Here is a 56,320-nt window from a genome sequence, read left to right on the forward strand (position 1 = left end):
CAATCCGTCTTTCGACAGATAAACCTTCCTCTAATACTGTGTGAGACTTGATAACTTTCGCTAAACGTCCCAACCCCAAAAGGTCAGAACCGCTCGCGCCATCAAGTGCCCACACTTATCGGCTGTTAGTTTTTAAAGAGCATTGCGCTTTGATCGCTTCGCTTGTCTGCTCGCTTTCTTGCGCGCCGTCATTCAACGGGAGGCGAATTATGACTGGCGAAAGACAGCATGGCAACCCCCTTTTCGAAAATAATTTTCGGGCAGCCACTAAGCGATGTTTGCAGCCTTTAGCAAGTTATTCGAAAGACGAAAGCAACGTGCATGGCTGGTCGGCTTAGAAAGTTAACTTCCAAAGAACGGAACGCAAAAGTCCGCAGGGCCGACACAAGCATTCGACGATGACGATGACGATGACGAAGGCGACGCAGCCCCACGATGCACAGTCCCAGACGCCGCGCCGCTCTCATGCATGCCGCCGTATGCCTCATTCGTTTCATTGGCGTTCTGCTGCGCGGCGACCTTTGCTTCCGCAGCCTGAATGTCGGCCGGATAGTTCGTACTGTCGCCCGACCCAACTGAATAACCCGCTTGCTCGATCTGCACGAGCTCGGCTTTCACCTGCGCGCGCGTGAGCGGTTCGCTCGACCCTTGAGCAAAGGAAAGCGCAGGCGCAGCGATGACGACGAGCGACACGACAACCTTGGCGATGATGTTCATGATGCAAGACTCCGGCAAGAAAGGGTTTGGCTGGATCGATGACGACCCAGGAACCTCATCGAACACGCTCGACTCTCTTGAATCTTCGAGCGCTGAGGCTTCAATTCGTAAACCCGCCCATGCCGGAATCTATTCCCATCGTCCTGCTAAAAACTCAAGCGCGATCAACGCGTCTCTGGAACAAGGTGCACGCGCTTCTCGGTCGCGGCCTCGACGGCCTTACGCGAATAGAGCAGCGGGAAGTAGTCGCCATCGAGCCACATCTGCGCGAGATCGCGGTAATGCGGGCTATCCGGATCGCCCGATTCGCCCGGCAGATTCACCGCGCGCGATGCATCCCAATTGCCGACATCGACGATCACGCGAAACGATGGTCCATTGGTCTCGCGGAAATCGCTTGCGCGATACGTCGATTGATTCGGCGTATAAGCACTGCCGCCCTTACCCATGGGCCCGACGTTGAGCTTTGCGCGCGTGTCGGCATCGACGGCATCGGCCAGTGGATGCGCGTTGAGATTGGTTTGAAGCCCGCCCCACTGCCAGCGCGTGGCGTCGTTGCCTTGCAAGCGCGACATCTCCGCATAAGCGTCGCGCAGGCTCGACAGCAACACGGCATCGCGTTTCGCTTCAGCGTTGTCACCGAAACGCGCGGCCGGATGTTCGAGCGAGTCGAGCATCACGGCCGTGTCCGGCGCACCGAATGAAGCCGCCGCGTCCTTCGGCAAGACAGCTTGCTTGAATGCGCGGCCGAGATGCCGCGAGAGCCAGACCTCTTCGAGCGCGGCCTGTGCCGAATCGGCGCGCATATGCGCATCCCAGCCCTTGAGCATGCCGAGTGCCGCGCGCGTGTCGGCATCGTCGCTGGAAAGAGGCTGCAACAACGCGACGAGACGACGTGCGGGTATCGACAGATCATCGTTTTGCAAGCGCTCGGAATCTTCGATCGATACCTTGTCTAGCGACTTCAACACTTCGTCGATACGCTGATGCCGCGAGCCGTTGGTCCATTCGAATCCGAGCTTGCGTTCGGCATAGGGATAGCCCGCCGGCAGATTCATTTCATTCGATGTAGTGAAGTACCCTTGCGACGGGTTATAGACCGAAGGCATTGCGTCGCGCGGCCAGAACCCGGACCATTCATAGCGGCCATCGCCGGGAACGGGCATGAGGCCATCCCAGTTCGGACGAACAGGCGCAAGGCCGCTCGGCACCCATGCAATGTTGCCTTGCGTGTCCGCATAGACCTGGTTCACCGTGGGCGCGCCCCAGGTCGCAAGCGACGACTTGAACTGCGCATAGTTCTTCGCGCGCATGTAGCGCATGGAATCGAAGTAAGGCGACATACCCGGCGAGAGCCATGCGGTACGCACGGCGTATGCGCGATGCTTGCTGTCTTCCGTGTAGATGACGGGACCATGACGCGTGAACAGTAGGTCCGCTTTGACGGGCGCCGCGCCGCGTACGTTGATCGTCTCGTGCACGACATGCATTGGCTCCCATGCACCTTTGTAGCGGTACTGCCGCGCATCGGCGGGGTTTAACTCGTAGACATAGAGATCTTCCTGATCGATGTTGAAGATCGTGAGACCGTACGCAATGAACCCGTTATGACCAATGGATATGCCCGGCGAGGAAGGCTCGCCGCCACCGATGATATCGAGCGTCGGCGTGCTGATCTGCTGGATATAGCGCAGGCTCGGCGCGGCATAAGCGCGATGCGGATCGTTCGCCATGATCGCGCGGCCCGTCGCCGATTTGCCCGGCGCGACCACCCAGTTGTTGCTGCCCTCGGTGATTTCCTCGGGATTGTCGGCAGCGGCAATCATCGAAGTCGATGCATCCGCGCTCTTGAGCGATTCCTTCGTCACGCGTACGCCTTGCGTCGCCAGCGTGAAGACCTTGAGAACATCGTCGGGCAGGCATGGATCGAGACCCGCGGGCATCTGCGGCTTCCACTGTGGCTGCAAACCGAAGCGCACCGAATCGGCATCGAGCGAACTCTTGCATGCGACGCGCGCACGCGCCACTTCGCTCGTCAAATTACGCGTCAGGCCATGACTGCGGATACGCACGACATCGTCCGCGCCCCACTTCGCGGGCCAGTAACCGACTTTGCGAAACTCATAAGGCATGCGGTCCGGGTGCTCGGCAAGCCAGTCGATATACGCGTTGACGCCTGCTGCAAAGCGCGTCGCGGCCGGCTTGGCATCGGGTCCATAGCGCTTCCATTCGGTCTCCATGTCGCCGCGATAGAGAAAGAGCCGCGTGGCCTTGTCTTGCTCGACATACGCGGGCCCGAAGACTTCGGCGAGTTCGCCAAGCCCGCGACGACGCCATAGATCGATCTGGAACAGACGATCGCGCGCGGCGTTGAAGCCTTGCACGAAGAACGCGTCGCTGTCGTTGGCCGCGTAGATATGCGGCACGCCCCAGCGATCCACCAGGATGTCCGAAGGCTCGGAAAGTCCTGCCACGGTGATCGTTTCGGTGGGGGTATCGTCCGCGAGGGCGGATTGAATGGGAAGTGAGGCGAGCAATGCAGCGCTGAGCAGCGCGGAAATAAGGCGTCTTGCTGGCATGTAACCGTCTCCTGTCGACAAGAGCCGGAACACACGCCTCCGACTCAAGTCTCATGCGAAGCTATTGTTGGATTTTGCGCACGACGCGTGACCATACGTCGATTCCGCGATCGCTCGAACGTCGTATGAGACGTGACGATGAATCGCGCACGCAACCCGAAGCCTATCGCAAAGGAGAAACTCATGCCCGACGAAACTCTCGACCCGGTTGAAGTCGCGCGACGTGTTTATGAAGCGTATGTGAGGAAGGATCGTGCCGCTATCGAAGCGCTCATCGCGAAAGACTTCCATTTCACGAGTCCTCGCGATAACCGTCTCGACCGCGCGACTTACTTCGCGCGTTGCTGGCCGAACGCGAACGCAATCGCCACCTTCGACTTCGTTCACATGAGGCAGGACGGTGAACATGTGTTCGTCACGTACGATGCGCGCATGCTCGACGGCAAGGCCTTTCGCAACACGGAGATTCTCTCGATACGAGCCGGCGAGCTGCACGACGCGCAGGTATTCTTCGGCTGGACGCTGCCGCACGAAGCGCCCGAAGGCGATTCAATTACGGCATGATTCCTCGTTCATTGCCGCATCTCGCCGAGCGCGGCCGCGATCTGCCGGCTCATCTGCGCGAGCGCGCGGCTATGCGCCGCGGCGATGGCGGCGAAACCATCGCCTTTCGTGTTTTCGTGCACGAGCGTGTGCCCGTCGAAATGCGATACACCATCGGGGGCGCGAAGGCTCCAGAGTGCATCGAGCGTGACGGAATCGTCGATGACGGATTCGAAATGCATCACATCGACGCGTAGCTGATAGGTCTTGATATCCGCACTCGGCGGATAAATCGACACATTATCCACGCCAAGCACGCGCGACAAATCCGCCGCCAACGTACGCGCGATATTCTCTTTCAACGGCTCGCCCCAGCGCGCGTACTCGTTCACGGTCACTTCGTTCGGCATGGTTCGCGTGATCATCTGCGGCTTGTCGACAAGGTCGGGAACCGTCACGGGCCCCACGGTCACGCGAACGGGCCTGACATTCGCGGCGGGTTGCAGTGTGGCTTCCGGACTTAACGTATAGAACGCGGCCTTGGGCGATGCACCACACGCGCCGACCATGACGATGAGCGCTGGAACGAAGAAACGGTATATCACCTTTTATCCTCCGGCTTGCCGCGCAGAATCGCTTCCGGATGCTGTTCGAGATACTCCGCGAGATTGCGGAATGCAGCGGCCGTGCGCGACAACTCACGCATGGTTTCGGCGGTGCTGGTCTGCAACGGCGAGTCGCTCTGCAACGCGCGGCTCGTCGCGCCGAGCGCATCGCGTGCAGCCGCGAGCGTTGCTTTCGCTTGTGGCGCGACGTCGGTGTCGAGCGTTTTGATAAGCACCTGCGCCTGTTTGAGCGTATCGCGCAGGTCATTGCTGATCCCTTCGATCGGAATCTTGTTGAACTTCGCCACGAGTGCCTGCACGGAGTCCTGCAATGACTGCAAGCCGCCCGGCACGGTCGGAATTTCCGGCGGATCGCCGCTTGTGTCCATCTTTTCTTTCGGCGTGTTCGGGAAGAAATCGACCGCGATATAGCGCTGCCCCGTCAGGATGCTACCGGTACGCAATTGCCCGCGAAAGCCGTGCTCGACCATGTATTGCAAGAGCCGATGCCGGTCGGGCACGAGACGTCCCGTCTTGTCGCCTGCCCGTATGCGCATGGTGAAGCGTTCCGGATAGAAGTTCACGCGTACGGGGATGCTGAATTCCCGCCGCACCGGATCGTATTGCGTATTGATCGCCGTCACTTCGCCGAGCACGATACCGCGAAAATCCACTTCCGCGCCGACCGACAGACCGCGCACCGATTCCTTGAAATTAAACACGTAGGTATCGACGATACGATCATGCCGCTTCATTGCTTCGGGGCGTGTTCCGAAGAGCTGGAACACGCTGCTCGCAGGCGCTTCCGCGAGATCCTGATGATCCGAGCTATCGGCAAGCTCTTTCAAGGGCGCCGGCGTTTCGAATGCGAGCCCGCCCACGAGTATCGCGACGAGCGATTCGGTGTCCATCTTCACACCGGTCGAATCGAGCTTGACGTCCACGCCGCTCGCTTGCCAGAAGCGCGTATCGAGCTTGACGTACTTGTCGTAAGGGGCGTTGACGAAGATGTGGATGGTCACGCCCATGCCGTCCGCATCGAGCTCATAGGCGGTCACCTGTCCCACCTGGAGACGCCTGAAGTAGATCGGTGCACCGGCATCGAGCGAACCCATGGTCGGGCTCTTCAACACGAACTCGCGCCCCGGCACGTCCGCCGTGATGACAGGCGGCGATTCGAGCCCGGTATAGTCGTGACGCTTCGCGCTCTTCACGCCCACATCCACGCCGATGAACGCGCCTCCGATCAACGTGCCGAGGCCCGACACCGTGCCGCCTGAAATGCGCGGGCGCACGACCCAGAAGCGTGTGTCGTCGACGAGCATGTGTTCCGCATCCTTCGCCATTTCCGCCGATGCGATCACGCGCTTGTGATCCGGCGCGAGCACCACGCTCTTGACCGTGCCGATATCCACGTTCTTGTACTTGAGCTTGGTCTTGCCGGCTTCGAGCCCCTCGCCCGTGTTGAAAGTAATGGTGATCGTCGGACCTTTCTCGAGGATGGCCTGCACCGCGAGCCATCCGCCGATCAGCACCGCGATGAGCGGCACGAGCCAGATCAGCGATATGCCGAAGCGCGGGCGGCGGGCGGGCAAGGCTTCGGGAAATTCATCCGGAGGCGCTCGCTTGATGTCGGGAGGTTCAGCCATGTCCTTGGTCCGCGGCGTCCCAGATGAGACGCGGGTCGAATGCCATTGCCGCGAACATCGTCAGCACGACGACTCCACCGAAAGCAATGGCGGCGGCGCCCGCGCGTATCGTCGCCAGCGCATTAAACTGCACGAGCGCGACGAGCACGGTGATCACGTAAATATCGAGCATCGACCAGCGACCGACGAACTCGACGATGCGATAGATCTTCGTGCGCCGCGCGGGCAGCCAGCGCGAGCGCATCTGCGTGCTGACGACGAGCATGAGCAGCGCGAGTATCTTGAGCATGGGCACGGCAATGCTCGCGATGAACACCAGCACCGCGAGCGGCCATGAACCCGAAGTCCACAGATACGCGACACCGCTCATGATGGTGTCCTTCTGCGCGCCGAAGAGCGAACTCGTATCCATCACGGGCAGCACGTTGGCGGGCACGTAGAGCACCATCGCGGCGATCAGCAGCGCCCACGTTCGCTCGATGCTGCCGGGCTTGCGAAAGTGCAACCGTGCGTGACAACGCGGACAGTTTCCGTCGTGTGCATGCGGCGGCGCCTTGGAGACGAGCGCGCAATCGTGACAGACGAAGAAGCCCGCTTGTTTCGCGGTGCGCGCGTGGCCGCGATAAGCAGGGGCATCGGCGAGGCTGCTTTTGTAGATCAATGCCCATGCCTCGCGCGGATCGAACGATGCCGAAGCGCCCGAGATCAGCAGCATGACGCCGCCGAATGCAAAGAGCGCAAGGCCAGGCACGACACTCGCGATATGCGCAAGTTTCACGAGCGCCACGAGAAAGCCGAGGATCAGCACCTCGGTCATGCCCCACGGCCGCACCGTATGCAACGCGCGAAAGGCGGCACGTCCGGCACGCGGCGCGTAGCCCCTGCTCAGTGGAACGAGCAGCCACGCCATGGCGCACATCTCGGCAAGCGGCATGATGAACGTGGTCGCGAGCACGAGCCCCGCGATGGGCCACATGCCATCGGCATAAAGCACGCGCACCGCGCCGAGCAGGGTGGTTTGAACCACCGTGCCGCTCACTTCGAGTCCCACGATAGGAAACGCATTGGCGATGCAGAACATCGTGAGGGCGGCGAGCGTGCAGGCAAGCGCGCGATTCAGTCCATCGGGACGATTGCGATACAGCGGCGCGCCGCAACGTGCACAGCGCGCGACGCCGCCTCTTTGCAGCGCGGTTTCATGTTGCAGGAGATCGCATTCGTGACAGGCGATCAAACGCATGTTGGCGTGCGCGTTCATGGCGATGGCTCGTCCTTCGCATCGCGTTTGACCACCGCGCCGCGCGTGTCGTAGACCACTGCCGTGCGTTGCTCGGCTTCCGCGACCCAGCCGCCGCCCATCGCCTTGTAGAGCGAAACCATGGCATTGAGCGCGGCGGCCTGCGTCTGCGTATAGCTCAACTGCGACTGGAAGAGGCTGCGTTCCGCATCGAGCACTTCGATATAGCTCGTATAGCCACCCTCGTAACGCAGCCGCGCGAGATTGGCATAGGTACGCAAGGCATCGACCTGGCGGCCCTGCACATCGCGTGCTTCGCGGCTCTTGGTTAGCGTGATGAGACTGTCGTCGACATCCTGGAAGGCCACTTGAATCGCTTTTTCATAGGAGAAAAGCGCTTGTTGCTGCTGCGCCTCCGCCGCCTTGACTTGTCCGCTGATCGCTCCGCCCGTGAAGATGGGCTGCGTCACGGCACCCGCGAACGACCACACGCGCGCCGCTCCCGTGAAGAGTTGCGAGAATTGCGTGCTTGCAGTGCCGAAGAGGCCCGTGAGCGATATCGACGGAAAATACAGCGCCCGCGCCGCGCCAATCTGCGCATTCGCCGCGATCAGGTTCTGCTCCGCCTGACGCAGATCCGGCCGCCGCGTGAGCAACTCCGAGGGCAGACCTTCTGGGACTTGCGGCGTGGCCAGATCGTCGAGTTCGCGGTCGCGTGCGATGCCTTGCGGATTACGGCCCAGCAGAATGGACAACGCGTTTTCTTGCGTGGCGATCTGCTGTTCGAGTTGCGGAATCGTCGCAAGCGCGGCCTGATACTCCGACTGCGACTGCGCCAGTTCCATCTGCGAGACTTCGCCGTATTGAAAGCGCAGGCCGAACACGATCACGGACTCCTGCCGGCTCTTGACCGTGGCTCGCGCAATATCGAGTTGCCGGTCGAGCGAAACGAGCGTGATGTAGGTCGATGCTACCGAAGCCACCAACGACAAAATAGTCGCGCGGCGGCCTTCCTCGCTTGCAAGCAGACTAGCGCGTGCGCTTTCCGTCTGACGCCGCAAGCGCCCGAACACGTCTATTTCCCACGAAGCATTCAACGCGAGCTGATACTGATTGATGACCGTGCCTACGCCCGGCGGCAATTGCGCGGACCCGATGGGTAAGCGCTCGCGCTCGGCATTCGCGCCCAATCCCACTTGCGGAAACAGCTGCGAACGCGTGACTTGAAATTGCCCGAGGAATTCATCGACGCGCGCCGCCGCGATCTTCACATCCTTGTTCTCTCGCAACGCAATGGCGATCAACTGATTCAACGCGGGGTCCTGAAATTGCTCCCACCATGCCGTGTTGGCGATCTCGTTCGATTGCTGTGCGGCGAAGCGAAAGCTATCGGGCGTTTCGATGGCGGGACGCTCGTAATTCGGCCCGAGCAGACAACCGCCGAGCATCGACGACACGATCAGCACGATCACACGCGATGACGGTTTCATGGCTATGTTTGAGCGCATGTCATTCGCCTCCGTGCGTCGCGGGCCCGTCATGGTCCGCCGCGGGCGATGAATCCGGTTCGCCCTTACCTTCGCCCTTCTTCTTCGACCCAAACCTGGCGCTCATGGTCTCGATGACGTAATAGAACATCGGGATGAAGAATACGGCGATGAGCGTGGCGCCCAGCATCCCGCCGATCACACCCGTGCCGATGGAATGCCTGCTATTCGCCGATGCCCCCGTCGCAATCGCGAGCGGCACGCAGCCGAGAATGAACGCGAGCGATGTCATCACGATCGGGCGCAGGCGCTCGGATGCGGCGGTCATCGCGGACTCGTAGATGGACTTGCCCGCTTCGCGGTTGAGCACCGCGAACTCGAAGATCAGAATGGCGTTCTTCGCCGCGAGCGCAACGAGCATGGTGAGGCCGATCTGAAAGTACACGTTGTTGTCGAGCCCGCGCAGCAAAATGGCGAGCAGTGCGCCAAACAAGGCGAAGGGCACGGCGAGCAAGACGCCCATCGGCAACGACCACTTCTCGTATTGCGCGGCGAGAATCAGGAACACCATGACGAGGCCGAAGACGAACACCATCGCCGATGAACTGCCTGAGCTCTGTTCCTCGTATGCCTGACCGCTCCACGCAATGCCGTAGTCCTGCGGCAACGTGCTCGTCGCAATGTCCTGCAGCGCGGCCATGGCCTGCCCCGTGCTGTAACCGGGCGCGGCGTTGGCCGTGATCTTCACTGCGGGAAAATTGTTGAAGCGCGTGATCAGATCGGGACCGGTCACGTACTTGTACGTGACCACGGATTTCAACGGCACCATTTCGCCTGAACTGCCGCGCACGAAGATGCGATTCAAGTCCTCGGGCGTGCGACGCTCCGACGATTCCGCCTGCAGGATCACTTGCCACAGACGGCTGTCCTTGTTGAACTGCGAGACGTAGAGCGAACCGAACATGGTCTGCATCGCGCTGTAGACGTCCTGCACCGGAACGCCGAGCGTTTCGGACTTGGCACGATCCACTTCGACTTGAAGCTGTTGCGCGTTGGCGTTGAACGTGGACGTCACGCCCTGCAATTCGGGCCGTTGCTTCGCTTTCGCCAGATAATCCTGCACCCTGGCCGATATCTGCGCGCTGCCCGCATCGCCCTTGCTTTGTATCCACATCTCCAAACCGCCCGTCGTGCCAAGGCCCGGAATGGAAGGCGGATTGACGGGCAGCACGATACCCTGACTCACCGTGGACAGATTCTTGTACGCGCCGAGCAGCACGGCGCGCGCATTTTGCGTGCGAATGTTCGCGGACGAATAGCGCTCATCGAAACTCTTGAAGCCGACGAAGAACGTACCCGCGTTGTTCTTCGTCTGACTGTCGAGCAGGCTGAAGCCATCCACCGTGGTGATACTGTCCACGCCTGGCTGCTTCATGAAGTAATCGGTTACGCGTTCCGAGACTTCTCCGGTGCGGTCGAGGCTCGCGGCATCGGGCATGATCACCGCGCCGAGCAGATACCCCTGGTCCTCGGGCGGCAAGAAGCTCGTGGGTATCGACTTCACCATCCAGATCGAAAGGCCGATCATGCCCGCGAAGATCAGCAACATGAGGACCGAGCGCTTGATGACGAACGCCACCGAGCGCGAATAACCGCGCGTCATCTTCGCGAAGCCGTTGTCGAACCACACGAAAAAGCGCGCCTTTTTGCCATGCTCGGGCTTGAGCAACAGCGCCGCGAGCGCGGGCGACAAGGTCAACGCAACGATCCCGGAGAACACCACGGATATGGCGATCGTGATGGCGAACTGCTTGTACAACTGCCCGGTGATGCCACCGAGAAACGCCACGGGCACGAACACCGCGCACAGCACGAGCACGATAGCGACGACCGGTCCAGAGACTTCGTCCATTGCGCGCTTCGCGGCTTCTTTCGGCGGCAGCTTGAAGACCGTCATGTTGCGCTCGACGTTCTCGATCACGACGATGGCATCGTCCACCACGATCCCTATCGCCAGCACCATCCCGAACAACGTGAGCATGTTGATGGAAAAGCCGAGCAGCGACATGCCCACGAACGTGCCGACGATCGACACCGGCACCGCCAGCACCGGAATGAGCGTCGCGCGTATGCTCTGCAGGAACAGATACACGACGATAACCACGAGCACGAGTGCTTCGAAGAAGGTGTGGATCACATCGGCGATCGAAGCGCGCGTGAACTCGGTGGTATCCATCGAAACGCGATAGTCGATCCCTTCCGGAAATGACTTCTTCATCTGTTCGAGCGTGGCGCGCACTTGCTTCGATACATCGAGCGCGTTCGCGCCCGGCTGCTGATACACGGCGATCACCGTTGCGGGCTTGCCCTGAAAGCGGCTGCGGATCGAGTAATCTTTCTGTCCGAGTTCGACGCGCGCCACGTCTTTCAAGCGCACGATAGCGGCGCCTCCGTTCTGCGCGCGAATGATGATGTTCTCGAACTCGGCAGGCGTGGCGAGCCGTCCCGTGGTGGTGACGGCGAACGACTGCTGCACGGGCGTGCCCGTCGGCGATTGTCCGATACTGCCCACCGCAAACTGCTGGTTCTGATTGGACACCGCACTCTGCACTTGAGAAGGCGTCACGCCGAGCTGTGCCATGCGTTCGGGCTTGAGCCAGATGCGCATGGCGTAATCCGGAAAGCCGAAGATGCTCGCCTGATTCGCGCCGGGAATGCGCTTCAGTGCATCGAGCACGTAGATGTTCGCGTAGTTGGCTATATACGTCGCGTCGTAGCGGTTGCTCGGCGAATAGATGGCGATCACCATCATGAACGCCGACGACTTCTTCTGTACCTGCACCCCTTGCGCCTGCACCGATTGCGGCAACTGCGGCAACGCAAGGTTCACGCGATTCTGCACGTCCACTTGCGCGAGTTGCGGGTTGGTGCCGATATCGAAAAACACGTTGAGCGTCATTTGTCCCGTCGATGAGCTCGACGAGTTCATGTAGATCATGTTGTCCGCGCCGTTCACCTGCTGCTCGATCGGCGCGGCCACGTTGTTGGTGACGACATCCGCGCTTGCGCCGGGATACTGAGCCGTCACCGTGACCTGCGCGGGCGTGATGTCCGGATACTGCGCGATCGGCAATGCGAGCATGGCAATGACGCCCGCGAGCGTGATGACGATCGACACGACCATCGCGAAGATCGGCCGGTCGATGAAGAAGTGAGAGAATTTCATGGCGGCCTTCGCTCACTTCGCCTGTTGGGCTGGCTCGACCTTGATGGTCGCTTCGCCTGGCGGCGCAACGGGCGCGGCATCGCCCTTCACGTTGACGGGCGCGCCCGCGGACACGCGTATCGCGCCATCGACGATCACGCGGTCGCCCGCGCGCAGACCATCCGATATGAACCAGTTGTCGCCGAGCCAGTCGCCCACCTCCACCACTTGCTCGCGCGGCGTCTTGCCGTCCTTGTCGAGCAACCATACGTAGTGGCTTTTCGCGCCCTGCAACACGGCGCGTTGCGGCACGAGAATGGCGTTCGGCCGCGTGAGGCCATGCACCAGCGCGCGCACGAACTGGCCGGGGCGCAACTGCCCGGCCTTGTTCGGCAGCACCGCGCGCACGAGGAACGTGCCCGTGTCCTTGTTATACGAAGGCGCGAAGAAATCGACCGGGCCGGTATCCGGATAGCGCGAGCCATCGGCGAGAATGACTTCGACGATATAACGCTTGTCAGCGGGCGCGGTCAGGCGTCCTTTCGCGATCTGATCGCGATAGCTCAAGACCTCGTTTTCCGAGAGACTGAAGTTGATCCACATGGGATCGAGTTGCGCGACCGAAGTCAGCAGGCTCGAATTGCCTGCCGAAAGATAGCTGCCTTCCTGCATGCGCGCATAGCTCGACAAGCCGGTGAGCGGACTCTTGATGGTGGTGTAGCCCAGATTGAGTTCGGCGTTCTGTACTTCGCCTTGCGCGGCGATCACCGAGGCCTGTGCGGATTTCTCGTTGCCGATGGCGTCGTCGAGATCCTTCTTGCTGACCGCGTTCAGCGCTTCGAGCGGACGCACCCGCGCGAGATTCGCCTTGGTCACGGTGAGCCGCGCCTGCTGTTGCGCGAGCTGGCCGCGCGCGGTTTGCAGCGAAGCCTCGAACGGCTTGCGATCCATTTGGAACATCACCTGCCCTGCTTTCACGAGCGCGCCTTCGGTGTAGAGGCGCTTTTCGAGGAAGCCTTCCACGCGTGCGCGGATCTCCACTTCGCGCGAGCTCTGCGTCTGCGCGACGAATTCGAACGTGACGGGCGTGTCGTGGCCTTCGACGGTCATCATGGTGACTTCGGGCGCGGCGGGCTTGGGCGCGCTCGCTTGCTTCTCGCATGCCGCGATGGCGAACATCAACGAGACGCCGACGAAGCGCATGCCCGCGCGCCGCCAGCGCACGAACGCCGACGAAGCCGGAGCGGGGGCTTTGAAGATCCGCAAAGGTGAAGTCGGCATAAGTGTCTCCGCTCGCGTGGCTCGCGTCTATTGCACGGTGTAGCCGCGTCCCGTCATGCAGGCGGACACGGCCCGGTTGAAGGTCGTCATCTCCTGCGAGACCTGTTGCTGATTGGCCTGCTGCTGCGACGCGGCCGCACGCCGCTGCTGCCGTTGATGCACCCCGCCCATCACTGCACCGCCCGCCGCACCTGCTGCCGCGCCCTTGCCCGCGTCGCCGGCTATCGCACCCATCGCGGCGCCCGCTGCCGCCCCGCCCGCCGCGCCACGCACGCGTCCGCCCTGTTGCTGCGTTGGCGGTGGCTGGTTAGCCTGCTGCGCGAGTGCCATCGGATCGACACCGGTGTTCTGCTTCGCCCATTGCTGGCATTGCGATACGTCATTGCCCTGCTGGCTCTGGCTTTGGCCGCGCGCGGGGTAATAGATCGCCTGCTGCGCGGCTGCTTCGAGCGTTACCGCGGTCGCAAGCATGAGCGCCAAGCTCGATGACAGGCGCACGCGCCGGCTCCGCGCGGTTTGAAACGTGCTGTTCATTTCGGTACTCCCTCTCAGTGTTTTCGTCGATGCCTGACCGTCTGCGCACGCAACCGGCCCTCGTTCCATGTGTCGTCGTTTTATGCGGTATCGGGAAGGACGTCATGGCGCCTCGCGCACGCGTGCAATGGCCGCGCGCACCGCGCCGATGAACACTTCGTCGTCGAATGGTTTATGCAGATAGGCCGCGGCTCCCGCAGCGAGCGCCGTATCGCGCACGGCGGGATCGTCGTGAGCCGTGACGAAGACGATCGGCATGTCGGTGCCCGCCAGACGCCGTTGCACTTCCAGCCCGTTGATGCCTGGCATCTGCACGTCGAGCACGATGCAGTCGGGCCGCCATGCGGCGTCGTTTTCGTCGAGTGCGGCGAGCAACGCGTCGCCCGTGCCGAAGCTCGCCGACGCCATGCCGGCCGCACGCAGCAGCCGCTTGAGTGCCCGGCAGACCGATTCGTCGTCATCGACCACGGCCACGGTTGGCGTCGCATCGCTCATTGGATCAGGCGTGAAGTTCGGCAGCACCGCGAGGCGCTGTGTCCACGCCCCGGCTCTTGATTTCTCGCTGGAGAATAGGCGCGCGGCTCTTGAACCGGTATTGGACTTTAGTCCCATGAGCGCGGTGAGGAATAAAGCGGGGACCCGGTCCGGGAAGAAAACCGGGGCCGACCGCTAAATTCGAGATACGAATTCCGCTATAGTCTGCGGCTTCACGCGCCGGAGGGGTCGGCGATGTGTCGTTGAAGGTATGTCGTTGAAGAGGAGAATCCGATGAAAACCATCCATCACCTATGTCAGGGCGGCTCGGCCGCGGCCATGTTGCGCACGGCGTTGCGCGATCCCGTCATCGATATCCTCGACGATGGCTCGATCGGCCCGCTCGTCGATGTCGACACCGGCTCGCCCGATGCGCGCGTCGGCTTCATGAAGGCGCTCTACGCGTGCGGCGGCTTCGATCCGCAAGACGAAGCGTCGATGGACTGGTATGGCGAGTTACGCGACATGAACCGGCGCCTCGCCGACCTGACGACTCAGGCGTCCGAGGTAGTGATCTGGGCCGAGGCAGGCGATGTGGAACAAGCGCTGCGTCGACGCGCGCACTGGTGGCTGCGCGACGCGGACGTGCTCGTGAGCGAAATCGATGCGAGCCTGCGCGCCGTGGCTCGCGCGATTCCCAAGGGACAAGCGCTGGCGCTGGATGTCGGCGCGGCCGCCGCGCTCGTCGCGGCACGCAAGCCCGCAAGCGCCGGCCTGCGCACGCAACTCGCGAACGAATGGGCCGCGCTCAAGGAAGATGGCGAAGCCGTGCGTGTGTGGGAAGACGGCAAGCTCGCTTCGCATCCCATCGATCATTACGACGCGGACTTCATCGCGCTCGCGTCGGGCGCCCCGGCCAAGCTCGCAAGCAGCGAGATGCTTGGCGCGGCTATGCATCGTTCGGGACGCAGCGATCTCTTTTGCAAGTGGCGCTTTGCCCGCCTCATCGAGGCAGGCAAGTTGACGGTAACGGAAGGCGACGCCCACGATCTCAACTCGGTGTGCATCGTAAAGAGTTAAGCGTCGGGCGTTCGAATCTCACCCCGCAAAACGCGGCTCTGGAAGGCCTGTCACGCCGAGTCCCGTCACCGCGAAAAGACCACCCTTGTCGCGCTCTTTCTGCGGAATGCCCCACATCGGGCGGCCCATTGTCGTGACGTAAAGAATGTCGAGATTCGGGCCGCCGAACATCACGCTCGTCAGATTGCGAACCGGAAACGGCACGACACGGTCGAGCGAGCCATCGGGCGCGAAGCGCAGGATGCGCCCGCCGAACACCAGCGCGGACCATACGTAGCCTTCGGAATCGACCGTCGCGCCATCGAATGTGCCGGCCATGTCGCGCGCGGAAGCAAACAGCCGCTTGTTCGATATGGCGCCCGTTTCGATGTCGTAGTCGTACGCGTACATCTCCTTGCTATACGTGTCGGTGAAGTAGAAAGTGCGGTTGTCCGGGCTCCAGCATGGACCGTTCGAACAACTGATGCCGCTGTCCAGATGCGCGATCTTGCCGTCCGTATCGAGCCGATAAAGTCCGCCGCTTTTCGTGGAACGCTGGCCGCGATCCGCAAAGTAGCGATCGAAGTCGTAAGACATGGTGCCCGCAATGAACCGCCCTTGCCGATCCACCTTGCCGTCGTTGAAGCGCGTTTCGGGATCGTCGCTTTCCGGGTCGCCGATAAACTGCACCGTCTGCGAGTCGAAATCGTAGAAATGCAGCCCGTTCGCGAGCGCGACCACCGCGCCGCCTTGTTCACGCAGCGCCATGGAACCGATATGACGCGGCACGAAGTAGCGTTCGACCTCGCTGCCATCGGCGCGGCAGCTATAGATTTCGGCGGCGGTACTGTCGATCCAGTAGAGCTTCTCCTCCTTCACGTCCCAAAGCGGTCCTTCACCCAGATGATTGTTGGCATCGACCAGCAAGCGGGTTTCGGGCATCGTCGTCTCCTTCCTGGTTGTGGCGTGGCTACGCCTTGTCCTTGTCCGCGAGGCGGTGAGCGATCAACGCCATCAGCCTGCGATCGCGCCAGCTACTGCGGTTTTCGATCTGATCGCGCGGCAGAACGGCGCGGCGTTCGGCGTCGAGCTTAGTCAATATCTCTTCGGGCCAGTCGAAAGGCACGCGCGTCGCCGTGATGTTGCGATACGTGCCGCTATAGCGCGCCGCGTAATCCGCGACGCCGCCTGGCGCGTTCAGATCGATCGTTTCGAACGGACCCATGAACGACCAGCGCATGGCGAGACCATCGCGCATGACCGTATCGAGGTCGGCCGCCGTGGCGTAACCCTGCGCATAGAGACTGAGCGCTTCGTCGAGCACCGCGCCTTGCAGGCGGTTGAGCAGGAAGCCCGAAATTTCACGATTCACGGTCACGGGCTTCTGTCCCGCCGCTTCGTAGATGGCGCGCGCTCGTTCGATCGCTTCGGGCGCGGTCCACGGCGCGCCGCATAGCTCGACGAGCGGCACGAGCGAAGGCGGATTCACCGGATGCGCGACGAGGCAGCGCGCGCCGCCCTTCAAGCCTTGCGTAAAGGTCGATGCAGGCAGGCCCGAGGTCGAACTGGCAAGCAGCGCATTGGGATGAGTCAGGCGGTCGAGTTGCGCGAATAGTTCGCGCTTGGGCTCGACCATTTCCGCGATGTTCTCCTGCACGAGAGCCGCGTCGGACACGGCTTCCTCGAGCGACTCGCAAGTCTTGATGCGCGCGACGATGGCATCGGTCGACTCGTCGGTCAGCTTGAACGACGCGAGGTCGTCCACGCTTTCCCGTATCGAAGCGATCGCGCCGTTCAGCATGTCCTTCGACGCATCATGCAGATTCACGCTGAAGCCCGCGCGCGCAAACACGATGGCCCACGCCCTGCCGATGCGTCCTGTACCGATGATCGCTATTTGCCTTGGGTTCATTTCTTGTGTCTCCTCCGGTTTTTATGAGCGGCTCGTCAACCTCGCTTGTCGCGCAACGTGATCACCGCGGCGAGAACGACGAGGCCATTGATGATGTCGCGGACCGCTGGCGGCACGGTCGTGCCCGCGAGCAAAGTGCCGAGCGCGGTAAGCAGAAGCGCTCCGCCGAACACGCCGAGATAGTGACCGCGTCCGCCCGTGATGAGCGCGCCGCCGACCACGACCACGGCAATGGAAGGCAAGAGATAAGGATCGCCCATGCCGAGAAACGCCTGCGAACTGAAGCCCGCGAGCAGCAAGCCGACGAGCGCGGAACACAGACCCGAAAGACAATACACCGCGATCAACGTGGAGCCGACGCGCACGCCGGAAAGACGCGCGGCAATCGGCGAATTGCCGACCGCATAGACGCGCCTGCCGAACGGCGTCCGATGCAACAGCAACAAGGCAATCGCGAGAAACAGCGGCACGCTCCAGGCGGCTAGCGACAGCGGACCGAGACGAGCATTGACGAACTCGCTGATCACGGACGGCGTCCAGCCTTGCGGTGAGCCATTGCAATAGATGAGCGTGAGACCTTGCAGCAGGCCGTTCGCCGCCAGCGTCACGACAATCGGCGGCAAGCCGAGCATGACGACGCCCACGCCGTTGAAGATGCCCACGAGCAGGCCCACGCCGAGCACGACCGGCACCGCCCAGACCGCGGCGCCGTTCAAGCCATGCGTGAGACCCGTCAACAGTACGCCCGATAGCGTGATGAGCCACGGCATCGACAGATCGAGACCGCCGGTGAGAATGACCGCGCCTTGACCGAGACCGAGGACCGCGAGAAACAAGGTCAGCGTGAGCAGGCTGCTATAGAAGTTCGCGCTGATCAGCACGCCCGGACCATAGACGAAGCCCGTGATGACGACCACGCCGAAGAACAGCAGGTACGCGGGAATCACGTACTTGACCCATTCGCGATTGCGCTCGATCCAGTCCGGGATCGCGCGGCCCTTCAACTCCTTGTTCTCAATGGGACGATAATCGCCGACTTCGAACGCCACGTGCCGCGCATGGCCGTCATCGCGTGCACGCGTGCCCGTTCGCACAGCCTTGAGCCATTGCGAAGCCTGCCGCGCGCACTCGTGCGCCGCCGACTGCTTGCCGATGGAAGAACCGAGCACCGCGAGAATCAGGATCACGGCTTCGGCAATCGTCGTGAAGAACGCCGATACGTTCAAGACGAGCAGGATGTTCACCGTGATCATCAGCGTCATTGCGGCGAACACGCTTCCAACGCAACCGCCACGACCGCCACCAAGCAACGTGCCGCCGAGCACGACCGCCGTGAACATGGAAAGCAGGAGCGGGCGGCCGACGAGCGGATCGGCCGAGCCCGTCTGCGCCGACACGTATAGGCCCGCTGCCGCGTAGAACATGCCTGCGAGCGCATAGGTCGCGATGCGATAACGCGTGACCGGCATGCCGTTGGCATACGCGCCATCGGGGTCGCTGCCAAGCGCATAGAGACCGACGCCAAAGCGCGTGCGCTTGATGAACGACCACACGAGCAAAGCCACGACGAGCAGGACAGCCGACATCGGTATCTTGTCGGGAATCAGGTCGGCCGTGAGAAAGCCGCCGAATTGTTCGCCGATGCTGCCGCCCGGCTTGTTCTGTATGAGCAGCGTGACGCCTTGCACCATGAACATCGTCGCGAGCGTAACGACAATGGATTGCAAGCGGAACCACGCGATCAGCGCGCCGTTGACGAGGCCGATGCCGCCGCCTATGGCGATGATGAGCGCGACGCCCGCCCACTGCTCGACGGGCGAGCCTTGCACGAAGCGCACCGCGAGCACGTTGGCCAGCGACACGACCGCCGACGCCGACAAATCGAACCCGCCCGACAGCACGACGATGGTCTGCCCGATGGCCGCGAGCGCGAGCGTTGTGCTGCTCGATATGACCGAACCGATGTCGTACATGCCGACCGGCGTGGCGGATAGCGCGACCCACGCAATGAGCATGGCGAGCAACGCACCGATCGCGATGATGAGCCCGCGATGATGGTCGATGCGCGCGCCGATTCCCACGCGCGCGCCGGGCCTCACGATCTCGCTTTCTGGCGACGCTATGGCTATTTTCATATGCAACTCCTCAACTGGATAGCATCTTGCGCATCACGTTCTCTTCGGTAAGCGCCTCGCCTTCGAGCTCGCCCGCATTGCGGCCGCGATACATCACCGACACGCAGTCGCACACGTTGACGAGTTCGGGCACGTCCGTCGAATAGAACAGCACGGAGCCGCCCGCCGCCGCGAACGCACGCATCAAAACGAATATTTGATGCTTGGTGCCTACGTCGATACCGCGCGTCGGGTCGAACATGAGCCACACGCGGCTTTGCGTGAGCAGCCATTTGGCCATCGCGATCTTTTGCTGATTGCCGCCCGAGAAAGAAAGACACGGCTTGTAGAGCGCACGCGGATTCACTTCCATCTGCGCAAGCGAGCGGCGTATGGCCGCCTGTTCGCGTTTGCGGTCGATCAAGCCGAAACGCGAGTAGCGTCCGATCACCGGCAGCGATACGTTCTCGCCGCCCGGCAAGCGCAGGAACAAGCCTTCGGTCTTGCGGTCTTCAGGCAGGAAGCTCGTCGCGACGCCGGCCTTGAGCGAATCCGCCGTGGACGTCAACGTAACCGGCTTGCCGTCGATACGAATCTCGCCATCGTCGATGAAGCTCGCGCCGAAGAGCGCCTCGAACATCTCGCGCTGGCCCATGCCCTGCAACGCCGCGATGCCATGCACTTCGCCCACTTTCAGCTTGAGGTCGAAGTCGCTCACGACGCCATCGACACGTATGCCGCGTGCTTCGATTGCAGGCGCGCCGTGGTTCTCCGTCAGCACAGGCGGCGTGACCTTCGGCGGATACTTCGCTTCCATCGAGCGGCCGATCACGAGACGAATGACTTCGTCATCGGAGATATCGGCGGTATCGAAAGCACCGACGTCCTTGCCATTCCGATACACCGTGAGGCTGTCGCAGAACTCGCGCACTTCCTGCATCCGGTGCGAGATGAACACGAAGGTCACGCCCTGCGTCTTCATCTCGTCGATACGGCGCGAAAGCCACGCCACGTCGCGGCCCGATAACGCGGAGGTCGGTTCATCGAGCAGCAACACTTGCGGCGCGCGCACGATGGCCTTGGCGATCTCGATCTTCTGCCGCACCGGCAACGACAGGTCGCGTATATAAGCGCCAGGACGCACGTCCGACAGTTCCAGCTTGTCGAGCCATTCGGCCGCCTGGCGTTGCGCCTCGCGCTTCCTGATGCGCCCGAGAAAGCCGGTCGGCTCGTACGACATCAACAGATTCTGCGCGACGGTGAGATCGCGCACGAGTGTCATCTCCTGAAACGCGGTCTGCACGCCCGCCCGATGCGCGTCCTTCGGGCCTTTCATCGCCACGTCCCGACCCATCACGCGAATGCTGCCGGCGTCGGGCTGCATGAGACCCGACAGCAGCTTCACTGTGGTGGACTTGCCCGCGCCGTTCTCGCCGAGCAGCGCATGCACCGCGCCGCGTTTGACGGAGAACGACGCCCCGTCGAGCGCGACAGTGGCGCCGAAGCGCTTCGTCACGTTCGACAGGTCGATCGCAAGGGATGTCATCGCTTGCCTCCCTTAACCTTTAGATGTCGCTCAGTCCTGATTGCCGGTGAGCGCCGCGTTGAAGCCCACTTCCTTCGTGTCTTCCGAATAGATGTCGGCGAACCAGCCCGGCGGCACCTTGTCCGGCATGAAGGCCGTGCAGCCCGCCTTCAGTTCCTCGATACTGCCCGTCTTGCACAGCTTCGAATCCTGCGTGAGCACGAGCGGGAGCTTGAGTGTCACGCGCGGCGGAAAGTCCTTGCCGTCGAGCTTCTGCACGGCCATCTTGAGCGCCATGGCGCCCGAGTACGGCGGCGCGCCATACGAGATCGAGCGATACCCGATCGAGCGATACGTGCCCTCGCCCTTGACCGTTCCCGGCGGCAGCATCTGCACACGATGCCCGTTCGACGATTCGCCCGCGCACGGCTTGATCTTGTCATCGGCGATACCGGCTTCGAGCTGCATCGACGCCGCCGTGAAGCAGCCGACCTGCATCCACAGGCCGTCGATCTTGTCCCAGCTATTCGTCGCGAGAATCTTCGAGAGTTCGGTGCGCGCCGTCGCCTGGCTCCACATGCCGGTGCCTTCGGCGACTATCTTGATGCCGGGGAACTTCGCGAACACGGCCTTTGCCGCTTCGGTGCGCGCGCGGTCCACCGACGTGCCCGGCACGCCGTTGACGACCACGATATTGCCCTTGCCGTTGATGGTCTTCGCAAGCCATTCCGCGGTGACGGTGCCTGCCTGATGCTGATCGATGGTCACGTTATGCGCACACGGCTCGGTCACTTCGCCGTCGTAGGCCGCGACCACCACGCCCTTGGAACACGCGTTCTTGATCGCGCGATTGAGCGCCGTCGGCGAGATCGGGTAGATCACGATGGCTTTCGCGCCTGCCTGCACCATCGAGTTGATCTGCTGAATCTGCTTCTGTGCGTCGGTGCCCGCGACCTGCACTTCGAGATCGACTTTGTCCTTGAGCGCGGGCGTGTTGGCCATTGCCTTCACCATGTTCGCGGCTTCGGTCTGCCAGTCGTTGCCGACATAGCTCATCGACAGAAACACCTTGTACTTGTCCGCCGCTGCGGCCTGCCCTGTCATCGCGATACCGAGCGTCGTCGCGAGCGCCAAACCGAACGCCGTGCGTTTCGCACGACGAATTGTCTGCGTCAATGCTTTCATGTCTTCCTCCGGGTCTTCGTATGGTTTTTACCGCTTCTGCTATTGCGCGCTTTTACTTCGTAACATGCGGCAAGCGAGCGCTCGCCGGCAGTGCAATACCCGCGCTGCCGGGCACGACGTTGGGATCGTGTCCGGGTATGACGAAATCCGCGATCTGGCGAATCCGCGAAAGCGAGCTGAACTCCGCCAGCGTTTCATGCACGATGCCAACGGGCACCAGATCCACGATGTTCTCCATGCAGTTCGCACAGTCGCCCGCGATCAGCACGACGCCGTCTTCGGTGTCCACCGCGACGGACTGATGCCCCGGCGTATGTCCCGGCGTCGGCACCACGCGCACGCCCGGCACGATGTCGGCCACGCCATGCACGAACTGCCACCGAAAATACGCTAGCGGCTCGCGGCCGATCAGAAACTCCTGGTAATACGTGGCCTGCGTCGGCAATGGATGCCCCGCGTATTCCCATTCGCTTGCCTGCACGATGAAGCGTGCGTTGCGAAAGAGCGTGTTGCCGCCCGAGTGGTCGTAATGCAGATGCGTGTTGATGACGATATCGACGTCATCCGCGCTCCATCCCACGTACTCCTTGAGCGCGCGTTCGAGCTTCTCTTCGGGCGCCTGCTCGCACGGACACACGAAGTTCGAAACCCAGCCCGGATCATGAATGCCGGTATCGACGACGATCTTCTTGCCGGCCCCGACGATTGCCGTGGACCACACCGGCACCTTGATCTGCTGGCCGAAATAGCGGCCATACACTTGCGACGAGCGATCGACGGTCAGCCAGCCCGTCGGCATCGCGACTACTTTCAGCTTTGCCCTGTCGTTCACGATGCCCTCTGGCTCAGAAGTTGGTTTCGCTTGCGCCCTTCAGCTTCAGCATCTCACGCGCTTCGTCAGGCGTGGCGATGTCGAGCGACAGTCCTTCGATAACCTGACGAATCTTGCGCACTTGCGCCGCGCTCGATTCGGCGAGCTTGCCCGGTTCTATCCACAACGAATCTTCCAGGCCCACGCGCACGTTCGAGCCTTGCGAGAGACCAATGGAGCCGAGCGTGATCTGGTTACGGCCCGCGCCGAGAATCGACCAGACATAGTCCTTGCCGAAGAGGCGGTCGGCGGTACGGCGCATGTGCGCGAGGTCTTCCGGATGCGGCCCGATACCGCCGAGCAGACCGAACACGCTTTGCACGAAGAAAGGCGGCTTGGCGAGCCCGCGATCGACGAAATGCGCGAGGTTATAGAGATGCGAGATGTCGTAGCATTCGTATTCGAAGCGCGTGCCGTTCGCACCGCACGACGTGAGGATGTATTCGATATCCGCGAACGTGTTCTTGAACACGAGATCGCGGCTGTTCTCCAGATGCTTGCGCTCCCACTCGTGCTTCAGATCCTTGAAGCGGTCCAGCATCGGGTAGAGACCGAAGTTCATCGAACCCATGTTGAGCGACGCCACTTCGGGCTTGAAGTGATGCGCGGGCTTCAGACGCTCGGCCACCGTCATGTGCGGACTGCCGCCCGTCGTCAGATTGATGACGGCGTTCGTTTCGGCCTTGATGCGCGGCAGAAATTCCTGGAACACGGCGGGGTCTTGCGTGGGATGACCATCGTTCGGATCGCGTGCGTGCAGATGCAGAATCGCGGCGCCTTCCTTGGCGGCGGCGAGCGCCGCATCGCCGATCTCTTGCGGCGTGACCGGAAGATACGGCGACATCGACGGCGTATGAATTGCGCCCGTGGGCGCGCACGTGATGATGACCTTGCGTCTCGTTGCCATGTCGTCTCCTTGGTTTAGAGCACTTCGACGTTGCCGCACACCGAAATGGCCTGCCCCGAGATGCCGCTGCCGCCCGGCGAACACAAGAACAAGGCGGTGGCTGCGACTTCCTCGGGCGTCGTCATGCGGCGTAGCGAAATCTTCGCGAGATATTGCTTCTCCATCTCTTCGTAAGGCAGATTCAGTTGCTTCGCACGCGCCGCGATCACGCGCTCGATACGCGGCCCTTTCACGATGCCCGGCTGAATTGCATTGACGCGAATGTTCGACGGTCCGAGCTCGATGGCAAGACTCTTGGTCATGCCGACCACCGCCCACTTGGTTGCGGCATACGGCGTGCGAAAGGCGTAGCCGAGCCTGCCCGCAACCGACGACAGCGCGATGATCGCGCCGCCATCGCGCGCCTGCTTCAGAAGCGGCACCGCGCGACGCGCGAAATAGAACTGCGCGTTGAGGTTGATATCGACCGTGTCTTCCCAATCCTTCTCGTCGAGCTCGTCGATACCGCCTGTCGGTCCCGCGATTCCCGCGTTATTCAGAAGCACGTCGAGACCGCCGAGCTCGCGCTCGACATCGGCGAAGACGCGCTCCACGGCCGCTTTATCCGACACATCCGCGAGCGTCGAACTGATCGCGTTGAGTTCCGTGCTGGCTTCGGCTTCGGCGAGTGCGTCGATGGCTTCCTGACTCGCATCGCACACGTGCACGCGCGCGCCGGCATCGACGAAGGCCCGCGCAATCACGAGCCCGATGCCCGATGCGCCGCCTGTCACGAGCACGCGCAAACCCCCGTGCGGTTTCAGCATCTGAAGAACCGTCATCATGTCTCCGTCATTGTTATCGTTGAATACAAACTCAGGCGCTTGCCTTTTGCTCGCCGTTGCCGCTTTCCGAATGAGCGGCCGGAAGCCGTTCCTGTAGATCGGCCGCCGCATCGCCGATATCTTCCTCGATGCCCGCGCGCGCGCCTTCGCCATCCCCGCGCCAAAGCGCATCGACGATATGCCGATGCGCGGCCATCGACTTGCGCATGTGCGGAATGTCCGGCGCGACGAGGTTCAGGAACGGGCCGATGCGCATCCACAAGTTTTGAATGGTCGCGAGCGTGAGATCGCTTGCGCCGTGCGTGTAGATCGCGATATGGAATTCGAAGTTGCTGCGCAGATAAGCGGATGCATCGCCGGCTTCGACGTAGGCATCCATCTCGTCGAACACTTCCTGCAATTGCGTGAGATGCGCGCGGCTCATGCGCGATGCCGCGCGTTTCGCGACCGCGCCTTCCAGCGCGATGCGCACGTCGCGCAATTCCTCGAGCAATTCGAGCGTCATGGGCGGGACCATCAGCGCGCGTCCGGCGCCGTCGATCAGCGCGCCTTCCGCTTGCAGGCGCGTGAGCGCGGCGCGTACCGGCATGGTGGATGACCCGACCGCTTCCGCGACGCTGCGCAGACTCAGCAACTGGCCAGGCGCGAAGCGGCCGGTCATGATTGCCTCGCGCAACTGCGCATAGACGCGCCCGGCCATGGTTTCGCGCGCCACGACTTCGAGCGCGGGAAGGTCTGTCGTCGTGCGAGTCGCCAACACAGCCTCCGGTTTGGTTTCGTATGGTTTGTGTGACCTGTGATCACACTTGCTTGGAGTGAAGTGTGGGACGTGATGGGCGTGGAGTCAACGAGGGATTGATAGGTGAAAACGCGCATCACACGTTAAAGCAAGGTGCATATGTTGCTGGTAATCAGGCAATTAATGCGCGTCTAACTTCATGTATCTAAATCGTTTTTATCGTTTTATAATGACTACCTTGTCGACGAACCGAGGTGCTTCATGAACCTGGATAGCAAGCTGTCGATCTCATTGAAGAAACGCGCAGGCAATGTCGTGCTTCGCCGTGACTTGAGTGGTCTTGCGAGTGCCTCCCACCTCAGTACGGCAATACAGCATCAAATTGACGATGGCCGGCTGGTTAGACTAGGAGCCGGAATTTTTGCAAAGGCGGTTCCAGATTCGGCGGGCAAAGCGCAACTTGCAGTGCGGCTGGAAATATTGCTTCTCGAAGTGTTCGACAAACTAGGCGTGCATGTCATCGGCTTGACCATTCGGCGCGAACGCGATCGCGCTGTTTGCCTGGTCGATATCGGAACAAACCGGACTCAGCGCAAGCTCGGGTGGGACGACATTCAGGTGCAATACGTGGTCCGTCCGCGCGCCGAGACAGACGTTACCAAAACGCCCGGGCTGCCCGCGAATATCGACGAGCTGCCCACTCAAGGCGTTGCGAGTTTCGTAGAGCGCCTTGCGAAGTCGCATGGCATCGAATACCGGCGCTCCGGGCTCGATGACTTCGCGGAAGCTGTGACACGCGCCGCTGGAGACGACGTCGACTTCGACTTGACAGGGAAGTTGCTCGTGTTGCTGAAGAAGAACGACATTGTCAACGCGCGTCAGTTCGCACGCTTGATGACCAATCATTTGAAAGAGGTGAGGCGTGTTCGACCCGTTCGGGGACTACGAGACGGCAGGCTATCTGCGTAACATTGAACGCATCAAGGATCTCGACGAGCTGAAGTATCAGGAGCACGGCTTCTTCGAAGCAAACCTCGAAAAGGCACTGACATTTTTGCGCTCGGTGCGAGGCAACATTGCTTATGAGCATTTCCTCAAGGTCCACGGAATTCTGTTCGACGAGTTCTATCCCTGGGCGGGAAAAGATCGTTACTCGCTAGGCGTGGCAAGACTCGTCGGCAAGGGGCAACGCATTCAGTTCGAAGCGTCGGAACAATGTCAACGCGCGGTTGAATGGGGTCTTGCCATCGGCAACCATCCGCTGAAGATGCGAGAAGCGCCTGGAACCGTGATGGGCGCATTCGCCTGGGCGCATCCGTTTCTCGACGGAAACGGCCGCACCATGCTGATCGTTCATGCCGAGCTTTGTTACCGGGCCAATTTCGCGATCAACTGGAGCGCATCGCGTAAAGAAGCCTATCTGGAAGCGCTCACAAAGGAAATCGAGAGCCCGGCGGACAAGCATCTCGATAGCTATTTCGCGCCGTTGATTGTCGATGCCGTCTCTCACGCCGGCCTGCTTGCGCATCTCACCGCGTTACCCGGTCTCGATGGCCAAATGGAAAGCAGCGGCGAAGACGTTGCATACATGGCCAACGATCCAGTAGCGAATCGCTTATACCTCGAGATGAAACGCGCACGCCGCGAACGCTAGCCGGCAGGCGTTCAAGCCCCAAACCGCCCCGCCACCGCCTTCTGAATTTCCTCGAACGCCACCGGCTTCACGAGATGATGATCGAACCCGGCTTCCTTCGACCGTTGCCGGTCATGCGCCTGTCCATAACCCGTCACCGCGATCAAGAGCGCATCCGCGGTCGCCGGACGCTTGCGCATCTCGCAGGCGAGGCGAAATCCATCCATCCCCGGCAAGCCGATATCCAGCAGCACGATCTGCGGCGCGAATGTCTCGCTGATTTCGAGCGCAGCCGTCGCATCGTGGACGACGCGCACATCGTAGCCATCGGCTTCGAGCAGAAGACCCATGGCGGTTGCCGCGTCCACGCTGTCATCCACGAGCAGCACGCGTCTGCCGCCGCTCGATCCCGGCGCGATCTCGACACGCGGAACCGGCACCGCCTGCGGTCCACACGCAAGCGGCAACCACACGACGAACTCGCTGCCCTGTTGCAGTCCCGCCGAATACGCTTCGATACGTCCGCCCTGCAACTCGACGAGCGTCCTCGCAAGCGGCAAGCCGATGCCGAGCCCGCCTTCCGAACGCTCCAGCGATGTCTCCGACTGCACGAACAAATCGAAGATATGCGGCAGCATGTCGGCGGCAATTCCGATACCCTTGTCGCGCACGCTGATGCGCGCCTGGTCGCCGACCCGCGCCGTCTCGATCTCGATCTCGCCTTCCTCGACGCTGTACTTCGATGCATTCGACAGCAAGTTGCCGAACACCTGGGCAATCCGCACGCTATCGCCCACGATGAATAGCGGCAAATCGCCGAGCTTGGTCGTGAGCGTATGGCGTTTTCTCTGCAGCGCGGGCTGCGCGGTTTCGATGGCCGCTTCGATCGCCATTGCCACATCCACCGCTTCCTGACGCAGCGTGATCTTGCCTTGCGTGATGCGCGCGACATCGAGCAGATCGTCGACAAGACGGCTCAAATGCCGCACCTGACGGTCGATGATCGTACGCACCGTTTCGAAGTGCTGCGGCGAAGGCTTGCGCTTCGGATCGAGCAAATCGACGGCGTTTTGTATTGGCGCGAGCGGATTGCGCAACTCGTGCGCGAGCATCGCAAGAAATTCGTCCTTGCGGCGATCGGCGTCGCGCAGCAGCATTTCCGCAGCCTTGCGCTCGGAAATATCGTTGACAATGCCCGCGATGCGATCCGGCCGTCCGCCCACGCCGCGTATCGGGAACGCGCGCTCGGCCATCCAGCGCGGACCGCCCTCGGCACCCGTGACGCGAAACTCTTCCTGATAAGGCGTGCCGTGCGCCGCCAGTTCCCGGTACGCCGCGCCCACATGTTCGCGGTCGAGCGGATGCACTTCGTTGGACCAGTGATCCACGCCCGGCGTGGGCAGCGGCGCGCCCTGGCGCGTATCCCACAGGCGCGCGTAAGCGGGGCTCACGTAGAGCAACTGATTGGTCGCGGGATCGAGCATCCAGAAAATGTCGTCGATATTCTCGGCAAGCTGACGAAACCGCTCCTCGCTTTCCCGCAACGCGCTTTCCGCAAGCCGCACGCGCAACAACGCACGCACATGCGCGATCAATTCGGCGGGCTCGACGGGTTCGGTGAGGTAACTGTCCGCGCCGCCTTCCAGACCGCGAATGCGATCGAGGCTATGCACGGCCGCCGCCGATGTCTGCAGCACGAGCGTGCCCGCCGTCTCCGGCGAAGCCTTGATGAGCCTGCACACTTCGAGCCCGTTGATATCGGGCAGTTTCACGTCGAGCAAAACGAGGTCGGGCGATTCGGCGCGCACGCGTTCGAGCGCCGTCGTGCCGGTAGCGGCTTCGATGACATTGAACCCCGCGCGCGACAGAATGCGCGTTTTCGCATAGCGCGCGCCGTCGTTGTCGTCGACGTTGAGGATCAGCACCTCGCTCCAGTCGCTCGTCATGACTCTGTTCCGTAAGCGCGGTGCGCGTCCGTCACCGCCGCGAGCACACTCGCGAGTTCACTGCCCGCCACCGGTTTGCCGATGAACGCCGCCGCGCCCAACGCTTCCGCCTCGCCACGGTCCTCGGCCTCGCCGAGCACGACGATCGGCAGGTTGCGCATGGCCGCCTGCGCGCGCAACGCGGCGAGCCACGTCCACGCTTCGAGCGGCGCGGGCCGCACGGTCAACAAAAGCGCGGCGGGCCGTGTGCGAGTAAGCGCGCGGGTCGCTTCGTCGAGCGTCGCGGCCGTCATCGCGCGATACGGCGACTGCCGCAAGGCCGCTTCGCAATCGAGTCGCTCGATCGGATTGCTCGCGACGACGAGCACCATCGGACGAGGGTCGTCGGCGGCGGAATGTTCGGTATGCGCGATGTCGTGTTCGTCGCCGTAATAAGCGGGCATGGTCGCGCTGAAGGTCGAGCCGCGCCCCGGTTCGCTCGTGAGCGACACATCGCCGCCAAGCAGCTTGCAGAGCTTGCGGCACAGCGGCAAACCGAGCCCCGTGCCTTTGACGTATTGCTGCAGCCGGTTCTCGACCTGGCCGAATTCCTCGAACACCACGTGCTGATGTTCGGCCGCGATGCCGATGCCCGTGTCCGCGACCGCGAACGTAATCAGCCGCCGCGCTTCGTCGTAACTCGCGCTTACGCGCACTTCGCCGCGCTCGGTGAACTTGAGCGCGTTCGACACGAAGTTGCGCAGCACTTGCGCGACCTTCGCTTCGTCGGTGCGAATGGGCGGCAGGCCCACGCACGAATCGAAAATCAAGTCGACCGCGCCGCCCGGCGAAAGCGGCCGCAGCATGCCGCGCAGCGCGGAAAAAAGCGTATCGACTTCGAATTCGACGGGACGCACGTCGATCTTGCCCGCTTCGATCTTGGCGAGGTCGAGCAGATCATCGACCGTTTCGGACAAGTCTTCCGCCGCCCGGCGAATGAAGCGCACCTGCTTTTCCTGCTCCTCGGTCAGCTCGCCGTCGATACGTTCGAGCAAGAGCTTGGACAACGCACGGATCGACGAAAGCGGCGTGCGGAACTCGTGACTCATGTTCGACAAAAAACGCGACTTTGACTCGTCCGCGCGACGCAGATGATCGGCGCGCGCATCCAGTTCGGCATAAAGCGCCACCACGCCGCGATTCGTATCTTCGAGTTCGCGCGTGAGATGCGTGAGTTCTTCCTGACGCTCGCGCAAGTCGGCCAGCGCGCCGATCAATTCGCGGTTCTGACGCTGCAATTCAGCGGTGGAATCGACGTCCGTGGAAGCGGAGAGCGTGTCGGCGACCGAGCGGGCCGACGTTGCATCGAAGGGCGCGTTGTCCGGCAGCGCCTTCGCGAGCGAGATGGACGTGCCGCCGTCGGCTTCCTCGGCGATGGCGCATTCGTCCATCAATCGCTGTGCCGCGAGCAGGCCGAGCGCGGCTTGCGAATCGTCGGTTCTGACCGCGCGCAGACGCTCGCCCGCACCGGCGCTTGCAAAAAAGCGCACGACGAAGCGGGCCGGCCGCGTGTCCGTATCGACGAGAAAATCGGCGCGTGCGGACGTGCCCGCGAGCAGCACCGTGCGCGCCGCTTCCAGCACCGAAGTCGCGATGCGCGTCTGATCCTGCGACGAAAAACCGAGTCCCGCGCTCGCATCGCGCGACTTGCGCCGCGCCGCGACGATATCGTGCTCGCTTTCGAGCCGCATCGAATAGAGGCGCGTCGTCATGGCGCACGCACGCCCATGCGCGCGACAAAAACCGTGACGTCGTCGCGGCCGCGCGTGAAATCGCGATACAAAAGCGCCGCAACTAGCGAAGGATGGCGCAGATTCAAACCCGGATAACGCGCGAGATCCCAGCGCGACGTAAGCCCGTCCGAATGCAGCACGATGAGCGCGTGCGCGGGATAAGGCGTCGCGAATTGCTGCGCACGCCGCGCCGCGTGCCCGACAATGCCGCTGTGCGAGACCAGATGCTTGTGCGTGTCGAGCGACCACACACTCGCCGAAATATTGCCGATGCCCGCAAACGCGACTGCCGCCGAGTCACTGGCGAACGGCACGCGCGCGATGCCCACTGCCGCGCCGCGAGTGGTGCGCAGCGCGCCGTTGGCCAGTTCCATGATGCGTTCGAGCGATGCGTCGCCGTCCGTGCCCAGAATTTTCGCCGCTTCGATTGCCGCGAGATTGGCAAGCGGACCGTGCCCGAGGCCATCGGCGACGAGCACGGTGAAGTCGTTCTCGCCCATGTGGCAGGACCAGGCATCGCCGGAAACGGTTTCGGTTTCGAGCGGCAGATTGACGACGCCATACGTCACGCGCGCCGGTGCCGCATGGTTGGCTTCGCCGCTCCAGAACACCGTGCGCAGCACCGTGCCTTGTCCCGGCTGGCTCCAGATGTCGAGTTCGTCGGACAGACGTTTGATCGCGCCCATGCCGTTGCCCGGGCTGCCGGCGGTCGTGTAACCGTCCTCGAAGCACCGGTAAAGATCCGCGATTCCCGGTCCGCTGTCGATGCACAGTACTTCGATGCCGTAACGCCCGCTATCTTCGAGCGGCCGCACCAGCAACTCGCCGCGCTCGGCATGCTTCAGCAGATTGGTGCTGCATTCGGTCACGACGATCGCCAGTTTTCCCGCGACCGTCTCGTTGAAACCGAGGCCGCGCGCGAGTTCGCCGATAGCGCGCCGGGCGAAGGCGATCTGACTCGCCTCCGCGATTTCGAAGCGCTGCTGCGCGGCCATCGATTCCTTCAAAACGGTTTCCATTTGGTGATCGAAACGTAAGTGCCCTCGCCCGGCGCCGAGCGAATCTCAAACTCGTCGCACAGGCGCTTTGCGCCGCCCAGACCAAGCCCGAGACCATGACCCGAGGTGAAGCCGTCGGACAGCGCGCGGGCGATATCCGGGATACCGGGACCCTGATCGACGAATTCGAGTTTGAGGCCACGGCGCCCATTGCGCTCGACGAGTAAGCAGTGCACGTCGCCGCCGCCACCGTAGATGAGCGTGTTGCGTGCCAGCTCGCTTGCGGCCGTCACGAACTTGGTCTGATCGATGAGCGACAAGCCCTGCGCGACGGCTTTTTCGCGCACGAGCTGACGCAAGCGCACGATCTGCTCGTCGGAGCGGATCGGCAGCGTGATGGGCGACGTCGAGGCGGCTTGCGCGGCTGATGAAGTGAAGGTCGTCATGGAAGGCGTCACATGCGGCCGTCAGTAGATGCTCTGATTGAGCAACGCCATGCCCTTCTCGACGTTCAGCGCGGTGCGCACGCCCGGCAGCGCGAGCCCGAGTTCGACGAGCGTGATGGCAACCGATGGCTGCATGCCGACGACCACCGTCTGCGCATCGAGCACGCGCGCCATGGCCGCCGTGTTGCCGATCATGCGGCCGATGAACGAATCGACCACATCGAGTGAAGAAATGTCGATCAGCACGCCGCGCGCGCCATCTTTCACGATACGGCTCGTCAGATCGTCCTGCAGCGTGAGCGCAAGACGGTCGTGCATGTCCACTTGAATGGTGACGAGCAGCAGCTTGCCCATCGTGAGAATCGGAATGCGTTCCATCGCTGGCCCCGTTCGGTCTTTCTAATCGCGTTGTGCGTGGCGGTTGTCGACGCGCGCCGTCATTCGGCTTGCAGCGCGTCGTACGAACCCGCCGGGCCTGCTGTACCGGATGCGCCGCTCTTGCCCCCGCGCTGCGTGTTTTCGACGGAGAGCGACTTGCCGGTGCGCTGCAGCGCGACGACGAACGCCGCCGCGAGCGTCGCCTTCGTCGTGACGTTGGACAGGTTCACGCCCAGATGCACGATGGTCTGCGCAATCTGCGGCCGAATCCCGCTGATGATGCAGTCCGCGCCCATCAAACGCGCCGCCGCCACGGTCTTCAGCAGATGCTGCGCGACGAGCGTATCGACGGTCGGCACGCCCGTGATGTCGATGATCGAGATGGCGGCGCCCGTCTCGACGATCTTCTGCAGCAGGTTTTCCATGACCACCTGCGTGCGCGCCGAATCCAGCGTGCCGATGAGCGGCAACGCGAGGATGCCGTCCCACAGTTGCACGACAGGCGTGGACAGTTCGAGCAACTCTTGTTGCTGACGTACGATCACTTGCTCACGGCTCGCCTGGAACACTTCGGTGGTGTAGAGGCCGAGCGCGTCGAAGAGTGTGCTGATGGTCCAGGTGAGATCGGCAAGCGTCGCGGGCTCGCCTTCGAGCGATGCGCGCAGGCGCGCGAACAGAGGCTGCTTCAGCGAGAACACGAACATCGCGGTCTCGACCGGCGAGAAACCCTGACGCGCGCGTTGGCCGGACATATCGGCGAGAAATGCGCGCACTTCCTGCCACGCGCTCGATTCGAAGTCGACCGTGTCGCTCGCGCCGAGCGCGGCCACCATGAGTTCGACGAACTGTCCGAACTGATTGCGCAACTCCGCTTCGCCGACCAGTCCGCGCCGCGATGCGATTGCGTGCTGCTGCGTGATCCACTCGGCGAGCAGTCCCGCCTGGTTGCTGTTGAACAATTGGGCTAGCCGAGTTCCGCCGACCATATCCATGCCGAGATTCCTGTGCGAATGTTTTTATGCGCGCGTCCGTAGGATGACTGGCGAGCCGCGCCGGGCGATAGCGCTTTTGCGCTGCAACGATCGGCCGCGCAGAACTGCGAATGACCGAAAGCAACGCAAAGGCGCTCGGAATGTAGCACGTCGTCTCAAAAATCGACAGTCTGCGAAGCCTTTTGGCGCGTGCCTTCCGCGCATTTTCGCTAGCTCGATAAAGCGATTCGCAAGCGATCGGCAATTGCTTCCGGTCGTTCGATCCTGGATGGACAGAAGCCGGTCAAAACTATCCCATGCAATCAGACCAAATCAGCGTGTCAGCAGGAATAGTTCCAGCGCCTGGAGGCTGATGGGCTTGAGGAGATAACCGTCGAATTCCGTTTCGCCGCTGCCATCGACGAAATCGGAGTGACCCGTCATTGCGATGATGCGGGCGTCGCGCGAAAGACCGGCGGCGCGAATCCGGCTGCAGATGTCGCGGCCGTCGGCGTCGGGCAGGGAAATGTCGAGAAAGATGCGGTCGAAACGCGTGTGACTCGTGAGCGCTAGACAACCGGCGCCGTCGTACGCAATGGCAGCGGTGTGCCCGAGACTCGTCGCGATATCGGCGAGAGTCTCGATGCAGGCTTCATTATCGTCGACGAGCAACAGGTTCATCGCGACTGGCTCCGGTGCGACCGAAACGATGCGCCAGCGGCAAGCAAAAAAACTCCAAGCAACCCATGACGCCGCGCGCGAGAAAGAGTGTAGTCCATCCACTCTGGCGCCAGCACATTCGTACCGAAAGCGGCGAAGGTTTGGCCGTTCGCCGCTTGAGTCGGCGCGTCGATGCGCCATTGCATGCCATCTATAGCGGCGCGAATATTTTTCCAGGAGCGTGCGGGTGCAATACTCGCCCGGAGCAGGACAACCATGAAACTTGCGGAGCACACATGGCCCACACGATCCATCCCGTCGATGAAGTGCTGCCCTTGCCCGCCATGCTTGCAGTGGGCATACAGCACGTGCTCGTGATGTATGCGGGCGCGATTGCGGTGCCGCTCATCATTGGCGCGGCGCTCAAGCTGCCGAAGGATCAGGTTGCGTTTCTCATCAGCTCGGACCTCTTCGCGTGCGGGATCGTGACGTTGGTGCAGTGCATCGGCGTATGGAAATTCGGTATTCGCTTGCCGGTCATCATGGGCGTGAGTTTCGCGCCGGTCGGGCCGATGGTCGCCATGGCTTCGTCGGGCGCGGGGCTCACCGCCATCTTCGGCGCGACCATCGCGGCGGGCGTGTTCGCCATACTCATCGCGCCATTTTTCGGGCGGCTGATGCGCTTCTTTCCGCCTATCGTCACAGGCACGATCATCCTGACCATAGGCATGACGCTCTTTCCGGTGGCGATCAACTGGGCGGGCGGCGGGCGCGGCGCGCCTAATTTCGGCGATCCGAAGAACTTGATGATCGCGGGCATCGTGCTGCTGGCGATTCTCGTCATCAACAAGTATCTGCGCGGCTTTCTCGCGAATATCTCCGTGCTGCTCGGCATGGCGATTGGCTTCGCGGTCGCGTTGGCGCTCGGACTCGTCGATGTCTCGGGCACCGCTCAAGCGGCATGGTTTTCTCCGGTGCGGCCGTTCGCTTTCGGCTGGCCGACTTTCGATATCGCGGCGATTGCGTCGCTGTGTCTCGTGATGGTCGTCATCATGGTGGAATCGCTCGGCATGTTTCTCGCGCTGGGCGATCTCGCGGGGCGGCCGGTATCGCGCGGCGACGCAACGCGTGGCTTACGCACCGATGGCCTTGGCACGGTGATTGGCGGCATCTTCAATACGTTTCCGCATAGCTCGTTTTCGCAGAACATCGGACTCGTCGGGATTACGGGCGTGAAGAGCCGCTGGGTGGTCGCGGTATCGGGCGTGATCCTGATATTGCTCGGGCTCTTGCCGAAGCTGTCGAATTTGATCGCATCGATTCCCGTGGTCGTGTTGGGCGGCGCGGGAATCGCGATGTTCGGCATGGTCGCGGCCACGGGCGTGAAGATACTCGGCAAGGTCGATTACGAGAGCAAGAACAACTTGCTGATCATCGCGATCAGTCTGGGCGTGGGCGTGATTCCGCTCGTCGCGCCGACGTTCTTTGCGCACATGCCGGCGTGGGCCGGGCCGTTGACGCACAGCGGCATCACGCTTGCTGCCGTGTTTGCGATCCTGCTCAATGCGTTCTTCAATCGCGGCAGAGCGGCGGCGGATGTCGAGCGCGAGATTGCGGGGGAGATGCCGTTGAGTTTGAGGCAGGGGGAGGAGTGACGGTTCAGCGACACTTCTTCGCGTTGTCGCATAAGCACGAGTGTCAGCAAAATTTCGCGCGGGATCGAGGGAACCGGCGCTACACCGTCACGTCTCATTGATCGCATGCGGCACGAGCGCCGCGAACATACCCAATCCCACAAGGAGCGCCAAATGTTCCAATACCCCGGTCAATTCGCCTACCAGATGCCATCGCTTGCTCGCGCCAATCTACAGGCGTTTCTCACTATCAGCGGCCGATTCGCGAGCACCATGCAGGCGCTCGCCGAACTCAACGTGCAGACCGTCAATAAAATGGTCGAGGAAAGCAACGCGCTTCTGAAAGCGGGCGATGAAGCCAGCGCCGGCGATGTCTTCGGCTGGCAGTCGATCATGCTCGCGCAGTTCCCGCAGAAAGCGGCATCGTACGGACAGCATGTGTTGTCGATCATCACGTCGACGGAAGCTGACGTCGTCGGCGAAGTGCGCAGTCAGTATGAGCAAAATGGCATCAAACTGAAGGGTCTCTTCGATACCGCCACGACCGACGCCACCGAAGCCGCGCAGTCCACGGGCGCCGTCATCACCGATCTCGCCGACACCGCGACTACAACCGCGGAGCAAACCAGCGGCGTCATTCTCGATGCGAGCGGCGAGATCACACAGAGCGCGCAGACCGCTGTCACGAAGGCAACACGCGCGGCATCGAAAAGATCGAGCTGACGCGCCTCAAGCGTCCGCCGCCTTCTTCTTCGGGCGCGCGCCGCCGCGCCCTTCCTTCAGCACGATCCACGTTGGCGCATGATCGCTTGCATGCGGCTCGCCACGCACCCACGTGTCGACGCCCGCATCTTTCAGCTTCAGCGCGAGGTCCTTGCTCAGCAAGAGATGATCGATACGCAAGCCCGAGTTCGTCTGCCAATGCTGCCGAAAATAATCCCAGAACGTATAGATACGCTCATTCGGAAAATGCTTGCGCAATGCATCGGTCCAGCCTTGCGCCAACAGCTTCTCGTAAGCCGCGCGACTCTCGGGCTGCAATAGCGCGTCCTTTTTCCATGAGCGGGTGTTGTAGATATCCTCGTCGGTGGGAATGACGTTGTAATCGCCCGCGAGCACGACAGGATGGCCACTCTTGAGCAAAGCGGCCGCGTGCGCGTTGAGGCGCTCGAACCACGCGAGCTTGTAGTCGAACTTCGGGCCGGGCTGCGGGTTGCCGTTCGGAAGATAAAGGCATCCGATCAGCAAACCGTTGACTGCGGCCTCGATGTAGCGGCTATGTGTGTCGTCTTCGCCACCTGGCAATCCGCGCCGGCTGAGGATCGGTTCCGCGCCCTTGGCGAGAATGGCGACGCCGTTCCACGATGCCTGACCGTGCCACAGCGCGCCGTAGCCCGCTTTCTCGATATCGGCGGCGGGAAACTGCGCATCGGTTGCTTTCAGCTCCTGCAGACAGACGATATCCGGCTCCTCGCGTTCGAGCCACCCGAGCAGGGCGGACAGGCGCGGGCGGATGCCGTTGATGTTGAAACTCGCGATCTTCACTCGGCGTTCTCCATCGGTCGTGGACTCGTGGCGCGTTCATCGTAACGCGCCCAGGGCCGTTGCACGATGCATGCCGCGTCGTCGTGGCCAAGCGCATCGCCATGAAATCTGCGACATTCACGGGAACTCGACTTCACTCTCCTGTCCGCATCCACATGTCCGCTACTGTTCCGCCGCACGCCGATGGCTCGCTGCACTGGCAACGCAATCTCTACGTCTGCGTGTTCGGTTCGTTCACCACCATCATGGCGATGACGCTCCTCCTGCCCTTTTTGCCGCTTTACGTGCAGCAGTTAGGCGCGGCCTCCGTGGAGAGCGCGGTGCAATGGTCGGGCGTCGCGTTCGGCGCGACCTTTCTGGCGGCGGGTCTCGTCGCGCCTTTGTGGGGGCGTCTTGCCGACCGATATGGCCGCAAGCCGATTTTGATCCGCGCGAGTCTCGGCATGGCGATCACCATGTCGCTGCTCGGTGTCGTGCAGACGGTCTGGCAACTGGTGGCGATCCGCTTTCTCGCGGGACTCGTCGGCGGCTATGCGAGCGGCGCCATCGTGATGATCGCGACGCAGACGCCACGGCACCGCACCGCGTGGGCGCTCGGCACGCACGCGTCGGGAATGATGGCGGGCAATCTCGTCGGCCCGCTCGTGGGCGGGCTGCTGCCTGGGCTGATCGGCATCCGTTCGACCTTCTTTCTTGCAGGCGGCCTCATTTTCTGCTCGTTCATCATGACGACGCTCTTCGTGAAGGAAGAGCGCCGTGTGCCCGATGGCGCGAAGGGTTCGCCGGGCCGCGCGCGCAGCAGCGGCTGGCGCGACGTGCCGAAGCTTACGCCCGTCATCGCGATGCTCGCGAGCGCCATGCTGCTGATGTTCGCCAACATGTCGATCGAACCGATCATCACCGTGTACGTGTCGCAACTGGTGCAGGACCAGAAGAACGTGACGCTGGTCGCGGGCCTCGTGATGTCCGCCGCCGCGCTGGGTAGCGTGCTCGCCGCGCCTCGCGTTGGGCGGCTGGCGGACCGCATCGGCGCGACGAAGGTGATCGTCGCGTGTCTCGGATTATGCGGCGTGCTGCTGATTCCGCAGATCTTCGTCACGACCGGCACGCAGCTCGTCGTGCTGCGCTTTCTAATGGGGCTTGCGCTCGGCGGTCTTTTGCCCGCCATCACTAGCGTGGTGCGTCATAGCGTGCCGGACAGCGCGGCGGGTTATATCCTCGGCTATGCGACTTCGGCCCAATACATCGGACAGGTAACGGGGCCGCTCGCGGGCGGCTTCATCGCGGCGCACGTGGGCATGCATTCGGTGTTCGCGATGACGAGCGTGTTGATGTTCATGGGGGCGGGGTTTAATGCGTGGGTGTTTTTGCGCAGGAACGGCAGCACGAGCTCGGATGCCGCGCCGTGATAGTCATGCGGCACCTCCTTTTACACCGCCTCTGACAAACGCTCCCATAACCCTTACCATGCAAGCCACGCCGCGCGTGTGCGCGAACCACTCTCCCCACATCATGGCCGATTCCAAACCCCACGACAGCATGCATATCTGGCTGATCCGGCATGGCGAAACCGAATGGAGCAAGTCGGGCCAGCACACCGGTTCGACCGATATCCCCTTGACCGACGAAGGCCGCAAGCAGGCATCGGCGCTCGCACCCGTGCTCGCCGCCCAGTCGTTCGATCTCGTGCTCACGAGTCCAATGAGCCGCGCGCGGGAGACCTGCAAGCTCGCGGGTCTCGGCGATCAAGCCGAGGTCGAGCCGTCGCTGCACGAATGGGACTACGGCATCTACGAAGGCAGGAAGACCGTCGATATCCGCCAGGAGATTCCCGACTGGTCGGTCTGGACTTCCCCCATGCCCCAAGGCGAGATTGCCGCCGATATCGGACGCCGCGCGCAATCCGTGATCGACCGGCTGACTGGCTCCGGCAAGACGCATATCGCCATCTTTTCGCACGCGCACTTTCTGCGCGTGCTCGCGGCGCAGTGGGTCACCGGCACGGCCACGTTCGGCGCGCATCTCGTGCTCGATACCGCGTCGATGAGCGTGCTCGGCTTCGAGCGCGACACCCGCGCGATCATCAAGTGGAATCTGCGCGCCTGAACCGTCCGCTCAAGCGTCGAGCCAGCCGCTCGCCGTCTCCCGCGCAAAGTCGCGATACGACCGCGGCGGCCTCTGCAACAGCGCGCTCAGGCGCTCGATGTGCGCGGCCGTTGCCACCGCGCCTTCCCGCTGATAGCGCCGCATCATGAGTTGCATGTCGTACGCGAGCCATTCGGGCGCCGCCTTGAGGCTTGCCTGCAAAGGAGCGAGGTCGTCGCCGGCGTAACGGATGGGGCGCTGCAAGGCTTCGGTCCAGATAGCCGCGACGCTCGTCCCAGTGATCGCCTCCAGTCCGACGAGGTCGTACGTTTCGGCGGGCAGCGCGTCGGTTGCGTGTTCGCGTCTGAGCAATTCGCGCGCGGCCGCCTCACCGATATCGCGCACATCGACCATCGAAATCCCCTTATCGCCGATAGGCATGCCGAAGATTCCCGCGTTCAGCAGCGGCTCTTTCTGGCGCACGTCGTTCTGCATGAAATACGCCGGACGCAGCACGGTGACGGGCAGCGCCTCACGCTCGATCATGCGCTCCACGGTGTGCTTGCTCGTGAAGTGCGGCACATCCGCATATTCGTCGCCCTTGAATACCGACAAATAGACGATGCCCTTCACGCCCGCCTCGCGTGCAAGGCTCAAAGCCTGCAGGGCCTGCGTGAGTTCGTCGGCAGCGTTCGGCGCGAGCAGGAACAGCGTGTCGATATCGGCGAGCGCCGCTGCAAACGAAGAGAGGCCGCTCAGATCGCCCTGCACTGGCTTGACGTGCGCCGGAAACTTCGCGTCCGCGGGCTTGCGCGTCAGCGCCCTCACCTCGACGCCGCCATCCAGCCGCGCGAGTTGTTCGATGACCTGCGTGCCGATCACGCCCGTGCTTCCTGTAACGAGAATAGCCATGTTGATTCTCCAGTTTTCGAGTTGATCGGGCCGTCAAGAGGCCCGGTGTTGATACGATAGGCGTTCCGCTTTCGAGTCGGAAGCCCTGAAAACAAGACGCCCCGTCTCACGGATGGAACGCTATGAATCTGATCGCTCTCGCCGATTTCAACGCCGTCGCCCAACATGGCGGTTTCGCGGCCGCCGCGCGCAAGCTCGACCGGCCAAAAGCCACGCTCTCGCGGCGTGTCGCCGAACTCGAACAGGAGCTCGGCGTGCGGCTGATCGAGCGCGGCTCGGGCACGTTGCGGCTCACGGAGGACGGTCAGGCGCTGCATCAGGGAACGCACGGACTGCTCGCGGATATCGCCGATCTCGGCGAATCGATCGCCTCGCGCGCACCCGTGCCACGCGGCAAGCTGCGCGTAAGCGGGCCCGTCGTGTTCACGCATGCGGTGCTTGCGCGTGTGGCTGCCCGGTTCGCGCTTGCTTATCCCGAAGTCGAACTTGAGCTCGTAGCCGAGGACCGTCTGGTCGATCCCGTGCAAGACGCTTATGACCTCGTGATACGCGTGAATCCGGCGGCCGACGTACTACTCATGGGCCGTCAGATTGCGATCGACCGGCGCGTGCTGGTTGCTGCGCCTTCGCTTATCGACAGCGATGAACTTCCCGCGTCGCTGCCTGCGATCACGCTTTCCACCGCAAACGACACGCCTTGGCAAATTCGTACCGCCAATGGCAAGTCACGCACCATCGAAGCACGGACGGTGTTGCGTATGTCGTCGCTCTTATTGATACGCGAAGCCGTGCTGGATGGTGCGGGCGCCGCGCTTCTGCCTGGGTTGCTCGTTGCGCCGGATGTGGCTGCGGGCAGGCTGGTCGCGTTGGGGGAGGATGCGGGTCCGGCCGTCGCGATCTGGGCGCTATATAGCTCACGTCGTTTGTTGAGTGCGAAGGTGCGGGCTTTTCTGGATGTGCTCGGAAAGCCGGAGTGCTGAACGTAGGCTGTTTGAGCGTCATGTCCGTCGCGTCGATGGCTGCAAGTGGGCGGGCGATCGAGATTGGCATCGACAACCACCATTCGAGACTATCTGTCCGATGGTTCGCTCACCATGACGTACGAGTCTGTCGGAAGCAGGCTTGCTTTATGCGTCCTCGTCCGACGGCCGGTGAAGAAATAACAGGCTTCATCGCAAAACACCAATGAAACCAACGGAGGAACCATGAGCATTTTTTCAAGCATCCTGAACAAGATTTTCCCGCACGATCATCCGGCCGCGAGCGCATCCGGCGCCGCTACTCCGCCCGCTTCACCGGGCGCAGCGCCGGCGACACCGACGGCATCGGGCACGCCGACGAGCACGCCCGTAGGCACGGCAAGCGCCGAACCCGCGCGCCCGCCGGTCACGCCGATGCCCGAAGTGGATGTCGAAGCAATCCTCACGCAGAAGCAGCAGCAAAGCGGTGCGACCCTGAACTGGCGCACTTCGATTGTCGACTTGCTTAAGTTGCTCGATCTCGACAGCAGCCTGGATGCGCGCAAGTCGCTAGCCGCCGAGTTGCACTACACCGGCAACACCGACGATTCCGCGTCCATGAACATCTGGCTTCATAAGCAAGTCATGAAGAAGCTGGCGGAGAACGGAGGCAAGGTGCCGGCGGACTTGCAAGACTGACCATGCTCTAATCGTCGCGGCGTTGCCCTGGCGTCGCGACTCATTTGGTATGACGCATCACGGACCGCACCTCACATCCTTTAGCGCGATCGCCCCATGCGCGCCAACGCCACCATGGCAAACCCCGCACCCAGTGCCACGTAAGTCGATGCCAAGGCGCGCTTGCTCAAACGGGCTTCGTATCCCGGCGTGAAGCGTTTAGGGACGACATGGTAATCCACGACATAAGCAGTGACTGACGTTGCAATCGCGGCAGCAACGACATCACGCGGACGCGCACGCGAAGTGCACAGCGTTTCGAATAGCACGCCCCAAAAAACCGCGCTGCCCAGATGGATGCCAGAACCGACGGCGGTAAATTGAACGCTGGGCGCCTCCTCCTTTGGCGCCTGATCGGGCCAGACGCAATGCGCGACAGCGTTCATCGCCGAATAAGGACGATGCCCGGATTTCGACGCGCCTGCCGCTGCGACGAGCGCCGACGCCACACCCGCGCTTGCGCCGGAGAACATCGCGCGCGATAAGGTTTCAATTAATCTGGAATGCATACTTTCCTTTGAGCTTTGAGAGTCGTTAGCCCAGAGCAAAGGCTATTCCGCGTGCCGTAAGTTCCGGTCACAACCGGGTCGCGGCACACCGATTGCGAACGTCCAGATACTTCTCGGGCGATCGGTGCTTCTCGCTGAACGCTGAAGGAAAAAGCTGCATGACGGATTCAATGGCACGGCGGTTGCTGTAGTACCCACAAGCCGACGCCTTGCCAGTCCACGCGGCTGCATGAACTCGGTTCCCCATTCAACGACTCAATTCGGCCCTGTCCCCGGCCGTTCAGCCAGCGCGAACCATGCGCTGAGGCTCGCAGCAAGATGACCGCAAGTGACGCAACAACGTCCTCTCGGTCGCCGCGAGATCAACAACTCATCTAAAACCGAATGCGTGCGCTCGTCCGCTGCAGGACGGCGCTCGCTGTTACAAAGGAGTGGCTGATATGTTCGTTCACAATAAGCGTCTGCAATACACCGTCCGCGTAGCTGCGCCGAATCCTGGTCTTGCCAATCTTCTGCTAGAGCAGTTCGGCGGGCCGCAAGGCGAACTGGCGGCGGCATGCCGTTACTTCACGCAAGCTGTATCGGAAGACGATCCGGGCCGCAAGGACCTGCTGTTCGATATCGCCACCGAAGAACTGAGCCATCTGGAAATCATCGGCTCGATCGTGGCCATGCTCAACAAGGGCGCAAAGGGCCAACTCGCCGAAGCCGTGCAGACCGAAGCCGAGCTGTATCGCTCGATGACCGGTCACGGTAACGACTCGCACACGACCGCTCTGCTCTATGGCGGCGGACCGGCGCTTACGAACTCGGCCGGTGTGCCTTGGACCGCAGCTTATATCGATACGATCGGCGAACCGACTGCCGACCTGCGCTCGAATATCGCGGCGGAAGCACGTGCGAAGATCGTCTATGAACGCCTTATCAACGTGACCGACGATCCGGGCATCAAGGAAGCGCTCGGCTTTTTGATGACGCGTGAAATCGCGCATCAGAAGTCCTTCGAAAAGGCGCTGCATTCCATTCAGCCGAATTTCCCGCAAGGCAAGCTGCCCGGTCAGCCGGAATTCACGAGCGTGTACTTCAATATGTCGAAGGGCGATGACGCGCGCGGTTCGTGGAATGAAGGCGGCGACTGGAAGTTCGTCGAAGATCCGCAACCCGCAGTCGATGGCGGCGATGGCACGGCCACCGTCGGCGTATCGAAGGAAGAGGTGGATGCGTTGCAGGCAATGGCTACGCGTACCGCATCGGACCCGTCGAGCGACCCGACCACCGGCGCCGATCTCGGCTCCGGCATGGCAACGGCCGCAACCTCGAACTAAGCTGCATTAAGTAGTAACCTCCGGTTCTGCGGCTAATGCGGTGCGGAACCGGAACGAAAAGAGCCGCTCGATTGCGGCTCTTTTTTCCCTCGTAATTCATTAGGATCACCAAAAATGTCTACTGTTTCATCGAAAGGAACCGTTCGCGTTCACCGTAGCCCGATCGATTGGGTCGCTGGCGCGCTTGTCATCATCGGTGCGTTGAATTGGGGGCTGGTTGGACTGCTGCAGCTCGATCTCGTGGCGGCGATCTTCGGCGTGGCCTCGCCGCTATCGCGGATCGTCTATGTGCTGGTTGGCATCGCCGGAATTTATATGCTGGTGCGCGCCTTCATGCCGGCACGCGAGCATGGATTGGCCAAGCTTTAAAGACAAATCGGCCCCGCTGGCTGCGCCATGCGGGGCCGACATTCAAATGCACGAATCCGATTAATTTTGCACGCCCCAGCGGCGCACGGTGACACGCTCGACCGTATCGAACACGAGATGCTCGACAGCAAGACCGATCACGATCACCGCTGCAAGTCCCGCGAAAACGCGATCCGTGTAAAGCTCGTTGCGATTCTGAAAGATGTACCAGCCAAGCCCGCCCTTTCCTGAACTCGCGCCGAAGACAAGCTCCGCTGCAATCAAGGTCCGCCACGCGAATGCCCAGCCCACTCGCAAGCCGGCAAGAATCGACGGCAACGCGGCAGGCACGAGAATCAGCACCACATGACGCAAGCCCGTCAGCCCGTAATTGCGGCCTGTCATGCGCAAGGTCGAAGGCACCGCCTGAAAACCCGAATAGGTGTTGAGCGCGAGCGGCCACAAGACCGAATGCACCAGCACGAACAACAAGCTGCCCGTGCCAAGGCCGAACCACAACAACGCCAGCGGTAACAGCGCGATGGACGGCAACGGATTGAACATTGCCGTGAGCATCGACAAGATATCCCGGCCAATGCGCGTCGAGACCGCAAGCGACGTCAAGACGAACGCGAGCGCCGCGCCGAGCAAATAACCGCGCAACAGCACCGATATTGAAATGGCAACCTTGTCGATGAGCTCGCCCGAGATGATCCCCTGCACGAACGCAACGGCCGTTGCGCTGAACGTCGGCAGTAAAAGATCGTTATCGACGAAGCGCGCGGCGATTTCCCAAATGCCGATGAGCACCAGCGCAATCAGCGTCTTGCGCAGCCACGACGTGTCCGCTATCCGCCGCGCAAGCGGCAGTTTGACTTCGCTTTGATACTGAATGTCCGCGGGCGCGGCAGGCTCCACTTCATATTCCGGGCGTACCGGCGGTGCGGCGAGATGCGGCGTGCTCATTGCACGGCCTCCTCTTCGAACAGCAAGCGATGAATGCGCGCGACGCTCTGCTGAAACTCCCCGCGACCCAGACTCTCCTGCGTATATTGATGGCTATTCAGTTCGGCGCGCACGCGTCCCGGATGCGGCGTCAGTAACAAGATGCGATTGCCGACGATCAACGCCTCTTCGATCGAATGCGTGACGAACATGAGTGTGAAGCGCTCATCGCTCCACAGACGCAGCAACTCTTCCTGCATGCGGCGGCGCGTAAGTGCATCGAGTGCGGCGAAGGGCTCGTCCATCAGCAGAATGCGCGGCTGCATGGCAAGCGCGCGTGCAATCGCCACACGTTGCTTCATGCCGCCCGAGAGCGTATGGGGATAGGCATCCGCGAAACGCGCCAAACCTACCTTGTCGAGATAATGGAGCGCGCGTTCCCGCGCCTCGGCGCGACTGAGCTTGCGCGCAACACGCAGCGGAAACGCGACGTTTTGCAGCACCGTCTTCCACGGCGGCAACTGATCGAATTCCTGGAACACGACGATACGATCCGCGCCCGGCCCCTTCACGCGCTCACCGGCTATTTCGATACTGCCCGACACCGGTTCGATAAAGCCCGCGACGGCCTTCAGCAAGGTGGATTTGCCGCAGCCCGAAGGGCCGAGCAGCACGAAGCGGTCGGCGCCGTAGACGTCGAAGCTGACATCGTGCGTGGCCCGCACGAGCCTTTCGGGCGTGCGGTATTCGAGAGAAACGTTTCTGGCCGACAGCAGCTTGCCGCTCGTCCCGGCTTCGGGCTGGGGGTCGCGCGGATAAATGGCTTGGGGATTCGCCGCCATGATCTTATGCCTGAATGCAATCCTCAAGCATAGTCAGGGCGGCACGTTCGCCTAACCAATCTTTGCGAATATGGAAAGCAGTCAGCGCGATATCAACTCGATATCAACTGCCGCCGCGCGTCACGGGATCGTCGAAAAAGTAGTCTTGCCACGATTTGGGATCGTTCTTGATCGCGCCCACGCGATGCATGAACTGCGCAAGCGGAAAGGTGTTCTGCGGCTGGACCTTGAACTGCACAGCAGGGTCCTTGATGACCTTGAGGAGCAGATCACGGTCGAGCTTCGCGTTGTTCACGCGCAGATAGATGTCGGCCGCCTTCTCGGGATTGGCGGTGACAAAGCGCGCCGCATCGTTGAGGCCATCGACGAAAGCGCGATACGTCTTCGGGTTCTCATTGCGGAACTTCTCCGTTGCATAAAGCACGGTGGCCGAACTCGGCCCACCCAGCACGTCATACGAGTTGAGCACGATATGCGCTTTCGGATTGCCCGCGAGTTCCTGCTGCTGGAACGGCGGATTGCCAAAGTGCGCGTTGATTTCCGTGCCGCCCGCGATGATGGCCGCCGCCGCGTCCGGATGCGGCACCGCTTGCGTGAGCTTGTCGAGGCGATCGTACTGCTTGTCGCCCCATTGCTTGGCCGATGCGAATTGCAGAATGCGCGACTGCACCGAGACGCCTACGGCCGGCACCGCTATTCGATCTTTATCGCTGAAATCGGCGATGGTCTTCACGCGTGGATCGTTCGATACGAGGTAATACGGCAGATTGCCAAGCGACGCCACGCCCTTCACGTTCTGCTTGCCGTGCGTGCGATCCCAGATCGTGAGCAACGGACCGACGCCTGCCGCCGCGATATCCACGGAGCCGGACAACAACGCGTCGTTGATGCTCGCGCCACCCGAGAGCTTGGCCCAATCGACCTTGATATCGACGCCTTGCTTCTTGCCTTCCTGCTCGATGAACTTCTGATCGCGCGCCACGTTGAGCAGCAGATAAACCACGCCGAATTGCTCGGCCACGCGCAACGTGCCTTCCGCCTGCGCGGTCGCCGAACAGCCCAACGAGACGACGAGCGCGGCGGCGAGCGCGCGCAACGAACGCTTCCCGAAACGAGAATGCATGTGAGAAAACCCCGTGAAATAAGCGCTCAGAACGGCGCGTCGCCTTCAATGGTCGTGCGATACAGCTTGCGGCGTTCGTCGTCGGACGTGCCGGCGGCCAAGTGCATGACCGAGCGGTTGTCCCAGAACACCATGTCGTGATCGCGCCACTCGTGGCGGTAAAGAAACTCCGGCTTCACGCTATGCGCGAAGATTTCGTCGAGGAGCGCGCGGCTCTCGTCTTCCGGCATGTCGATGATGCGCGTGGTGAAGTGCTCGCTCACGAAAAGCGCGCGACGCCCGTTCTCCGGATGCGTCCGCACAATGGGATGCACCACCGGTTTGACCTGCGCGATTTGCTCGGGCGTCAGGTTCGGGCGCCACGGACTGCGTTTCTGCAACTCGGCGTATTTGGCAAGATAGGTATGCTCCGCGCGGCGTCCTTCGACTGCGCGACGCAGATGCTCGGGCAACGTATCCCACGCAAGATGCTGATTCGAAAACAGCGTATCGCCGCCAACTTTCGGCAACTCCTGCGCATGCAGCAGTGAGCCGAGACTCGGCGTTTCCTTGTACGAGAGGTCCGAGTGCCAGAAGTGCCCGGCATCGCCGAGACCGATCGGCTTGCCGTTTTCGAGCACGTTGGAAACGATCAGCACTTCCGGATGCCCGGCGAGCGCGAACTGCTTGAGCACGTGAATTTGCAGCGGCCCGAAGCGCTTGCTGAACGTGACCTGCTGTTCCGGCGTGATGCGCTGGTCGCGAAACACGAGCACGTGATGATCGAGATGCGCGCGATGAATGCGCGCGAAATCGGCTTGCGAGAGCGGCTTGCTCAGATCGAGCCCGATGACCTCGGCGCCGAGCGGCGCGTCGAAGGCGCGAATTTGAATGGATTCGTCGATGGATCGATCGGCGGCTTGGGTCGAACTTTCGAGGGTCGGTGCGAGGATCGTCACGATGTTCTTGAACGGCGCAAAGACAGCCAATCTACTTCGTCGCAGCCGTGCCGCCAACGAACGATCCGCGATTTGCTTATTCCCTTTGGCGCTTAACGCCTCAGTCGAACGGCAGTTCCACTTGAATCGGTTCGATGAAGCCGCCGTCCTCTCCGCGCACGCTCAACGCGCTCACGCGCACGCCGAGCAACCGCAGCCGTCGATCCAGCGTAATGCGCTTCACGCATTCGGTAGCGGCGCGGCGAATCTCGACAGGGTCGTCGGTGGAAACGGGAATGGTCAGATCACGCGTGAGCGTGCGGAAGTCGTCGAAACGCAGCTTGATGCCGACCGTGCGGCCTACGTAACCTTTGCGCTGTAGGTCGTCGGCGACTTTCTTGCACAGCCCCGTGAACGCCTCGGAGAGCTTCGCGCGGTCGTTCTTCGGATGCAGATCGCGCTCGAACGTGGTCTCACGGCTCATCGACTTCGGCTGCGAACTCACGACCACGGGCCGATCGTCCTGTCCCTGCGCGATACGCGCGAGCCATGCGGCGTAAGTGCCGCCAAAATGCGTCTGCAGAAATCCCAGGTCGGCGGCGGCAATGTCACCCACCGTCTCGATACCGAGCGCCGCCAGCCTTTCGCTCGCCTTGGGCCCGATGCCATTCACCTTGCGCGCCGCGAGCGGCCAGATGCGTGTGGGGAGATCGTCCATCGTCAGGATGGTCAGGCCGTCGGGCTTGTCGAGCTCCGAGCCGATCTTCGCCAGCAGCTTGTTCGGCGCGATGCAGATCGAGCACGTAAGCCCGGTGGCTTCGTGCACCGCGTCCTTCATGCGCCGGCCGATGCTCGCGGAATCGCCCGTCATGTCCGTCACGTCGATATAAATCTCGTCGATGCCGCGATTCTCTATCTGCGACGTGAACGCCGCGACGGCTGTCTTGAAGAGCCGCGAGTAATGGCGATACGACTCGAAATCCGTGGGCAGAAGAATGGCGTCGGGCGCGAGTTGCGCGGCCTTCATCATGCCCATGGCCGAGAACACGCCGAACTTGCGCGCTTCGTAAGTGGAGGTGGTGACGACACCGCGCCCCGCGTAGTCACGCAGTTTTCTGAAGCGGCGTGTGCCATCGGCCAGCGTCTCGGGAATGGCATTGCGTCCGCCGCCGACCACCACCGGCTGACCGCGCAGTTCGGGATAGCGCAGCAATTCGACGGAGGCGAAGAACGCATCCATGTCCAGATGCGCGATACGGCGAGGCGTGGGCGTGGCGGGCGTGTCCATTGCCTAGAACGGACGCGTGCCGACAAGGCCGGAAGACGACGACGTGCGAAGGACGTGGCTAAACATGCGCGGGCGCGAAGAACGCGGAAAATGCGCATACTGTACATTCATACAGTGATTCGCGCTAGTCTGCCTTATGTCCCTAGCGGCGCTCGGCGCAAATCCGCAGCCCGGTCAGCCAAGAATGCTTAAATTGCGAATCAGGTAGTCATTGAACATCGGCACGGTGAACGCGATATCACCATGGGACGGACTGTAGATCATGCCTTTGTTAATGATCTGCGCGCGGCGAGGACCGAGACTCTGCGGGGTTTCGCCGAGCGCGTCCGCAACGTCGGACGAACGATAAGGGCCACTGCCTAATTTCGCCATGGCAATGACGTATTCGCGTTCCTTGGGCGTCAGGCGATCGAAGCGAACTTTGAAGAACCCTTCGTCCAGACGCTTGAGCGTTGTCGACTCGGCGCGCCTTGCGTCGCGTACGGTAATCGTGTCGCCGACGGCGAGATTCCAGGACTGATGGCCCCACTCCTGCAGAAAGTAGGGATAGCCTCTCGTCTTGAGGAAAATCTCTTTCAGAGCAGCATCGTCGATACCGGCGCCTTCGTCGTTCACTGGTTGACGGATCGCTGCCTTGGCATCGTCCTCAGGCAGAGCACCGACCTCCGGGTAGTGAAACAGCCGCTCCGCATACGATTTGGCTTGTCCCGACAGGGCCGCGACCTGTGGCAAGCCGGCGCCGAAAAACAGCACGGGCAAGCGCGCCTGGTTGATCTTGTGCAATGACACGATGAGAGCGGCTAAGTCTTTTTCGCTTAGGTACTGGACTTCATCGATCAGGAGCGTCCAGGCTTTACCGGCAGCTTTAGCGGCCTCGCCGATACGCACGAACAGTTCTGGAAGATCATTCTCGAGGTCGCCGCTGTCCGCGACTCCTACTTCGGGATCCACCGCGATCGAGACATCGCCATATTCCAACTTGAATGCGGAGGCAAACGACCTCAACGCTCGCAGCGCGTCGTAAGTCTTCGCCTTGGCATTCGCGGCGACGGACAGTTTTCGAAGCACTTGATGCATGCGTGGCAGCAGTTGCTCACCCAACGATTTGTTCTCGGGCGCCTCGATCATGGAAGTGACGTGGCCACGCTGATTAGCGAGCGCTTCGACTGCGTTGAGCAGCACGGTCTTGCCTACGCCGCGTAAGCCCAGGAACATTTGCGAACGGCTGGGCTTACAGAGCACCGCGCGTTCAATGGCGATACGTGCGTCCTCGATGATTGCTTCGCGCCCAGCGAGTTCGGGCGGCTGGCTACCGGCACCGGGCGCAAATGGGTTCCGAACCGGATCCATGACTATGACTCTATAACAATATATAGCGTAGTATATCTCGACTACCTTATACTTTCCTATAATTCGCTAGATAGAGCACGTGGCGCTAGCGGCCTGCGGTTGGCGGCGCGACCGCCCTCACGACTCGCGTACGTTAATCGTCTACTCCGGAACCCGCTTCTCCGCCAACGCCCGGCGGCAATCCTCCAGAATGGGCCGCACCACGCCCGAATTGAAGTTGAGGTCTTCGCTGTCCAAAATCTCTTCGACCGCTTCGCGCGCCCAGTCGGATTCGAGGATGGCGCAATGTCGCGCGGCAAGATCGCGTGCAATGGCAGAGAGTTTGGCGATAGCAAGCCAGTCGGCTTCGCGCTGATGCCGGTCGAGCCACTTGCGCGCGGCTTCGACATGAAATGACGGCGCGGGCCAGTCGCCGTTGAGATAGTACGCACCGAGGCTGCCGCACGTCAGCCAGCAAAGCAGTTCGACACGGTCGCGGGCACTGAGAGTACGAGGCACTTCGTTCATGGCGGCGTTCACGAGAGACGTTCGACTGAAAGGGCAAACGCGCTGCTGTACATCCATCCTTGTGTGAAACCTGTGTGAAAGAAGATACCACGCGATGGTGCGACGCGGCAGCCCATTCGCGTGCGCTGGCGTACATGTTTCGCAGGCTCAACTCTGTGCTGGCGACTGCATGTGCGAGCCATCATTCAACGCTAATTCGCGCGCCTTATTCTGGTTTCCATCGACGAGCCATACTGAATACCGAACGCAGGCCGTCGCCAACCGTCCGCCTAAGGAGCGCATCATGTTCGAACGTCTTTCCAGATTCTTTTCCGCCACCGACGACCATTCGCACGACGACTACTTTGCCTCGTCGGGCGATCACGCCGAACTCGAACGCCGCATGCGTCAGGTCGAGGAAAGCGACCACGCGTACAGCATGACCTTCTGCGGATCGATCCCCCGTCGCCCCGACGACCCTTACGCGTGACACGCCCTCACTTCGCTTCGTCGCGTCCCGCCTGCCCCAGCATCACGGTCCAGCCGAGGCCGCGCACGTTGCGGATCACCGCTGCGCCGAACTTTTTGCGCACCGAATGGATGATCACGTCGACAGCGTTGCTTTCGACTTCCTTGCCCCAGCCGTAAAGCCGGTCTTCGAGTTGATCGCGCGAAAAGATGGTGCCGGGCCGCTCCATGAGTGCGTGCATCAGCGCGAATTCCTTCGCCGACAGCACGCCGGATGTCTCGCCACACGTAAGCGTGCGCTGGTCGAGGTTGAGATTGATCGATTCGTCGCCGAGACGCGAGGTGGCATAACCCGCCTTTCTGCGCAGCACCGCGCGGATGCGGGCCAGCAGTTCGGGCGTGTCGAAGGGCTTGAGGAGGTAGTCGTCCGCGCCGAGGTCGAGCCCTTGCACGCGCGTGTCGAGGTCGTCGCGAGCCGTGAGGATCAGCACGGGCGTCGCGTTGCCCGCCGTGCGCGCGCCACGCAACACTTCGAGGCCGGACATGCCGGGCAAGCCGAGATCGAGCAGTACTACCGTGTATTCGGCGGCGTCCATGGCCTCGCGGCCCGCCTGGCCGTCGCGCACCCAGTCCACGGCGTAATCGACGTCCTTGAGGGCGCGCATCAGGCTGGTGCCGATCTGTACGTCGTCTTCGATCAGTAGGATTCGCATGTTGAGTCCGCACACCGCATTGACGCGACCAAGCTGACGCGGTCATCACCCACGCGCAGCACGCGATCCCATTGTAATAGGCACAAAACAGCGCGGCCATTCCTTTTAAGCGGCGGCTGTCGCGGCGTTTGCCTCGGTAGCCACGCCGCTTTCCTCGACCGGAAAGCCAATCGAAGCGACGATGCCCGACCGCCCGTCATCGCGATTCTGAAGTGACACAGCGCCACCGTAGCGCTGCGCGATCGCCTTCACGATAGACAAGCCGAGCCCGCTACCCTCGATATCAGGGTTAGCCCTGAAGAAGCGGTCGAATACGCGCGGCAACAGCGTTTCCGCGATGCCCGGCCCCGTATCGACGACATCGACCCATACCATGTCGCGCTCGCGCCGCATGCGCAAGTCGATGGTGCCGCCATCCGGCGTATAGCGCACCGCGTTCGAAACGAGATTCTTCACCGCCATGCCGATATCCGTTTCCACCGCGCGCACGTGGGCCTCGACCATCTCTTCGGCGCCGATATCGAGGCCGCGTTGCAGCGCAATCGGCAGGACATCGGCCACGGCGCTCGTTACGACCGTGGCGATATTCACCCGCGTGAGCGGCGTCGCGCCCATCGGGGCATCGGCGCGCGCCATGCGCAGAAGCTGCGTGATGAGGCTGCCCGCGCGTCCAATGCCGCGTCGCAACTCGCGAAAACGCTCCTGATTGCCCGGCGCGATGTGCGGCGCGAGATTATCGGCCTGCAATTGCAGGGCCGTGAGCGGCGTGCGCAGTTCATGCGCGGCATCGGCGATGAACTTGCGTTCCGACTCGATGGATTGCGCGAGGCGCTCGATCATCGTGTTGATCGAATGGATGAAGGGCGCGATTTCGGCGGGCACGCCGGAGGTGGGCAACGGTTCGAGATTGGCGGTATCGATGCCCTGCACTTTCGCGCCAAGGCGTTTGAGCCTGCGCAGCGAGCGGCTCACTACGAGCGCGACCGCGATCCACACGAGCGGCAACAGCACGACGATGGGCCAGAGCGTCTGCGTCGCGGCTTCCCGCGTGAGTTCGCGGCGCACGGCGTTGCGCTGCGCCACTTGAATGGTCATGGTCGGGTCCTGACGCGTGAAGACGCGCCACGATTCGTCGTTGACTTGATAGCTGCCGAAGCCCGCGGTTGCATCGCGCGGAAAGCGCAGAGAAGGATCGGTCGTGCGAAACGGCGTGGCTTCGTCCGGCTTCCACACGACGACCACGACATCGCGATCGTCCTGCGTGCCGCGCGCGGGATTCTGCGGAATGCCTTCGGCGAAACCGTCGCGCATGCGGGTCGCCACTTGTTCGAGGCGCATGTCGAGCAGTGCGTCCATGCCGGTCCGGCAAAGATGATACGAGCTGATGCCCTGCAGCAAGCCTACCGCGCTGACGAGCAGCCCGAGCGCGACGACCAGTTGATTTCTCAGCGATTTGATCATGTGAAGACGCATCGAGATGAAAAGACGCGGACCGGCTGGCGTCTCGATTCTACTAGCGGCTTTCGGTGGCTTCGGACTTTTCGATCTTTCGGCGCGGGGTTCTGGCATCGACGTGCTAAAAAAGAAGCGCCGGTCCGGGTCGGAGCCGACGCTCGAAGCTGAGGAGAACGAGGATGTGAACCAACCTTCTGTCCACGAACCCAGCGTATACCCCGATAGTTAGAGAAAAATGAGGACGAAGAGTCGGGCGAAGCGAGCAGGCTTTTTCAGCAGGCGCTACCATTGCAGTCGACCGCTTCATCATCGAGTTCATAGGCGATGCCTCCCCGCCGCACAACGGCTGATGCAGCTTCGCCTTGGCCGTATCGCCTTCTTCGTGTAAGCCCGCCTGTTGCCGCGCGCCGTATCCGCCTCGCGTGGCGGCGCCATTCCTTTCATGGAAACGCATGCCACAAGCCAGACAAACCGTTCGTCCGCTCGTCATTGCCGCCGTGATGGCGTCGATGGCAATGGTCGCGATCGAGGCCACCATCGTCTCCACCGCGATGCCGCAAATCGCCACGCAACTCGGCGGTCTCGATCTCTACAGCTGGGTTTTCTCGTCGTTTCTGCTCACGCAGACTGCGCTTACCGTGGTGTTCGGCAAGCTCGCCGACCTTTATGGACGCAAGCCCGCGGTGCTCGTGGGCATCGCCATCTTCTTGATCGGCTCAGTGCTCGCGGGCTTTGCCTGGTCGATGCCCGCAATGATCGTGTTCCGCTTGCTGCAAGGCGTGGGCGCGGGCGCCATTTTGCCGGTGGTGCTGACTATCGTCGGCGACCTTTACCCGGCGCATGAACGCGGCAAGGTGCAGGGCTATTTGGCAAGCGTGTGGGCGGTATCGGCCGTGCTCGGACCCATGGTCGGTGGTCTGCTCATCCGGCAGTTCTCGTGGGCGTGGATCTTCTGGATCAACGTGCCGATCGGCTTTCTCGCCGCGCTGCTGTTCGTCATGTTCCTGCACGAAGAGAAACGCCACGGCCGCCCGTCAATCGACTTCGCTGGCGCGTTCTTTTTCACCGCCGCCGTCGCCGCGCTGATGATGGCTCTGACCGATGCCGGCCACGCCAGCAACACGCGTGTGGCCGTGGAAGTGGTGGTGCTGATTGCGAGCGCGTGCCTCTTCGTTTGGCAGGAACGCCGCGCCGCCGACCCGATGATCAACTTCGGCCTCTGGGCACATCGCCCGATTGCAGCGGGCAACGCGGCGACCCTGCTCGCCGGCATGGCGATGATGGGCCTCACCACTTTCCTGCCGATGTACGTGCAGGGCGTGATGCATCGCTCACCGGTCGAAGCCGGCTTCACGCTCACCATGATGATGGTCGGCTGGCCAAGCGGCGCCACGTTCACCTCGCGGACGTTCGCGCGCATCGGCCTGAGGCGGCTTTTGATCGGCGGCGCGTTCTTCATTCCGCTTGGCTCGCTGCCGTTCGTGTTCCTCAACCCGGACATGAGCCCGGTGTGGGCGGGAATCGGCTCGGCGGTCGTCGGCTTCGGCATGGGCGTGACGAGCGTCTCGTGCCTCATCCTGATTCAGGAGATCGTGAAGCCGCACGAACGCGGCAGCGCGACGGCATCCAATCTCTTTGCGCGCAATCTCGGCAACACGCTCGGCGCGGCGGTGTTCGGCGCGGTGCAGAACTACGGTCTAACGCATGTGACCGGCATGCCTGCTGTCCACGCGGATCAGTTGAAGCGTTTGTTGACGAGCGTGCCGGGCGACTTTGCAAGCAATAACGAGATCCGCCTTGCACTGCACCATGCGCTGCATCTGACTTTCACCGCGATGTTCTTCGTCGCGCTCGGCGCGGTCGTCTCCATGCTCTTCATGCCCGCCGTGAAGATCAGCCCACGGCGCGAGACCGTGCTCAGTCCTGTGCACGAGTGAGCGGACTGTCCTCCTTGTCCTTGGGCGATGTACCCGCGTTATTGCTGTTGTCCGCGGGTGCGTCGTCCGATGCGATCATCTGCACGGTAACGCATTGCCGCGAAGCCGTGCCAAATCCCCTGGCGAGCGCATAAGAAGCGGCAAGCGTCGCCGCGATGAGAAAGATGATACCGAGTTTGCGAGGCATGTGAGTGCTCCATGAAGGGTTATCGAAATCACTTCACGGGCCTTCTCTCACTGCCTGACGGTCGCGCGGCCTCCTGAAATGTGCCTGCAGTCTAAGCGCGCACGCCCGTGCTGAAATCCCCTCTAAAGCGCGGATAATATTGGGTGGACGAAATCCCGACAAGAAGCGGAAGCAGCACACGAAGGGTTAAACTGCTGGCGCGCACGCGGCGTTTTCATGTGTCGAAAACACCGCTGCATGACGAACGCGGATTTTCGAACACATCGCGGTCGTTGCGTTTGCAACTTCTCAACCTGAGCGCCG

Annotated in this window: 53 protein-coding genes; 14 read left to right on the plus strand and 39 right to left on the minus strand. The window is 62.0% G+C overall.

Going from position 1 to position 56,320, the window contains the following annotated elements; genetic code table 11:
- Positions 1-342 precede the first annotated feature (342 nt).
- Both NCT04_RS20450 and NCT04_RS20455 read right to left on the minus strand, forming a co-directional pair.
- Positions 343-717, minus strand: a complete 375-nt coding sequence (locus NCT04_RS20450; protein ID WP_250467473.1) for a DUF4148 domain-containing protein — start codon at positions 715-717, stop codon at positions 343-345.
- A gap of 164 nt (positions 718-881) precedes the next feature.
- Entirely contained in the window at positions 882-3,296 is a 2,415-nt protein-coding gene (locus tag NCT04_RS20455; RefSeq protein ID WP_250467474.1) for a penicillin acylase family protein, read from the minus strand.
- A gap of 183 nt (positions 3,297-3,479) precedes the next feature.
- Here NCT04_RS20455 and NCT04_RS20460 point away from each other — a divergent pair, with 183 nt between their 5' ends.
- Complete coding sequence (locus NCT04_RS20460) at positions 3,480-3,860, plus strand: nuclear transport factor 2 family protein (protein ID WP_250467475.1); 381 nt, start codon at positions 3,480-3,482, stop codon at positions 3,858-3,860.
- An 8-nt stretch (positions 3,861-3,868) separates the two neighbouring features.
- On the opposite strand, the gene NCT04_RS20465 is transcribed toward NCT04_RS20460, so the two are convergent.
- The 8 genes from NCT04_RS20465 to NCT04_RS20500 form a co-directional block, all read right to left on the minus strand.
- Positions 3,869-4,444: a PqiC family protein gene (locus tag NCT04_RS20465; RefSeq protein ID WP_250467476.1), complete on the minus strand. Its 576-nt coding sequence runs from the start codon at positions 4,442-4,444 to the stop codon at positions 3,869-3,871.
- Positions 4,441-6,093, minus strand: a complete 1,653-nt coding sequence (locus NCT04_RS20470; protein ID WP_250467477.1) for a PqiB family protein — start codon at positions 6,091-6,093, stop codon at positions 4,441-4,443. Before NCT04_RS20470 ends, NCT04_RS20465 begins: the two co-directional genes overlap by 4 nt.
- A complete protein-coding gene (locus tag NCT04_RS20475) occupies positions 6,086-7,351 on the minus strand; it encodes a paraquat-inducible protein A (RefSeq protein WP_250467478.1) in 1,266 nt (421 codons plus the stop codon). Before NCT04_RS20475 ends, NCT04_RS20470 begins: the two co-directional genes overlap by 8 nt.
- Entirely contained in the window at positions 7,348-8,820 is a 1,473-nt protein-coding gene (locus NCT04_RS20480) for an efflux transporter outer membrane subunit (RefSeq protein WP_250467699.1), read from the minus strand. The genes NCT04_RS20475 and NCT04_RS20480 overlap by 4 nt, the downstream gene beginning before the upstream one ends.
- A gap of 19 nt (positions 8,821-8,839) precedes the next feature.
- Positions 8,840-12,043: an efflux RND transporter permease subunit gene (locus NCT04_RS20485; RefSeq protein ID WP_250467479.1), complete on the minus strand. Its 3,204-nt coding sequence runs from the start codon at positions 12,041-12,043 to the stop codon at positions 8,840-8,842.
- A 12-nt stretch (positions 12,044-12,055) separates the two neighbouring features.
- Positions 12,056-13,303: an efflux RND transporter periplasmic adaptor subunit gene (locus NCT04_RS20490; protein WP_502800686.1), complete on the minus strand. Its 1,248-nt coding sequence runs from the start codon at positions 13,301-13,303 to the stop codon at positions 12,056-12,058.
- Between the two features lie 27 nt (positions 13,304-13,330).
- Complete coding sequence (locus NCT04_RS20495) at positions 13,331-13,837, minus strand: YMGG-like glycine zipper-containing protein (protein WP_250467480.1); 507 nt, start codon at positions 13,835-13,837, stop codon at positions 13,331-13,333.
- A gap of 102 nt (positions 13,838-13,939) precedes the next feature.
- Positions 13,940-14,332 carry a response regulator transcription factor gene (locus NCT04_RS20500; protein WP_250467481.1) on the minus strand — a complete coding sequence of 131 codons (393 nt, stop codon included), beginning with the start codon at positions 14,330-14,332 and terminating at the stop codon, positions 13,940-13,942.
- Between the two features lie 273 nt (positions 14,333-14,605).
- Between NCT04_RS20500 and NCT04_RS20505 the strand changes: the two genes are divergently transcribed.
- Positions 14,606-15,391 (plus strand): DUF3658 domain-containing protein, encoded by a 786-nt coding sequence (locus tag NCT04_RS20505; protein ID WP_250467482.1) that lies wholly within the window; start codon positions 14,606-14,608, stop codon positions 15,389-15,391.
- 18 nt (positions 15,392-15,409) lie between these two features.
- Here NCT04_RS20505 and NCT04_RS20510 read toward each other — a convergent pair whose 3' ends face one another.
- The 9 genes from NCT04_RS20510 to NCT04_RS20550 are packed head-to-tail and all read right to left on the minus strand — an operon-like array spanning position 15,410 to position 25,408.
- Positions 15,410-16,312 carry an SMP-30/gluconolactonase/LRE family protein gene (locus tag NCT04_RS20510; RefSeq protein ID WP_250467483.1) on the minus strand — a complete coding sequence of 301 codons (903 nt, stop codon included), beginning with the start codon at positions 16,310-16,312 and terminating at the stop codon, positions 15,410-15,412.
- 28 nt (positions 16,313-16,340) lie between these two features.
- On the minus strand, positions 16,341-17,282 hold the full coding sequence (locus tag NCT04_RS20515) for a 3-hydroxyacyl-CoA dehydrogenase (protein ID WP_250467484.1): 942 nt from the start codon (positions 17,280-17,282) through the stop codon (positions 16,341-16,343).
- 35 nt (positions 17,283-17,317) lie between these two features.
- Entirely contained in the window at positions 17,318-19,417 is a 2,100-nt protein-coding gene (locus tag NCT04_RS20520; protein ID WP_250467485.1) for an ABC transporter permease subunit, read from the minus strand.
- 10 nt (positions 19,418-19,427) lie between these two features.
- A complete protein-coding gene (locus NCT04_RS20525; protein ID WP_250467486.1) occupies positions 19,428-20,942 on the minus strand; it encodes a sugar ABC transporter ATP-binding protein in 1,515 nt (504 codons plus the stop codon).
- A 30-nt stretch (positions 20,943-20,972) separates the two neighbouring features.
- A complete protein-coding gene (locus tag NCT04_RS20530; protein WP_244828735.1) occupies positions 20,973-22,106 on the minus strand; it encodes a sugar ABC transporter substrate-binding protein in 1,134 nt (377 codons plus the stop codon).
- A gap of 52 nt (positions 22,107-22,158) precedes the next feature.
- Positions 22,159-22,905, minus strand: coding sequence for an N-acyl homoserine lactonase family protein (locus NCT04_RS20535; protein ID WP_284509395.1), 747 nt, complete (start codon positions 22,903-22,905; stop codon positions 22,159-22,161).
- 46 nt (positions 22,906-22,951) lie between these two features.
- Entirely contained in the window at positions 22,952-23,884 is a 933-nt protein-coding gene (kce, locus tag NCT04_RS20540) for a 3,5-dioxohexanoate:acetyl-CoA acetone transferase (RefSeq protein WP_250467488.1), read from the minus strand.
- A gap of 14 nt (positions 23,885-23,898) precedes the next feature.
- A complete protein-coding gene (locus NCT04_RS20545) occupies positions 23,899-24,705 on the minus strand; it encodes an SDR family oxidoreductase (protein ID WP_250467701.1) in 807 nt (268 codons plus the stop codon).
- A gap of 34 nt (positions 24,706-24,739) precedes the next feature.
- Entirely contained in the window at positions 24,740-25,408 is a 669-nt protein-coding gene (locus tag NCT04_RS20550; protein ID WP_284503398.1) for a GntR family transcriptional regulator, read from the minus strand.
- A 300-nt stretch (positions 25,409-25,708) separates the two neighbouring features.
- Here NCT04_RS20550 and NCT04_RS20555 point away from each other — a divergent pair, with 300 nt between their 5' ends.
- On the plus strand, positions 25,709-26,416 hold the full coding sequence (locus tag NCT04_RS20555) for a hypothetical protein (protein ID WP_250467490.1): 708 nt from the start codon (positions 25,709-25,711) through the stop codon (positions 26,414-26,416).
- Complete coding sequence (locus NCT04_RS20560; protein WP_250467491.1) at positions 26,370-27,101, plus strand: Fic family protein; 732 nt, start codon at positions 26,370-26,372, stop codon at positions 27,099-27,101. The genes NCT04_RS20555 and NCT04_RS20560 overlap by 47 nt, the downstream gene beginning before the upstream one ends.
- A gap of 11 nt (positions 27,102-27,112) precedes the next feature.
- Here NCT04_RS20560 and NCT04_RS20565 read toward each other — a convergent pair whose 3' ends face one another.
- From NCT04_RS20565 to NCT04_RS20595, 7 genes are all read right to left on the minus strand, one after another.
- Complete coding sequence (locus tag NCT04_RS20565) at positions 27,113-29,026, minus strand: hybrid sensor histidine kinase/response regulator (RefSeq protein WP_250467492.1); 1,914 nt, start codon at positions 29,024-29,026, stop codon at positions 27,113-27,115.
- Positions 29,023-30,777: an ATP-binding response regulator gene (locus NCT04_RS20570; RefSeq protein ID WP_250467493.1), complete on the minus strand. Its 1,755-nt coding sequence runs from the start codon at positions 30,775-30,777 to the stop codon at positions 29,023-29,025. The genes NCT04_RS20565 and NCT04_RS20570 overlap by 4 nt, the downstream gene beginning before the upstream one ends.
- Entirely contained in the window at positions 30,774-31,817 is a 1,044-nt protein-coding gene (locus NCT04_RS20575; protein ID WP_250467494.1) for an ATP-binding SpoIIE family protein phosphatase, read from the minus strand. The genes NCT04_RS20570 and NCT04_RS20575 overlap by 4 nt, the downstream gene beginning before the upstream one ends.
- Positions 31,802-32,242, minus strand: a complete 441-nt coding sequence (locus NCT04_RS20580) for an anti-sigma regulatory factor (protein WP_244828742.1) — start codon at positions 32,240-32,242, stop codon at positions 31,802-31,804. The genes NCT04_RS20575 and NCT04_RS20580 overlap by 16 nt, the downstream gene beginning before the upstream one ends.
- Positions 32,243-32,263: 21 nt before the next feature.
- A complete protein-coding gene (locus tag NCT04_RS20585) occupies positions 32,264-32,620 on the minus strand; it encodes an STAS domain-containing protein (RefSeq protein ID WP_244828743.1) in 357 nt (118 codons plus the stop codon).
- A gap of 59 nt (positions 32,621-32,679) precedes the next feature.
- On the minus strand, positions 32,680-33,612 hold the full coding sequence (locus NCT04_RS20590) for an STAS domain-containing protein (protein WP_244828744.1): 933 nt from the start codon (positions 33,610-33,612) through the stop codon (positions 32,680-32,682).
- A 312-nt stretch (positions 33,613-33,924) separates the two neighbouring features.
- On the minus strand, positions 33,925-34,272 hold the full coding sequence (locus tag NCT04_RS20595; protein ID WP_244828745.1) for a response regulator: 348 nt from the start codon (positions 34,270-34,272) through the stop codon (positions 33,925-33,927).
- Between the two features lie 275 nt (positions 34,273-34,547).
- Between NCT04_RS20595 and NCT04_RS20600 the strand changes: the two genes are divergently transcribed.
- Entirely contained in the window at positions 34,548-35,906 is a 1,359-nt protein-coding gene (locus NCT04_RS20600; RefSeq protein ID WP_244828746.1) for a nucleobase:cation symporter-2 family protein, read from the plus strand.
- 153 nt (positions 35,907-36,059) lie between these two features.
- The gene (locus tag NCT04_RS20605) at positions 36,060-36,608 is read left to right on the plus strand and encodes a phasin family protein (protein ID WP_250467495.1); all 549 of its coding nucleotides are present in this window, start codon (positions 36,060-36,062) and stop codon (positions 36,606-36,608) included.
- A gap of 6 nt (positions 36,609-36,614) precedes the next feature.
- On the opposite strand, the gene NCT04_RS20610 is transcribed toward NCT04_RS20605, so the two are convergent.
- Entirely contained in the window at positions 36,615-37,430 is an 816-nt protein-coding gene (locus NCT04_RS20610) for an exodeoxyribonuclease III (protein ID WP_250467496.1), read from the minus strand.
- Between the two features lie 155 nt (positions 37,431-37,585).
- Between NCT04_RS20610 and NCT04_RS20615 the strand changes: the two genes are divergently transcribed.
- Entirely contained in the window at positions 37,586-38,839 is a 1,254-nt protein-coding gene (locus NCT04_RS20615) for an MFS transporter (protein WP_250467497.1), read from the plus strand.
- 103 nt (positions 38,840-38,942) lie between these two features.
- Positions 38,943-39,536 (plus strand): histidine phosphatase family protein, encoded by a 594-nt coding sequence (locus NCT04_RS20620; protein ID WP_250467498.1) that lies wholly within the window; start codon positions 38,943-38,945, stop codon positions 39,534-39,536.
- Between the two features lie 9 nt (positions 39,537-39,545).
- On the opposite strand, the gene NCT04_RS20625 is transcribed toward NCT04_RS20620, so the two are convergent.
- Positions 39,546-40,427, minus strand: a complete 882-nt coding sequence (locus tag NCT04_RS20625; RefSeq protein WP_250467499.1) for an NmrA family NAD(P)-binding protein — start codon at positions 40,425-40,427, stop codon at positions 39,546-39,548.
- Positions 40,428-40,549: 122 nt separating this feature from the next.
- Here NCT04_RS20625 and NCT04_RS20630 point away from each other — a divergent pair, with 122 nt between their 5' ends.
- Together NCT04_RS20630 and NCT04_RS20635 are read left to right on the plus strand one after the other, a co-directional pair.
- Positions 40,550-41,407: a LysR family transcriptional regulator gene (locus NCT04_RS20630; RefSeq protein ID WP_250467500.1), complete on the plus strand. Its 858-nt coding sequence runs from the start codon at positions 40,550-40,552 to the stop codon at positions 41,405-41,407.
- A 225-nt stretch (positions 41,408-41,632) separates the two neighbouring features.
- A complete protein-coding gene (locus NCT04_RS20635) occupies positions 41,633-42,085 on the plus strand; it encodes a DUF3597 domain-containing protein (RefSeq protein WP_250467501.1) in 453 nt (150 codons plus the stop codon).
- An 80-nt stretch (positions 42,086-42,165) separates the two neighbouring features.
- On the opposite strand, the gene NCT04_RS20640 is transcribed toward NCT04_RS20635, so the two are convergent.
- Positions 42,166-42,633: a hypothetical protein gene (locus tag NCT04_RS20640; protein WP_250467502.1), complete on the minus strand. Its 468-nt coding sequence runs from the start codon at positions 42,631-42,633 to the stop codon at positions 42,166-42,168.
- 440 nt (positions 42,634-43,073) lie between these two features.
- Between NCT04_RS20640 and NCT04_RS20645 the strand changes: the two genes are divergently transcribed.
- Both NCT04_RS20645 and NCT04_RS20650 read left to right on the plus strand, forming a co-directional pair.
- Entirely contained in the window at positions 43,074-43,958 is an 885-nt protein-coding gene (locus NCT04_RS20645; protein ID WP_244828755.1) for a manganese catalase family protein, read from the plus strand.
- Positions 43,959-44,072: 114 nt separating this feature from the next.
- On the plus strand, positions 44,073-44,327 hold the full coding sequence (locus NCT04_RS20650; protein ID WP_250467503.1) for a DUF378 domain-containing protein: 255 nt from the start codon (positions 44,073-44,075) through the stop codon (positions 44,325-44,327).
- Between the two features lie 60 nt (positions 44,328-44,387).
- Here the strand turns inward: NCT04_RS20650 and NCT04_RS20655 are convergent, their stop codons facing one another.
- From NCT04_RS20655 to NCT04_RS20685, 7 genes are all read right to left on the minus strand, one after another.
- Positions 44,388-45,272: an ABC transporter permease gene (locus NCT04_RS20655; protein ID WP_250467504.1), complete on the minus strand. Its 885-nt coding sequence runs from the start codon at positions 45,270-45,272 to the stop codon at positions 44,388-44,390.
- Positions 45,269-46,093 (minus strand): ABC transporter ATP-binding protein, encoded by an 825-nt coding sequence (locus NCT04_RS20660; protein WP_250467505.1) that lies wholly within the window; start codon positions 46,091-46,093, stop codon positions 45,269-45,271. The genes NCT04_RS20655 and NCT04_RS20660 overlap by 4 nt, the downstream gene beginning before the upstream one ends.
- 103 nt (positions 46,094-46,196) lie before the next feature.
- Positions 46,197-47,216 carry an ABC transporter substrate-binding protein gene (locus NCT04_RS20665; RefSeq protein ID WP_250467506.1) on the minus strand — a complete coding sequence of 340 codons (1,020 nt, stop codon included), beginning with the start codon at positions 47,214-47,216 and terminating at the stop codon, positions 46,197-46,199.
- A gap of 26 nt (positions 47,217-47,242) precedes the next feature.
- Positions 47,243-48,100 carry a TauD/TfdA dioxygenase family protein gene (locus tag NCT04_RS20670; RefSeq protein WP_250467702.1) on the minus strand — a complete coding sequence of 286 codons (858 nt, stop codon included), beginning with the start codon at positions 48,098-48,100 and terminating at the stop codon, positions 47,243-47,245.
- 154 nt (positions 48,101-48,254) lie between these two features.
- Positions 48,255-49,421: a DNA polymerase IV gene (gene dinB / locus NCT04_RS20675; RefSeq protein WP_250467507.1), complete on the minus strand. Its 1,167-nt coding sequence runs from the start codon at positions 49,419-49,421 to the stop codon at positions 48,255-48,257.
- Between the two features lie 174 nt (positions 49,422-49,595).
- Positions 49,596-50,771 (minus strand): ATP-binding protein, encoded by a 1,176-nt coding sequence (locus tag NCT04_RS20680; protein WP_250467508.1) that lies wholly within the window; start codon positions 50,769-50,771, stop codon positions 49,596-49,598.
- 141 nt (positions 50,772-50,912) lie between these two features.
- Positions 50,913-51,278 carry a hypothetical protein gene (locus tag NCT04_RS20685; RefSeq protein WP_250467509.1) on the minus strand — a complete coding sequence of 122 codons (366 nt, stop codon included), beginning with the start codon at positions 51,276-51,278 and terminating at the stop codon, positions 50,913-50,915.
- A gap of 283 nt (positions 51,279-51,561) precedes the next feature.
- Here NCT04_RS20685 and NCT04_RS20690 point away from each other — a divergent pair, with 283 nt between their 5' ends.
- Positions 51,562-51,747 carry a transcriptional regulator gene (locus NCT04_RS20690; RefSeq protein ID WP_244828762.1) on the plus strand — a complete coding sequence of 62 codons (186 nt, stop codon included), beginning with the start codon at positions 51,562-51,564 and terminating at the stop codon, positions 51,745-51,747.
- 7 nt (positions 51,748-51,754) lie between these two features.
- Here the strand turns inward: NCT04_RS20690 and NCT04_RS20695 are convergent, their stop codons facing one another.
- Both NCT04_RS20695 and NCT04_RS20700 read right to left on the minus strand, forming a co-directional pair.
- Positions 51,755-52,438 carry a response regulator transcription factor gene (locus NCT04_RS20695; RefSeq protein WP_244828763.1) on the minus strand — a complete coding sequence of 228 codons (684 nt, stop codon included), beginning with the start codon at positions 52,436-52,438 and terminating at the stop codon, positions 51,755-51,757.
- A gap of 105 nt (positions 52,439-52,543) precedes the next feature.
- Positions 52,544-53,899: a sensor histidine kinase gene (locus NCT04_RS20700; protein ID WP_250467510.1), complete on the minus strand. Its 1,356-nt coding sequence runs from the start codon at positions 53,897-53,899 to the stop codon at positions 52,544-52,546.
- A 446-nt stretch (positions 53,900-54,345) separates the two neighbouring features.
- On the opposite strand from NCT04_RS20700, the gene NCT04_RS20705 reads away from it, so the two are divergent.
- A complete protein-coding gene (locus tag NCT04_RS20705) occupies positions 54,346-55,830 on the plus strand; it encodes an MDR family MFS transporter (protein WP_250467511.1) in 1,485 nt (494 codons plus the stop codon).
- Here the strand turns inward: NCT04_RS20705 and NCT04_RS20710 are convergent.
- Positions 55,811-56,017: a hypothetical protein gene (locus NCT04_RS20710; protein WP_250467512.1), complete on the minus strand. Its 207-nt coding sequence runs from the start codon at positions 56,015-56,017 to the stop codon at positions 55,811-55,813. The genes NCT04_RS20705 and NCT04_RS20710 overlap by 20 nt on opposite strands.
- Between the last annotated feature and the right edge of the window lie 303 nt (positions 56,018-56,320).

The organism is Caballeronia sp. GAFFF2, from assembly GCF_023631485.1.
GTDB lineage: Bacteria > Pseudomonadota > Gammaproteobacteria > Burkholderiales > Burkholderiaceae > Caballeronia.

What these genes read in the sequence shown, in the direction of transcription:
- NCT04_RS20650 (WP_250467503.1), top strand. Translation starts at nt 44,073, where the DNA reads ATGTCTACTGTTTCATCGAAAGGAACCGTTCGCGTTCACCGTAGCCCG.
- NCT04_RS20695 (WP_244828763.1), bottom strand. Translation starts at nt 52,438, where the DNA reads ATGCGAATCCTACTGATCGAAGACGACGTACAGATCGGCACCAGCCTG.
- NCT04_RS20530 (WP_244828735.1), bottom strand. Translation starts at nt 22,106, where the DNA reads ATGAAAGCATTGACGCAGACAATTCGTCGTGCGAAACGCACGGCGTTC.
- NCT04_RS20580 (WP_244828742.1), bottom strand. Translation starts at nt 32,242, where the DNA reads ATGACGACCTTCACTTCATCAGCCGCGCAAGCCGCCTCGACGTCGCCC.
- NCT04_RS20555 (WP_250467490.1), top strand. Translation starts at nt 25,709, where the DNA reads ATGAACCTGGATAGCAAGCTGTCGATCTCATTGAAGAAACGCGCAGGC.
- NCT04_RS20590 (WP_244828744.1), bottom strand. Translation starts at nt 33,612, where the DNA reads ATGGATATGGTCGGCGGAACTCGGCTAGCCCAATTGTTCAACAGCAAC.
- NCT04_RS20620 (WP_250467498.1), top strand. Translation starts at nt 38,943, where the DNA reads ATGGCCGATTCCAAACCCCACGACAGCATGCATATCTGGCTGATCCGG.
- dinB (WP_250467507.1), bottom strand. Translation starts at nt 49,421, where the DNA reads ATGGACACGCCCGCCACGCCCACGCCTCGCCGTATCGCGCATCTGGAC.
- NCT04_RS20690 (WP_244828762.1), top strand. Translation starts at nt 51,562, where the DNA reads ATGTTCGAACGTCTTTCCAGATTCTTTTCCGCCACCGACGACCATTCG.
- NCT04_RS20585 (WP_244828743.1), bottom strand. Translation starts at nt 32,620, where the DNA reads ATGGAACGCATTCCGATTCTCACGATGGGCAAGCTGCTGCTCGTCACC.
- NCT04_RS20545 (WP_250467701.1), bottom strand. Translation starts at nt 24,705, where the DNA reads ATGACGGTTCTTCAGATGCTGAAACCGCACGGGGGTTTGCGCGTGCTC.
- NCT04_RS20615 (WP_250467497.1), top strand. Translation starts at nt 37,586, where the DNA reads ATGTCCGCTACTGTTCCGCCGCACGCCGATGGCTCGCTGCACTGGCAA.
- NCT04_RS20655 (WP_250467504.1), bottom strand. Translation starts at nt 45,272, where the DNA reads ATGAGCACGCCGCATCTCGCCGCACCGCCGGTACGCCCGGAATATGAA.
- NCT04_RS20475 (WP_250467478.1), bottom strand. Translation starts at nt 7,351, where the DNA reads ATGAACGCGCACGCCAACATGCGTTTGATCGCCTGTCACGAATGCGAT.
- NCT04_RS20595 (WP_244828745.1), bottom strand. Translation starts at nt 34,272, where the DNA reads ATGAACCTGTTGCTCGTCGACGATAATGAAGCCTGCATCGAGACTCTC.
- NCT04_RS20710 (WP_250467512.1), bottom strand. Translation starts at nt 56,017, where the DNA reads ATGCCTCGCAAACTCGGTATCATCTTTCTCATCGCGGCGACGCTTGCC.
- NCT04_RS20640 (WP_250467502.1), bottom strand. Translation starts at nt 42,633, where the DNA reads ATGCATTCCAGATTAATTGAAACCTTATCGCGCGCGATGTTCTCCGGC.
- NCT04_RS20480 (WP_250467699.1), bottom strand. Translation starts at nt 8,820, where the DNA reads ATGAAACCGTCATCGCGTGTGATCGTGCTGATCGTGTCGTCGATGCTC.
- NCT04_RS20600 (WP_244828746.1), top strand. Translation starts at nt 34,548, where the DNA reads ATGGCCCACACGATCCATCCCGTCGATGAAGTGCTGCCCTTGCCCGCC.
- NCT04_RS20565 (WP_250467492.1), bottom strand. Translation starts at nt 29,026, where the DNA reads ATGACGAGCGACTGGAGCGAGGTGCTGATCCTCAACGTCGACGACAAC.
- NCT04_RS20470 (WP_250467477.1), bottom strand. Translation starts at nt 6,093, where the DNA reads ATGGCTGAACCTCCCGACATCAAGCGAGCGCCTCCGGATGAATTTCCC.
- NCT04_RS20685 (WP_250467509.1), bottom strand. Translation starts at nt 51,278, where the DNA reads ATGAACGAAGTGCCTCGTACTCTCAGTGCCCGCGACCGTGTCGAACTG.
- NCT04_RS20635 (WP_250467501.1), top strand. Translation starts at nt 41,633, where the DNA reads ATGAGCATTTTTTCAAGCATCCTGAACAAGATTTTCCCGCACGATCAT.
- NCT04_RS20645 (WP_244828755.1), top strand. Translation starts at nt 43,074, where the DNA reads ATGTTCGTTCACAATAAGCGTCTGCAATACACCGTCCGCGTAGCTGCG.
- NCT04_RS20460 (WP_250467475.1), top strand. Translation starts at nt 3,480, where the DNA reads ATGCCCGACGAAACTCTCGACCCGGTTGAAGTCGCGCGACGTGTTTAT.
- NCT04_RS20625 (WP_250467499.1), bottom strand. Translation starts at nt 40,427, where the DNA reads ATGGCTATTCTCGTTACAGGAAGCACGGGCGTGATCGGCACGCAGGTC.
- NCT04_RS20515 (WP_250467484.1), bottom strand. Translation starts at nt 17,282, where the DNA reads ATGAACCCAAGGCAAATAGCGATCATCGGTACAGGACGCATCGGCAGG.
- NCT04_RS20705 (WP_250467511.1), top strand. Translation starts at nt 54,346, where the DNA reads ATGCCACAAGCCAGACAAACCGTTCGTCCGCTCGTCATTGCCGCCGTG.
- NCT04_RS20490 (WP_502800686.1), bottom strand. Translation starts at nt 13,303, where the DNA reads ATGCCGACTTCACCTTTGCGGATCTTCAAAGCCCCCGCTCCGGCTTCG.
- NCT04_RS20525 (WP_250467486.1), bottom strand. Translation starts at nt 20,942, where the DNA reads ATGACATCCCTTGCGATCGACCTGTCGAACGTGACGAAGCGCTTCGGC.
- NCT04_RS20550 (WP_284503398.1), bottom strand. Translation starts at nt 25,408, where the DNA reads ATGGCCGGGCGCGTCTATGCGCAGTTGCGCGAGGCAATCATGACCGGC.
- kce (WP_250467488.1), bottom strand. Translation starts at nt 23,884, where the DNA reads ATGGCAACGAGACGCAAGGTCATCATCACGTGCGCGCCCACGGGCGCA.
- NCT04_RS20450 (WP_250467473.1), bottom strand. Translation starts at nt 717, where the DNA reads ATGAACATCATCGCCAAGGTTGTCGTGTCGCTCGTCGTCATCGCTGCG.
- NCT04_RS20665 (WP_250467506.1), bottom strand. Translation starts at nt 47,216, where the DNA reads ATGCATTCTCGTTTCGGGAAGCGTTCGTTGCGCGCGCTCGCCGCCGCG.
- NCT04_RS20680 (WP_250467508.1), bottom strand. Translation starts at nt 50,771, where the DNA reads ATGGATCCGGTTCGGAACCCATTTGCGCCCGGTGCCGGTAGCCAGCCG.
- NCT04_RS20505 (WP_250467482.1), top strand. Translation starts at nt 14,606, where the DNA reads ATGAAAACCATCCATCACCTATGTCAGGGCGGCTCGGCCGCGGCCATG.
- NCT04_RS20700 (WP_250467510.1), bottom strand. Translation starts at nt 53,899, where the DNA reads ATGATCAAATCGCTGAGAAATCAACTGGTCGTCGCGCTCGGGCTGCTC.
- NCT04_RS20510 (WP_250467483.1), bottom strand. Translation starts at nt 16,312, where the DNA reads ATGCCCGAAACCCGCTTGCTGGTCGATGCCAACAATCATCTGGGTGAA.
- NCT04_RS20495 (WP_250467480.1), bottom strand. Translation starts at nt 13,837, where the DNA reads ATGAACAGCACGTTTCAAACCGCGCGGAGCCGGCGCGTGCGCCTGTCA.
- NCT04_RS20485 (WP_250467479.1), bottom strand. Translation starts at nt 12,043, where the DNA reads ATGAAATTCTCTCACTTCTTCATCGACCGGCCGATCTTCGCGATGGTC.
- NCT04_RS20575 (WP_250467494.1), bottom strand. Translation starts at nt 31,817, where the DNA reads ATGGAAACCGTTTTGAAGGAATCGATGGCCGCGCAGCAGCGCTTCGAA.
- NCT04_RS20520 (WP_250467485.1), bottom strand. Translation starts at nt 19,417, where the DNA reads ATGAAAATAGCCATAGCGTCGCCAGAAAGCGAGATCGTGAGGCCCGGC.
- NCT04_RS20500 (WP_250467481.1), bottom strand. Translation starts at nt 14,332, where the DNA reads ATGAGCGATGCGACGCCAACCGTGGCCGTGGTCGATGACGACGAATCG.
- NCT04_RS20605 (WP_250467495.1), top strand. Translation starts at nt 36,060, where the DNA reads ATGTTCCAATACCCCGGTCAATTCGCCTACCAGATGCCATCGCTTGCT.
- NCT04_RS20455 (WP_250467474.1), bottom strand. Translation starts at nt 3,296, where the DNA reads ATGCCAGCAAGACGCCTTATTTCCGCGCTGCTCAGCGCTGCATTGCTC.
- NCT04_RS20630 (WP_250467500.1), top strand. Translation starts at nt 40,550, where the DNA reads ATGAATCTGATCGCTCTCGCCGATTTCAACGCCGTCGCCCAACATGGC.
- NCT04_RS20570 (WP_250467493.1), bottom strand. Translation starts at nt 30,777, where the DNA reads ATGACGACGCGCCTCTATTCGATGCGGCTCGAAAGCGAGCACGATATC.
- NCT04_RS20660 (WP_250467505.1), bottom strand. Translation starts at nt 46,093, where the DNA reads ATGGCGGCGAATCCCCAAGCCATTTATCCGCGCGACCCCCAGCCCGAA.
- NCT04_RS20535 (WP_284509395.1), bottom strand. Translation starts at nt 22,905, where the DNA reads ATGCCGACGGGCTGGCTGACCGTCGATCGCTCGTCGCAAGTGTATGGC.